At 64.6% G+C, this 57,671-nt stretch carries 47 protein-coding genes and 1 pseudogene (1 of these 48 running past the window's edge); 28 read left to right on the forward strand and 20 right to left on the reverse strand.

Annotated features, from left to right (window positions below; translation table 11 throughout):
- Nucleotides 1-567: 567 nt before the first annotated feature.
- A complete protein-coding gene (locus BST13_RS19370; protein ID WP_083165648.1) occupies nt 568-1,236 on the reverse strand; it encodes a CHRD domain-containing protein in 669 nt (222 codons plus the stop codon).
- A 719-nt stretch (nt 1,237-1,955) separates the two neighbouring features.
- Between BST13_RS19370 and BST13_RS19375 the strand changes: the two genes are divergently transcribed.
- The 7 genes from BST13_RS19375 to BST13_RS19405 all read left to right on the forward strand — a co-directional run bounded on the left by BST13_RS19375 (nt 1,956) and on the right by BST13_RS19405 (nt 10,416).
- Entirely contained in the window at nt 1,956-3,398 is a 1,443-nt protein-coding gene (locus BST13_RS19375) for an APC family permease (protein ID WP_083165649.1), read from the forward strand.
- A 104-nt stretch (nt 3,399-3,502) separates the two neighbouring features.
- Nucleotides 3,503-4,918, forward strand: a complete 1,416-nt coding sequence (locus BST13_RS19380) for an aldehyde dehydrogenase family protein (RefSeq protein WP_083165650.1) — start codon at nt 3,503-3,505, stop codon at nt 4,916-4,918.
- Nucleotides 4,919-5,112: 194 nt separating this feature from the next.
- Nucleotides 5,113-6,222, forward strand: coding sequence for an NDMA-dependent alcohol dehydrogenase (locus tag BST13_RS19385; protein WP_083165732.1), 1,110 nt, complete (start codon nt 5,113-5,115; stop codon nt 6,220-6,222).
- Between the two features lie 35 nt (nt 6,223-6,257).
- Nucleotides 6,258-7,034, forward strand: a complete 777-nt coding sequence (locus BST13_RS19390; protein WP_083165651.1) for an SDR family NAD(P)-dependent oxidoreductase — start codon at nt 6,258-6,260, stop codon at nt 7,032-7,034.
- A 38-nt stretch (nt 7,035-7,072) separates the two neighbouring features.
- Nucleotides 7,073-7,759: a flavin reductase family protein gene (locus tag BST13_RS19395; protein WP_083165652.1), complete on the forward strand. Its 687-nt coding sequence runs from the start codon at nt 7,073-7,075 to the stop codon at nt 7,757-7,759.
- A 68-nt stretch (nt 7,760-7,827) separates the two neighbouring features.
- The gene (locus BST13_RS19400; RefSeq protein ID WP_083165733.1) at nt 7,828-9,219 is read left to right on the forward strand and encodes an FAD-dependent oxidoreductase; all 1,392 of its coding nucleotides are present in this window, start codon (nt 7,828-7,830) and stop codon (nt 9,217-9,219) included.
- A 189-nt stretch (nt 9,220-9,408) separates the two neighbouring features.
- The gene (locus BST13_RS19405) at nt 9,409-10,416 is read left to right on the forward strand and encodes an EamA family transporter (protein ID WP_083165653.1); all 1,008 of its coding nucleotides are present in this window, start codon (nt 9,409-9,411) and stop codon (nt 10,414-10,416) included.
- Between the two features lie 47 nt (nt 10,417-10,463).
- Here the strand turns inward: BST13_RS19405 and BST13_RS19410 are convergent, their stop codons facing one another.
- Nucleotides 10,464-11,387, reverse strand: coding sequence for a LysR substrate-binding domain-containing protein (locus tag BST13_RS19410; RefSeq protein WP_083165734.1), 924 nt, complete (start codon nt 11,385-11,387; stop codon nt 10,464-10,466).
- 212 nt (nt 11,388-11,599) lie between these two features.
- Between BST13_RS19410 and BST13_RS19415 the strand changes: the two genes are divergently transcribed.
- The 12 genes from BST13_RS19415 to BST13_RS19470 all read left to right on the forward strand — a co-directional run bounded on the left by BST13_RS19415 (nt 11,600) and on the right by BST13_RS19470 (nt 23,067).
- Complete coding sequence (locus tag BST13_RS19415) at nt 11,600-13,066, forward strand: 2-hydroxymuconic semialdehyde dehydrogenase (RefSeq protein ID WP_083165654.1); 1,467 nt, start codon at nt 11,600-11,602, stop codon at nt 13,064-13,066.
- Entirely contained in the window at nt 13,063-13,872 is an 810-nt protein-coding gene (locus tag BST13_RS19420; RefSeq protein ID WP_245839740.1) for a 2-keto-4-pentenoate hydratase, read from the forward strand. Before BST13_RS19415 ends, BST13_RS19420 begins: the two co-directional genes overlap by 4 nt.
- A 1-nt stretch (nt 13,873) precedes the next feature.
- Nucleotides 13,874-14,830 (forward strand): acetaldehyde dehydrogenase (acetylating), encoded by a 957-nt coding sequence (locus BST13_RS19425; protein ID WP_083165655.1) that lies wholly within the window; start codon nt 13,874-13,876, stop codon nt 14,828-14,830.
- A complete protein-coding gene (gene dmpG, locus BST13_RS19430; protein ID WP_083165736.1) occupies nt 14,827-15,882 on the forward strand; it encodes a 4-hydroxy-2-oxovalerate aldolase in 1,056 nt (351 codons plus the stop codon). Before BST13_RS19425 ends, dmpG begins: the two co-directional genes overlap by 4 nt.
- On the forward strand, nt 15,879-16,649 hold the full coding sequence (locus BST13_RS19435) for a 2-keto-4-pentenoate hydratase (RefSeq protein WP_083165656.1): 771 nt from the start codon (nt 15,879-15,881) through the stop codon (nt 16,647-16,649). Before dmpG ends, BST13_RS19435 begins: the two co-directional genes overlap by 4 nt.
- A gap of 26 nt (nt 16,650-16,675) precedes the next feature.
- A complete protein-coding gene (locus tag BST13_RS19440) occupies nt 16,676-17,092 on the forward strand; it encodes a RidA family protein (protein ID WP_083165657.1) in 417 nt (138 codons plus the stop codon).
- Nucleotides 17,089-17,610, forward strand: coding sequence for a 3-hydroxyanthranilate 3,4-dioxygenase (locus tag BST13_RS19445; RefSeq protein ID WP_083165658.1), 522 nt, complete (start codon nt 17,089-17,091; stop codon nt 17,608-17,610). The genes BST13_RS19440 and BST13_RS19445 overlap by 4 nt, the downstream gene beginning before the upstream one ends.
- Entirely contained in the window at nt 17,607-18,629 is a 1,023-nt protein-coding gene (locus BST13_RS19450) for an amidohydrolase family protein (protein ID WP_083165737.1), read from the forward strand. The genes BST13_RS19445 and BST13_RS19450 overlap by 4 nt, the downstream gene beginning before the upstream one ends.
- A gap of 631 nt (nt 18,630-19,260) precedes the next feature.
- Nucleotides 19,261-20,907: an APC family permease gene (locus BST13_RS19455; RefSeq protein ID WP_083165659.1), complete on the forward strand. Its 1,647-nt coding sequence runs from the start codon at nt 19,261-19,263 to the stop codon at nt 20,905-20,907.
- Between the two features lie 318 nt (nt 20,908-21,225).
- Entirely contained in the window at nt 21,226-21,570 is a 345-nt protein-coding gene (locus tag BST13_RS19460; RefSeq protein ID WP_083165660.1) for a CD225/dispanin family protein, read from the forward strand.
- A gap of 81 nt (nt 21,571-21,651) precedes the next feature.
- Nucleotides 21,652-22,017 (forward strand): DUF2752 domain-containing protein, encoded by a 366-nt coding sequence (locus BST13_RS19465; protein WP_083165738.1) that lies wholly within the window; start codon nt 21,652-21,654, stop codon nt 22,015-22,017.
- A 114-nt stretch (nt 22,018-22,131) separates the two neighbouring features.
- On the forward strand, nt 22,132-23,067 hold the full coding sequence (locus BST13_RS19470) for a DUF4436 domain-containing protein (RefSeq protein ID WP_083165661.1): 936 nt from the start codon (nt 22,132-22,134) through the stop codon (nt 23,065-23,067).
- Between the two features lie 11 nt (nt 23,068-23,078).
- Here BST13_RS19470 and BST13_RS19475 read toward each other — a convergent pair whose 3' ends face one another.
- The 4 genes from BST13_RS19475 to BST13_RS19490 form a co-directional block, all read right to left on the reverse strand.
- Nucleotides 23,079-23,513: a DUF6319 family protein gene (locus tag BST13_RS19475; RefSeq protein ID WP_083165662.1), complete on the reverse strand. Its 435-nt coding sequence runs from the start codon at nt 23,511-23,513 to the stop codon at nt 23,079-23,081.
- Nucleotides 23,514-23,614: 101 nt separating this feature from the next.
- Nucleotides 23,615-24,607, reverse strand: coding sequence for an NAD(P)H-quinone oxidoreductase (locus BST13_RS19480; RefSeq protein ID WP_083165663.1), 993 nt, complete (start codon nt 24,605-24,607; stop codon nt 23,615-23,617).
- A 13-nt stretch (nt 24,608-24,620) separates the two neighbouring features.
- Nucleotides 24,621-25,670, reverse strand: coding sequence for an AraC family transcriptional regulator (locus BST13_RS19485; RefSeq protein ID WP_083165664.1), 1,050 nt, complete (start codon nt 25,668-25,670; stop codon nt 24,621-24,623).
- On the reverse strand, nt 25,667-26,698 hold the full coding sequence (locus BST13_RS19490; protein WP_245839742.1) for an AraC family transcriptional regulator: 1,032 nt from the start codon (nt 26,696-26,698) through the stop codon (nt 25,667-25,669). Before BST13_RS19490 ends, BST13_RS19485 begins: the two co-directional genes overlap by 4 nt.
- A gap of 157 nt (nt 26,699-26,855) precedes the next feature.
- On the opposite strand from BST13_RS19490, the gene BST13_RS19495 reads away from it, so the two are divergent.
- Nucleotides 26,856-27,545 carry a type 1 glutamine amidotransferase domain-containing protein gene (locus BST13_RS19495; protein WP_083165666.1) on the forward strand — a complete coding sequence of 230 codons (690 nt, stop codon included), beginning with the start codon at nt 26,856-26,858 and terminating at the stop codon, nt 27,543-27,545.
- A 16-nt stretch (nt 27,546-27,561) separates the two neighbouring features.
- Here the strand turns inward: BST13_RS19495 and BST13_RS19500 are convergent, their stop codons facing one another.
- Genes BST13_RS19500 through BST13_RS19510 form a run of 3 tightly spaced genes read right to left on the reverse strand, consistent with a single transcriptional unit; the run spans nt 27,562 to nt 30,103 of the window.
- Complete coding sequence (locus tag BST13_RS19500; RefSeq protein ID WP_083165667.1) at nt 27,562-27,960, reverse strand: PPOX class F420-dependent oxidoreductase; 399 nt, start codon at nt 27,958-27,960, stop codon at nt 27,562-27,564.
- 39 nt (nt 27,961-27,999) lie between these two features.
- Complete coding sequence (locus BST13_RS19505; protein WP_083165668.1) at nt 28,000-29,094, reverse strand: saccharopine dehydrogenase family protein; 1,095 nt, start codon at nt 29,092-29,094, stop codon at nt 28,000-28,002.
- 43 nt (nt 29,095-29,137) lie between these two features.
- Nucleotides 29,138-30,103 (reverse strand): alpha/beta hydrolase, encoded by a 966-nt coding sequence (locus BST13_RS19510; RefSeq protein WP_083165669.1) that lies wholly within the window; start codon nt 30,101-30,103, stop codon nt 29,138-29,140.
- Between the two features lie 159 nt (nt 30,104-30,262).
- On the opposite strand from BST13_RS19510, the gene BST13_RS19515 reads away from it, so the two are divergent.
- Nucleotides 30,263-31,177 (forward strand): acetoacetate decarboxylase, encoded by a 915-nt coding sequence (locus tag BST13_RS19515; RefSeq protein ID WP_083165670.1) that lies wholly within the window; start codon nt 30,263-30,265, stop codon nt 31,175-31,177.
- 91 nt (nt 31,178-31,268) lie between these two features.
- The gene (locus BST13_RS19520) at nt 31,269-31,553 is read left to right on the forward strand and encodes a hypothetical protein (protein WP_083165671.1); all 285 of its coding nucleotides are present in this window, start codon (nt 31,269-31,271) and stop codon (nt 31,551-31,553) included.
- Nucleotides 31,554-31,561: 8 nt separating this feature from the next.
- On the opposite strand, the gene BST13_RS19525 is transcribed toward BST13_RS19520, so the two are convergent.
- Entirely contained in the window at nt 31,562-32,131 is a 570-nt protein-coding gene (locus tag BST13_RS19525; protein ID WP_083165672.1) for a hypothetical protein, read from the reverse strand.
- Nucleotides 32,132-32,170: 39 nt separating this feature from the next.
- Complete coding sequence (locus tag BST13_RS19530; protein ID WP_083165673.1) at nt 32,171-33,163, reverse strand: nitrilase-related carbon-nitrogen hydrolase; 993 nt, start codon at nt 33,161-33,163, stop codon at nt 32,171-32,173.
- 246 nt (nt 33,164-33,409) lie between these two features.
- Here BST13_RS19530 and BST13_RS19535 point away from each other — a divergent pair, with 246 nt between their 5' ends.
- Nucleotides 33,410-33,796 carry a hypothetical protein gene (locus tag BST13_RS19535; RefSeq protein ID WP_083165674.1) on the forward strand — a complete coding sequence of 129 codons (387 nt, stop codon included), beginning with the start codon at nt 33,410-33,412 and terminating at the stop codon, nt 33,794-33,796.
- A gap of 114 nt (nt 33,797-33,910) precedes the next feature.
- Complete coding sequence (locus BST13_RS19540) at nt 33,911-34,351, forward strand: hypothetical protein (RefSeq protein WP_245839743.1); 441 nt, start codon at nt 33,911-33,913, stop codon at nt 34,349-34,351.
- A gap of 83 nt (nt 34,352-34,434) precedes the next feature.
- On the opposite strand, the gene BST13_RS19545 is transcribed toward BST13_RS19540, so the two are convergent.
- The 3 genes and pseudogenes from BST13_RS19545 to BST13_RS19555 all read right to left on the reverse strand — a co-directional run.
- Entirely contained in the window at nt 34,435-37,335 is a 2,901-nt protein-coding gene (locus BST13_RS19545) for an MMPL/RND family transporter (protein ID WP_083165675.1), read from the reverse strand.
- Nucleotides 37,332-37,778, reverse strand: a complete 447-nt coding sequence (locus BST13_RS19550; RefSeq protein WP_211296126.1) for an MmpS family transport accessory protein — start codon at nt 37,776-37,778, stop codon at nt 37,332-37,334. Before BST13_RS19550 ends, BST13_RS19545 begins: the two co-directional genes overlap by 4 nt.
- A gap of 165 nt (nt 37,779-37,943) precedes the next feature.
- Nucleotides 37,944-45,652, reverse strand: a pseudogene (locus tag BST13_RS19555) (amino acid adenylation domain-containing protein); the annotation flags it as partial.
- Nucleotides 45,653-45,974: 322 nt separating this feature from the next.
- Between BST13_RS19555 and BST13_RS38740 the strand changes: the two are divergent.
- Nucleotides 45,975-46,226, forward strand: a complete 252-nt coding sequence (locus tag BST13_RS38740) for a hypothetical protein (protein ID WP_142282814.1) — start codon at nt 45,975-45,977, stop codon at nt 46,224-46,226.
- Here BST13_RS38740 and BST13_RS19560 read toward each other — a convergent pair.
- Nucleotides 46,201-46,512, reverse strand: coding sequence for a hypothetical protein (locus BST13_RS19560; protein ID WP_083165677.1), 312 nt, complete (start codon nt 46,510-46,512; stop codon nt 46,201-46,203). The two genes, BST13_RS38740 and BST13_RS19560, sit on opposite strands and share 26 nt — an antisense overlap.
- Before the next feature lie 158 nt (nt 46,513-46,670).
- Between BST13_RS19560 and BST13_RS19565 the strand changes: the two genes are divergently transcribed.
- Nucleotides 46,671-47,585 carry a lytic transglycosylase domain-containing protein gene (locus tag BST13_RS19565; protein WP_083165678.1) on the forward strand — a complete coding sequence of 305 codons (915 nt, stop codon included), beginning with the start codon at nt 46,671-46,673 and terminating at the stop codon, nt 47,583-47,585.
- On the opposite strand, the gene BST13_RS19570 is transcribed toward BST13_RS19565, so the two are convergent.
- From BST13_RS19570 to BST13_RS19590, 5 genes are all read right to left on the reverse strand, one after another.
- Nucleotides 47,579-48,910, reverse strand: a complete 1,332-nt coding sequence (locus BST13_RS19570; protein ID WP_083165679.1) for an FAD-binding oxidoreductase — start codon at nt 48,908-48,910, stop codon at nt 47,579-47,581. The two genes, BST13_RS19565 and BST13_RS19570, sit on opposite strands and share 7 nt — an antisense overlap.
- Nucleotides 48,911-48,925: 15 nt before the next feature.
- Nucleotides 48,926-50,425 (reverse strand): APC family permease, encoded by a 1,500-nt coding sequence (locus tag BST13_RS19575; RefSeq protein WP_083165680.1) that lies wholly within the window; start codon nt 50,423-50,425, stop codon nt 48,926-48,928.
- The gene (locus tag BST13_RS19580; RefSeq protein WP_083165681.1) at nt 50,400-51,962 is read right to left on the reverse strand and encodes an APC family permease; all 1,563 of its coding nucleotides are present in this window, start codon (nt 51,960-51,962) and stop codon (nt 50,400-50,402) included. The genes BST13_RS19575 and BST13_RS19580 overlap by 26 nt, the downstream gene beginning before the upstream one ends.
- 112 nt (nt 51,963-52,074) lie before the next feature.
- Nucleotides 52,075-53,592 carry an MFS transporter gene (locus BST13_RS19585; protein WP_083165682.1) on the reverse strand — a complete coding sequence of 506 codons (1,518 nt, stop codon included), beginning with the start codon at nt 53,590-53,592 and terminating at the stop codon, nt 52,075-52,077.
- A gap of 184 nt (nt 53,593-53,776) precedes the next feature.
- A complete protein-coding gene (locus BST13_RS19590) occupies nt 53,777-55,405 on the reverse strand; it encodes a LuxR C-terminal-related transcriptional regulator (protein ID WP_083165683.1) in 1,629 nt (542 codons plus the stop codon).
- Nucleotides 55,406-55,619: 214 nt separating this feature from the next.
- On the opposite strand from BST13_RS19590, the gene BST13_RS19595 reads away from it, so the two are divergent.
- Together BST13_RS19595 and BST13_RS19600 are read left to right on the forward strand one after the other, a co-directional pair.
- The gene (locus BST13_RS19595; RefSeq protein WP_281254757.1) at nt 55,620-57,092 is read left to right on the forward strand and encodes an APC family permease; all 1,473 of its coding nucleotides are present in this window, start codon (nt 55,620-55,622) and stop codon (nt 57,090-57,092) included.
- A 131-nt stretch (nt 57,093-57,223) separates the two neighbouring features.
- Nucleotides 57,224-57,671: the 5' portion of a hypothetical protein gene (locus BST13_RS19600; protein WP_083165684.1), read on the forward strand. The gene runs 860 nt beyond the window's last position; 448 of the gene's 1,308 nt are visible here — the first part of the coding sequence; its start codon is at nt 57,224-57,226; the stop codon falls past the right edge of the window.

Consider the following 57,671-nt stretch of genomic DNA (forward strand, 5'->3'; position numbering starts at 1 on the left):
GGGTCCGGTGGTGGTGGCGGCGGGTCGGCCGACGCGAGGGGCGTCACCGCTACCGGGGCCAACATGCACACAGCAGCCAGGGTGGCGAAACGATTCAACATGCGGGTTTATGCGCCTCTCGTGGTTGAAATCCGGGGAACGACAAGATGTCGCGTCGAGCTATGGACGGGCAGAGCATCATGGACGGACCGGACTTCTGATCCGCTGGCCATGCCACGCCTCAACAGCACCTGCCGGTGTGTTTGCTCATCAATGACGTTCCTTCCGCAGTGCGACGACCGCTAGAAGTTAGCGGAAACGGACGTCCGTGATACCGCCAAAAATCGACATGATTCCAAACATGCCGATCCGCGGACTCCGCTTTGAAACGGCGGTGCGGGCTAAGGCTCTGCAGGATGAGCGACAAGATCAGAAGAGCCCCGGCGGAAGCTTACTCAGGCGCTGTGGCACACCGACCGCCGCCTTCGATCCGGTCAAAGTTCTTGTACCACAAATGATCTCGGATGAGTCGATGAGCTCACTATCGCTCGGCTCGGCGATGTCGCGCCCGAGACGGCGAGGTCCGGACTACGAGGTTATGTTTCCGCACAGGATCGGTGCAAAGAACATCGTCGGCTTGCCGTCCTTCTCGATCTCGTCATGAGATCCCAAGTGCACGTTGACATACCAGCCCGAAGCCGGCGGTGCCTCGGTGACGTTGTCGATGATCGTGGTTGACTCGGCGACCCCATCTTTGGATGCGACCAGGTCGTTGAGGTGATACTTCACTGGTCCCTGCGAGCTGCACGATCCGAGGTGGATGTGCACCGCGTGGGCACTGCCAGGCACCAGTCCGGTGGTCCGGACCGGCACGGTGAGTGTCTTCGCTGCAGGGTCGTACTGCAGAATTGCCTGACTCTGCGGGTGATCGCCGAACTGGGGCAGCGGTGCCATCTGCAGCGTGGACGACATTGCCGGGTCGACGTCGGCGCATGAGATCGGCATGTAACTGGGGGAACCGGGGTCTCCCATGTCCTCGACCGATGCAAGGTGAATGTTGAGGAGAGTGCCTGCAGTCAGCCCCTTGTCAGCGGGCTGCGTGCTCTGGACCGCGGTGTTGATGACGCCCTTGTCGTCGGCGGTGACGTTGCCGAAGGGGATCAAGACCTCGCCCTGCTTTGCGCAACTGCCGTCGTGAATATGCATGGCGTGGCTACTGCCCGGCGTGAAGCCGGACATCTGCAATTTGGCGGTCACGAGCTTTGTTCCAGGATCCCAACTGAGGTTGACCGTTCCGGACGGTTCGTTACCGAGGGGGACGATGATCTGCCCTGAACCGGACGCCGCCGCGGTCGTAGCCTGTCCGGTGGGGCTCGCGGTCGGCGAAGTCGTGCTTGAAGACGTCGAGTTCGACCCGCATCCCGTGGCGACGGCGGCTAGGAAAGCAGTCGCGACGAAAATCTGTGCCTTCAATCCCGCGCATGTACCCATGCTCGTGTACCTCTCGATGGTGGCGGCACGATCACAATGGACTGTTCGAGCTGCTCAAGCGTACAAAGCGCGTGCCGATCCGAGGGACGGAATGCCGCATTCTTGTTTCTGACGACGCAGCGATAAGTCACCTCGACTGTCGAAAATCGACCCGCTTCGCGATCTACCGGCCGGGCGCCGACTCATTGCTGTCGGAGCTTCGACCATCGCAGGACCATCGACCGCGTCATCGCTTGCCGAACCTACGAGGTGGCGTAGGTGGAGAATCTGTAACCCGCTGAACTCATGCCCAATTCAGGATATCGATTCCGTGATTAGGCATTGGACAGACCGGAAATGGTTCGGCAGGGTTCAAACAGCTGCCCCGTTTCGATGACAGGGACGTCCCTAAGCGCCACAATAAAACTCAGGAGCCAGACGTGCCCGACGACGCGCATGTAACCACCTCGCACTCACGATCCCGGAACCTGCGTCTGTGGGAAGTCATGGGGTTGTCACTGGCCTCCGTCGGCCCCATGATGGCCCTGTCGGCGAATGCACAGGCAATGGTCGGCTACGTCGGCGCAGCTGTTCCGATGGCGTTCGCCTGCGCGGCAGGCGGCGTCCTCCTCATCGCTCTCGGCTTCGCAATCCTGTCACGACGCACGGCTCACATGGGGAGTGTCTACGGGCTGGTGGGCAAAGCGATCGGACCGCGCAGCGGCATGTTCAGCGGCATCGCGATTCTCGGCGCTTACATCTCGCTCGCGACGTGCTGCGGGGGGATTTTCGCGGCCACGTTCAACTCTCTGCTCCAGCAAATTCAAGGATCCGACCGGCCGTTCCAGTTGCCGTGGATCATACCGGCGTTGGTGTGCGACGCCGTCGCCGCGACCCTCGTGTTCGCCGGCACCTCGACCGTTGCCCGGGTGCTGCTGATCAGCGAGCTGGTCGGGGTCGCACTGGCGCTCGTGCTGACGGTCTCGATATTCGCATCGGGTGGCTCCACGTCGACGGGGCTTGATGTGTCATCGACGCTGGATCTGGGCGGTGTGGCCTCCTCCGCACTGCTCGCGGCGGGGGTGATCGGGTTCCTCGCATGGGCGGGATTCGAAGCGGGAGCGGCATTGGGGGAGGAGACCGCCAACCCGAAGCGGAACATCCCCCTCGCTTTGGTCGGCGTCGTCGCTCTAGTGGGCTTGCTCTACTTCGTCGTGATGATCGCGCAGGTGTGCGGGTTCGGCACCGACGCATCCGGTCTCAAAGCCATTGAAAGTTCAGGCAGCACGTTGGGCGATCTCGGCACCCACTACCTCGGCAGAGGATTCAGCATCGCGATCGTCGTGACTGTCTGTGTCTCCGCATTCGCCGGAAACCTCGCTCTTGCCTCGGCCGCCGGAAGGATCATTTTCGCCCTGGCACGCGACGGTGTCGGTCCGAGGGTTCTGGCCAAGACCAACGTCAGGATGGGCACCCCGGTAACTGCCATCATGACTGTCGTTGTTCTGTGTGCGGTGTTCAACACCGCCGGGTTCGCGACGGGATTCACCAACGTGGGAACGGGCAACGACGCGATCGATGCCTACATCTTCTTCGCCTCGATCGGGTCGGTCGCGTTGCTCGTCAGTTACCTGACCGTGCAGGTAGCCGCCATCCGGCAGTCCTTCGTTGAGTTCCGTACCGCTCCCGCGGTGGGCATGTTCGGGCTGCTCACGCTCGGCGGTGTCGGTGTGGTGCTCGTACTGCTGGCGAATCTGCGTGCGCAGGAGAGCATCTGGACCGGACCGGCGACCTGGGGTCTGTTGTGGTGCGGTGTCGGCCTGGCTCTCGCGGTGCTCAGCGACCGTACGAAAGCGCAGCGGATTCAGAGGTCCCTGCAGTCGGATCCGGAGTCCGTTGTCGGCGAGGTGCTGCCGGCGGAAGCAGGTGTTCTTGCGAAGGACAAGTGACCCGCGGACCTGACGCCCGGGGCAACAACCCGACACCGTGGGGATCGGCAACGTCGCCGGTCTGCCGGGGTGGCACGACAACCGAAACCGAAGGACTAAAGCAGATGCAGTTACAGCACTTTGTGAACGGCAAGATGCTCGGTGGCGAGAACCTGTTCGAGATAGTCAACCCTTCGACGGCGGAGACCATCACCCACGCTCCGCTGGCTTCACCTGACGTGGTGGATGCCGCGGTACGGGCGGCACGGGGTGCGTCTGCGACCTGGGGCGACCAGACGCCGGGGTATCGCGCGGCGGCGTTGCTGGAGCTCGCCCAGGCGGTGGAGAACGACCTGGGTCACCTGCTCGACCTCGAAGTCGCGAACGCGGGGTTGCCGATCACCCCGTACGCCGACGATCTGGCCTGGGGAGTGGACGTGATTCGGTACACCGCCGGCGCAGCGCGCGTCGTCGAAGCTCCGGCTGCCGGCGAGTACATCAGCGGGTGCACCTCGATGGTTCGGAGAGAACCGCTGGGTGTGGTGTGCTGCATCGCGCCGTGGAATGACCCTCTTCTGCTGGCACTGACCAAGCTGGCCCCAGCGCTTGCCACCGGCAACACTGTCGTGCTGAAACCAGCACCCAACACCCCGATGACTGCGGTGCGCCTGGCCGAGTTGGCGGCTGACATCTTGCCGCCAGGTGTGCTCAACGTGGTGCTGGGCGGGCAACCAACTGGAGAGGCGCTGCTTGAGCATCCGGGAATCGACGCGGTCGCCTTCACCGGCTCGGTGGACACCGGCAAGAGGATCGCCGAAATGGCGGCGCGGACGTTGAAGAAGACCGTCCTGGAGCTTGGTGGCAAGTCGCCCGTGGTGGTGTTCGCCGACTCGAACATGGAGAGGATCGCCGAGACGATCTCCGGCCTGGGGTTCTACAGCGCGGGTCAGAACTGCATCGCCGCGACGCGGGTCCTGGTTGAGGAGAGTGCGCGCGACGAACTCGTGCAGCACTTGACCAAGCGTGCTCAGGCGTTGATCGTCGGGGACGCGCGGTCGCCGGAGACGACACTCGGACCGCTCATTTCGGCGCGGCAACGAGAGAATGTCGAAGGCTTCTTGAACCGGCGGGAGCCGCACGTGGAGATCGTGACCGGCGGAGGCCGGCCGGCAGGGCTCACCGGCTTCTTCCTGGAACCCACGATCGTCACGGGCCTGCGCGAGGGCGACGAGATGGCTCGGGAGGAGATCTTCGGTCCGGTCCAGACGGTGGAGACGTTCCGCGACGAGGACGAGGTCGTCCGGCGCGCGAACGCGAATCGGTTCGGACTCGGTGCATCGGTGTGGACCCACGATGGCGCTCGCGGACTGAGAGTGGCCCGGGGTATCAAGGCAGGCAGCGTCTGGGTGAACACCCACGCGGCGGTCGCCACGGAGCTGCCCTTCGGTGGCTTCAAAGCCTCAGGGTACGGCCGAGAGTTCGGCGCCAGTCTTGATGAGTTTACGGGCACAAAGCACGTCGGGATCAGTCTCGAAGAGTGACGTTGAGAATTCATGCATCTCGGGATGCGGGGATTTGTGGGCAGGCTTCGAACGGCTGGCGAAACAGTTGGGATAGTACGGATTCAGCAAAGGAACACCGGATGTCCTTGGGTGGAAATGGAACTCGGAACAGCTAGTCGAACTCCGTTCCCGGACAGGATCCTACGGCGTATATGGAAAGGGCATTCACCAACGTGAAGACGAAATCCGCAGTGCTGTGGGAGAGTCCCGGCAATTTTGAGATAACCGAGCTGGAACTCGACCCTCCGAAAGCCGGCGAGGTCCTGGTCGAATACCACCATGCTGGCTTGTGCCACTCCGACGAGCATCTGCGGCACGGCGACCTGCCGACCCCGCTCCCGATCGTCGGGGGTCATGAAGGCAGCGGCGTAGTCGTCGAGGTCGGCTCCGGCGTCACGCGGGTCAAACCCGGCGACCACTTCGTCACATCCTGGATGCCGGGGTGCGGGCACTGTCGGTTCTGCCATATGGGAAAGAACAACCTGTGCGACAACGGGGCTTTCATCCTTGCAGGCACGATGCTTGACGGGACGCAGCGGCTGCATGGGCGCGGAGTGAGTATGGGCTCGATCGATGTGGTCGGTGCGTTCTCGCAGTACAACGTCGTCCCGCAGGCCTGCGTCATCCCCATCGCAGATGACGTGCCGATGGACGTAGCCGCGCTGACGGCCTGTGGAGTCCCGACCGGTTGGGGGTCGGCGGTCAACGCGGCGGATACTCGGCCGGGCGACTTCGTGGTCGTCTTCGGCATCGGCGGCATCGGCATCAACGCCGTCCAGGGCGCTGCGTTCGCGGGCGCGGGTGTTGTCGTGGCGGTGGATCCGGTCGCGTTCAAGCGGGACATGGCGCTGAAGTTGGGCGCCACGCATGTTTTTGAGAACGCGGCCGAAGCACACGAGTTCGTGATGTCCTCGACCCGGGGACAGGGTGCGGATATAGCGATCGTCACGATCGGCATTGCCACCACGCAGATCGCCTCGGAAGCCTTCGGCGTCGTGCGCAAGGGCGGCACGGTCGTGATTACCGCGGTATGCAATCCGTCGGTCGAGCTGCAGGTTCCCATGCTCGAATTGACGCTCTACGAGAAGCGAATCGTCGGAAGCCTTTTCGGATCCAGCAACCCCTATTTGGCCATTCCCAAGTTCATCGAGCTGTACCAGCAGGGCCACCTGAAGCTCGACGAGCTGATCACCAACCGGTATCCGCTGGACAACATCAACGACGGCTACGACGACATGTTGGGCGGTAGGAATATTCGTGGCCTTCTCGACATCGAGCACTGAAACCCCTGCCATCACCACTATTAGGAGACCTGAATATGACCGACCTGACTGGGCAGATAGCACTTGTTACCGGGGGATCGTCGGGTATCGGACTGGCGACGGTGCGCAAGCTGGTCTCCCTCGGAGCCCACGTTGTGTCGGGCGATCTCACACCGTTCCCCGAGGCCCTGGACGCCGTTACCGGCGTCGTCGCCGACCTCTCGACCGCTGACGGATGCTCGACACTAGTAGACCGGGTGCGGGACGAGCGTGGCCGGCTCGACGTGATTGTGAACAACGTCGGTATTGCACCGACGCGTGACGGTTTCGAAGCGATTACCGACGACGACTGGTTGCTGCTCTGGAACGTCAATGTGATGAGCGCGGTTCGCGTGACGCGGGCAGGCATTCCGCTGCTGCGGAAGTCCGGCAGCGGCTCGATCGTCATGACCTGTTCCTCGACAGCGCGTGTAGTGGACCCATACTTCGTCGACTATGCGGCGACCAAGGCGGCCCTGCTGGCGATCACGCGCGGTTTGGCCGAAGAGCTCGGCGCAGACGGGATCCGGGTGAATTCGGTATCCCCGGGGTCGATCCGAACACCGCTGTGGGACAAGCCCGGCGGGTTCTCCGAGCAGCTCGCGCACCGCCTCGGTGGGGATGTCGAGAGCGCGATCGATCGGTACGTCCGGGAGGAGCGTCGGATCACACTGGGCCGGCCGGGTACTGCCGAGGACGTGGCCAACACGATCGCTTTCCTGGTCTCCGATGAGGCCTCCTACATCACGGGAGCCGATCTGCCCGTGAACGGCGGCAGCGTCAAACACATCTGACCCGAGAGAGTTTCGCGAAGAACAAAAAGGGAGCCGAGATGACAAGCACAACACCACGGACGTTCGTGGACATCGACGCCGCGTACTGGGACAGTATGTATGCACTCAGCTCGACGCCCGCCGTCGTGACCACAGTCGACCTGGACGGGAACGTCAACGCCGCGGCGCTGGGCGCGGTCGTGCGCATCTCCCACGACCCGGTCGCGATCACCTTCACCATCGGGCTCGGCAGGGACACTACCTACAACGTCTCTGCCACTGGCGAATTCGTCGTCAACATCCCGTCGTTCAACCCGGAGGAGCTGCGCTCGATGTGCCTGACCGGCGCAGACCTCGCGCCAGGGAAGAACGAGTTGGACTACGCCGGCCTCACCGCCATGGACAGCCGGATCGTCAAGCCTCCGCGCATCGCCGAGTACAACCGCCACTTCGAATGCCGGGTCCTGTGGAACATGCAGTGGCGCGACCGGCTCACCGTTGTCGGTGAGGTGGTGGCCGCATCCTGCTGGTCGGATGTGATCGATGCTGATGGCAAACTCGTCTGGGAGGCGGCCCGCCCGCTGACGTACTGCGGCGGCCCTTACGGTCTGGCGTTCACCCCGTCTTTCGAGCGCACGACGGTCAAACTCGGATCTGAGGTCGACGATCTGATGTCCAGCCTTCGGCCCACCCCGCCAGGGTATGCGGGCGTCATGGCAGACCATGCCCCGAGCGAAAGACGGTAGGTCCCCGTTTCGCATCAGGATGCAAGCAGGACAAGATGTTTCACATCGAGACAGACAAGGAACTACCCATGAATGACGATGCCACCCGCAACCGCAACACCTTTGACGTCGTGGTGATCGGCGGCGGGATAGCGGGTCTGGCTGCTGCGCTGTCCGCTGCCGAGAGCGGCGCCGAAACGGTGCTCTTGGAGAAGCAGCCACTGCTGGGCGGCAGCACAGCGATGAGTGGCGGTCTCTTCGCATTCGCCGATACCGACGAGCAGCGAGAGATGGGGATCAGCGATTCGCCACAGCGCCTGCAGCAGGACTTGATCGACGCCGGCGGAGCTCGGAACGACGTGCGGCTGGTTCAAGCGTATGCCTCTGGCCAGGCCGATGTGCGGCAGTGGATGAAGGCGAAAGGCATCACGTTCGACGCGGTCAAGGCCGGCGCGGGCCAGAGCGTTGCCCGTAGCCACCACACGCGTATTCGGGAGCTGCTCGACACCTTCCGTACCGCATTCCTCGACACCGGCCGAGGACCGATCCTGTCGCAGCACCGCGCGGTTCGCCTCGAGCGTGCCGGATCTCGCGTCGCCGTGGTGGTGGCGGAGACTCCGGAAGGGAGAGCACAGTTCGATGTCCGCGGTGGCGTGGTGATCGCGACGGGCGGGTTCAGCCGTTCGCAGGAGTTGCTCGAGACGTTCGTCCCGGCTCAAGCCGGCGCGCTGCCGTACGGCGGTCTCGGGAACACTGGGGACGGACTGAAGATGGCGTGGCGGCTGGGCGCCGGATTCCGGGGCATGGGGTATGTCACCGGCACCTACGGCTCGCATCCCGAGACCGGCCCGGAAGAGAGCGAGCTCCTGTGTTCGTTCTACATGGGCGGCATCATCGTCAGCGTCGGCGGTCAGCGATTCGTCGACGAGTCCCTGTCGTACAAGGTGATTGGTGACGTGTGCCTCCGCCAGGCCGAAGGCTTGGGCTTCCAGGTGTTCGATGCCCAGGTGCGCGCCAAGTCGGTCCCCGGGGTCGCGCTGAGCGATATCGACTTCCTGGAGGACAAGGGACGACTGTTCATCGCTGATACCGTCGAGGAGCTGGCCGCTGCGGCAGGGATCGACGGACCCGAGCTGGTCAAGACGATCGAGCGCTACAACGAGAACGTGCGTCGCGGCCAGGTAGACGAATTCGGCCGAGACTCGTTGTGCAACCACGTCGGCGAGCGCCTGCAGATCACCGAACCGCCGTTCTACGCCTACCCGGCCAAGACAATGATGACCTCCACCATGTGTGGGTTGACGACAACCCCCAAAGCCGAGGTGCTCGACATCGATGGAGAGGTTATCGAGGGTCTGTACGCCGCAGGCGAAGTCGCGGGCGCGTTCCACGGCAAGACACCGATGACAGGCGCTTCGCTCGGCATGGGTGTCCTGTTCGGACGGACGGCAGGTCGGGAGGCTGCACGGCGCAGCCGGTAGCAGTGGGTCTGGATACCTGAGTGAGAGTATGTGATTTCCAACAATATTGGGGAATCGACATGACGATTCGCAGTCATACCAGGTGTGGAGAATCTGAGCCACCGAGCCGGCGGATGACCGGGTGCGACGCTATCGGCTTCTGCCCGCCCCGCGGACCATCTCGGCGGGCTCACGCATGAGGCCGCCGAGATGACACATCCGCGTGGGGCAAAGCCCGTCGCGATCGCATTGGTAATATCGGCAACCTTGCTGTTCGCGCTGAACAGTGGCCTGAGCAGGGTCCTGCTGCGGTCGGAAATTCAACCAACTACCCTCATTTCGTTCCGATTGACGATCACTGTGGCGCTGTTGGCCGGGTGGGCGGCATTGACATCCCCAAGCTCGTTGCGCCCTCCACGAGGTCGCCTCGTCGCGATAGTCGCGGTCCACGGGGTTATTGGTGTAGCGGCTCTGCAAACTCTGTTTCTCATCGCCGTGGATCGGCTCACGCTTGGTTTGGCGCTGGCGGTGCAGTACATGGCACCACTCGGAGTGGCACTGTGGGTCCGGTATGTACAGCGCATCAGACTGCCGAGAGGAGTATGGCTCGGCCTGGGGCTTTCACTCCTGGGTTTGGCTGCGATCACGCAGATCTGGAACGGCCTCACTGCGGACCCGTTGGGACTGGTCGCCGCGATAGCCTCGGCTAGTTGTTTCGCAACGTATTTCATCGTCGGTGAGATCGCTGCACGCACCACAGCCACACTGCGCCTTCTCATCTGGTCATTTTTGGCCGGAGCCGTCGGGCTCGCCGTCGTCGCTCCGCCGTGGCAGCTTGTGAACCGACTCGGGGCGGATGTGTCATACCAGGGAAGACTCGACGATATTCATACCCCTTTGTGGGTTGCGCTGGCATGCTTCGTGATCGTGGGCACCGTGGTGCCGTACGTCATGGTGCTGGTTTCGATGCGTCGACTCTCAGCCACGGTTGTCAGCAACCTGCACATGCTGGAGCCCGCGGCGGGATTCGCGATCGGCTGGCTCTGGTTCTCCGAGTCCATGGCAGCGGTAGCGGTGCTCGGCTGCACCGCGGTTATCGCCGGTGTGTTATTGGCACAGAGAGGAACCCGGGCTGTTTCGGATGCCGGTACGGATCCGGTGAAAACAGATTCCGTGGGCTGCGAGGACACGCAGAAGTGTGGGCTCGGCAGTAGTTGAGGTCCCGCGGCCGGAAAAGTCGAGGTGCCCGCACAAGCCGGCGCCGATCAATGTTCGAGAAATTTCGCAGTCAGTTTGAGGCTGTCGATCAACGCCACGGCGGAAGGGCTCAACGCCCGAGTGCTGGCCGTTGTGATACCGATGCTGTGCCCAATGTTGTCCAGGGGTACGGCCAGCGGTTGGAGATTCCTGGCATCGGCTGCGATGAGGCTGGGCAGCGCCGCGACGAAGTTGCCCACCATCAGGAGTTTGCGGATCGTGAGAAATGACGTGGCTTCGATGCGGTTCTGCGGCAGTTCGAGGTCGTGACGCGCGAAGAACTCTTCCAGTTCACGGCGCAGGATCGTTTCGCTTCCGGGAAGGATCCACGGGTAACTGATCAGCTCGCGCAGGTTGACGGTGGTCACTTTTGCCAGAGGATGTTGCGAATTGCTGAAGATGCGGACGGTCTCGCTGTACAGCGGTGTGCGCGAGAGGAATTCCGTTGTCGGCGACGTGAGCCGACCCACGATCACATCTACCCGCCCACCCTCGAGTTCGGCGAGCAGCGCGGCCGGCGTGCCCTCGCGCACAATGACCGTGAGCGACGGTCGCTCGTTCTTGAGCCGCGCGATCGCCACTGGTAGCAGGACACTGGATCCTGCGAGGTGTGTTCCCACGACCACGGTGCCACGTTCAGCGTCGGCGAGCTCGACTATGTGGCGGCCGGCCTGATTCAACTGCGCCAGGACGGCGCGGGCGTGTTCGGTGATGGCCTGGCCGAAGATCGTGGGTGTGATCCCGCGGGGGCCGCGGTCGTAGAGCGACACGCCGAGGATCTCCTCGACATCCTGCAGCCCTCTGGTGGCCACCGGCTGCGTGATGTGTAGCTCGGCGGCAGCACCGATCACCGAGCCCTGCCGTGTCAGCGCATCGAGAAGCACCAGATGACGGATCTTCAACCTACCGTCCAGAAGTTTCGGCAGGTTCACCATCCAGGTTTCCTTGTTGCCACGCGCTTGTTCGCACCTATGCTCATCGACGCATGATAGAAGCCCTGATCTCTTGAGTACATGCATATCTCGGATCGGGCCGCGCGACGCCGGTCCGCCGGCCGCAATAGCGGCGGCAATGCCTGAAACAACATATGCCAACCGCGATTTAGCATTTGTCAGGCCCGGTCGCGCGGCTTGATCATGACCACATGGCAGAAACGGCCCGGGTATGGGTTCGCAATTTCGTCGATGGCGTGTTCATCGAACCCGACGAAAACGCGTGGTATGACAACATCGATCCTGCGACCGGAGCGTCGGTCGGCCGCGTTCACACCGCCGACGCGACGCTGGTGGACCGCGCGGTCACAGCAGGCCGGCGGGCCGTCACCGCGTGGGCAAATACCCCTGTTGCAGAGCGGACCGCGCTGCTGCGCCGTGCGGCGGATCGCATCGAGGAACGCTTCGACGAGTTCGTCGCCGCAGAGATCGGTGACACCGGCAAACCGATTACGCAGGCCCGGACGCTGGATGTCCGCCGCGCCCCGCAGAACTTCCGCAGCTTCGCCGACACTGTGGCCGCAGCAGGCCAGGAGTCGTTCATCACTGAGATCGGCGATGGCAGGCGCGCACTGAACTACGCCGTCCGCAAGCCACTCGGGGTGGTCGCAATCATCGTGCCGTGGAACCTTCCGTTGCTCCTTCTCACGTGGAAGGTGGCACCGGCGTTGGCGTGCGGGAACGCCGTGGTCGTGAAGCCGAGCGAGGAGACGCCTTCCACCGCAACGCTTCTTGCTGAGGTCCTGGCGGAGGTCGGTTTGCCGCCAGGCGTTTTCAACGTGGTGCACGGCCGCGGCGAGGTGGGCGAGTTGCTCACCCGTCACCCGGGTGTCGCGGGCGTGACGTTCACCGGATCTTCGGCTACCGGGTCGCGGGTGATGGGGGCCGTGGCGCCGCGCGTGCGTGCGGTCTCCTTCGAACTCGGTGGGAAGAACGCGGCAGTGGTGTTCGACGACGCCGACCTCGAAGAGACCCTGAACGGGCTGACGCGTTCGATCTTCACCAACACCGGCCAGGTGTGCCTGTGCACTGAGCGGGTCTACGTGCAACGTGGCATATTCGACGCCGTCGCCGCCGGGCTGACCAAACGCGCGTTGGGCTTGACGCTGGGCCGCCCCATTGACGAGGCGACCACCACCGGCCCGCTGATCTCCGCGGCCCACCGTGAAAAGGTTCTGCGTTACTTCGATCTGGCGCAGGACGCAGGTGCGGAAGTGTTGGTTGGTGGGGGCGTGCCGGAGGTCGGCGCGGAGTTGGACGGCGGGTCATGGATCGAGCCGACTTTGTGGACCGGTCTGACCAACGACGCCGCGGCCGTGCGTGAGGAGATCTTCGGCCCGGTGGCAGCGTTGATCCCGTTCGACGACGAGAACGAGGCGATCGCCTTGGCCAACGACACCGATTACGGGCTGGCTGCCTCGGTCTGGACCAACGATCTGCGTCGCGGGCATCGCGTTGCGCAGGCGATGGATGTGGGTATGTCGTGGGTGAACACCTGGTTCCTGAGGGATCTGCGCTCGCCGTTCGGCGGCATGGGTTTGTCAGGTCTCGGGCGCGAAGGCGGGGCATCGTCGCTGCACTTCTACACCGAGCCGACCAATGTGTGCGTGCAGCTGTGACCGCCACGGAAGTCGCGGCTTCGCAGGCGGCCATCGTCGCGGTCACCAAGCGTTTGCGCGCCGCCGCGAGCATGAGGACACCCTGTGCACCGGTGCGGGATCTTCTGGGCACCACTGATGTTGAATCGGCCTACGGTGTGCAACGGCTGATCGCCTCGGAACGGATCGCCGAGGGGGCCCGGATCATAGGCGCCAAGATCGGGCTGACCGCGCCGGCCGTCCAGCGTCAATTCGGCGTTTTCGAGCCTGACTTCGGTGTGCTGTTCGACGACATGGTGTTCTGCCACCGCCAGCCGGTCCCGTGGAGCCGCTTCCTGCAGCCACGTGTCGAGGGAGAGATCGCGTTCGTACTCGGCCGCGATATCGACCACCCGGGTGCTTCCGTCGTAGATGTGCTGCGCGCCACCGATTTCGTGTTGCCCGCCATCGAGATCGTCGACACGCGGATCGCCGGTTGGGACCTGACCATCGTCGATACGGTCGCCGATAACGCCTCGGCCGGCGCGGTGGTGCTCGGCACCACCGCTCACAGGCTGGTCGGGCTCGACCTTTCGCGGATCGGCATGGTGCTCGAACGCGACGGGGAGCCGGTCACGCACGGCGCCGGGCATGCCTGCCTCGGGTCACCGGTCGCTGCGGTCGCCTGGCTGGCGCGCGAGATGTGTAGGCGCGGCAACCCGCTACGCGCCGGGGACACCGTGATGTCCGGTGCGCTGGGACCGATGGTGGGGCTGGACGGAGCGGGCCGCTTCCGGCTGCGCCTGGACGGGCTTGGTGATGTCGAAGCCACGATCGAGAGGGATTGACATGGGCGACAAGGAATCCGCCACGGTGCCGGTGGCGGTCCTCGGGTCAGGGAACATTGGCACCGACCTGATGATCAAGATCTTGCGGCTGTCATCGACCTTGCAGATGGCGGCCATGGTCGGGATCGACGCCGACTCTGACGGGCTGGCCAGGGCGAAGCGGCTGAACGTCCCGACCACGGCAGAGGGGATTGACGGCCTGCTGCAGATGCCTGAATTCGAGGGAGTCCGCTGTATTTTCGACGCCACCTCCGCGAAGGCGCACCAGCGTCACGCTGCGATCGCCGCCGAACACGGCAAGGTGATGATCGACCTCACGCCCGCGGCCATCGGCCCTTACGTTGTGCCGCCGGTCAATCTGGATGCGTTGAGCGACAACGACAATGTGAATATGGTTACCTGCGGCGGCCAGGCGACGATACCGATCGTCGCGGCGGTCTCAAGGGTGGCCTCCGTCGCCTACGCCGAGATTGTCGCGTCGATCTCCAGCCGCTCGGCGGGGCCCGGCACCCGCGCCAACATCGACGAGTTCACCGAGACCACCACGGCGGCCATCTGTCACGTCGGAGGCGCCAAGCGCGGCAAGGCGATCATCGTCCTGAACCCGGCAGACCCGCCGATCGTCATGCGTGACACGGTGTTCTGCCTCATCGAGGGTCAGCTGACCGTCGCTGAGACCAACGCGATCACCGCGTCGGTGACGCAGATGGCCGCAGCGGTGGCCGAGTACGTTCCCGGCTACCAGCTCAAGCACGACGTCCAGTTCGAGCGGTTCGTCGACGTCATGATCCCGGCGTTGGGACGGCGCATGACGGGAACCAAAGTCGTCGTACTACTACAGGTTCGCGGGGCAGCGCACTACCTGCCGGACTACGCGGGCAACCTCGACATCATGACCTCCTCTGCCCTGCGCACGGGGGAGCGGATCGCAGAACTGAGAGGATGGGACCGCCGATGACAGTCGACGGCGCGAAGCGCGTCTACGTGCAGGACGTGACGCTGCGTGACGGAATGCACGCGATGAACCACTCGTACACCGTCGGGCAGGTGCGCAAGATCGTGTCGGCCCTTGACGCCGCAGGTATCACCGCGATCGAGATCGCGCATGGTGACGGGCTCGGAGGATCCAGCGCCACTTATGGATTCGGCGCTCACACCGACGCCCAGTGGATCACCGCTGCGGCGGATTCGGTACGCAATGCGGTGCTGACCACCCTGGTGTTGCCGGGGATCGGCACGATCGCGGACCTGCGCCGCGCGCGCGATCTCGGGATCACCAGCGTTCGCGTGGCCACCCACTGCACGGAGGCCGACATCTCGGCCCAGCACATCGCTTGGGCACGCGAGCAGGGCATGGACGTCTCAGGATTTCTGATGATGAGCCATATGAGCGGTCCTACGGCGCTGGCCCGGCAGGCCGCGCTGATGGAGAGCTACGGCGCGCACTGCGTCTACGTGACCGACTCAGGCGGTCGGCTGCGGATGCGCGACGTCGCCGAGCGCATCGACGCCTATCGCTGCGTGCTGGACCCCGCTACACAGATCGGGATCCATGCACACGAGAACCTGTCTCTCTCGGTGGCCAACAGCGTGACCGCCGTTGAGCACGGGGCGTATCGGGTCGATGTCGCGCTTGCCGGGCAGGGTGCCGGTGCCGGCAACTGCCCCGCTGAAGCGTTCGTCGCGGTGGCAGAGCTCAGCGGGTGGAAGCATGGCTGCGACCTGTTCGCGTTGCAAGACGCTGCCGACGATGTGATCCGTCCACTGCGTACCGGGCCGGTGGAGGTCGACCGGGAGACGCTGACACTCGGCTACGCGGGGGTGTATTCCAGCTTTTTGTTGCACGCACAGCGGGCGGCGCGGCGGTTCGGGCTCGACACCCGCAGCATCCTGATCGAGGTCGGTCGCCGCGGATTGGTCGGCGGCCAGGAAGACATGATCATCGATATCGCCTTGGATCTGCAGGAACAGACGCAGGAGTCGACTCGTGAGGCGGTATCCGTCCGATGATCGATCTACCGGCATTCGAATCGCTCGCTCGGCGTCTCGACCATGCGCAGGTCAGCGGGTCCGACACGCCGAGCCTGGCCGACGACGTCGAACTGGACGTGGCCGACGCTTACGCGATCCAGGCCCTCCTCATCGACCTGCGCAAGCGCCGCGGAGAGAAGGTTATCGGCGTCAAACTCGGGTTCACCAGCAAGGCGAAGATGGCCCAGATGGGGGTCTCCGAGGTGATCGTCGGCCGCCTCACCGACGCTATGCGGGTCGCAGAGGGTGGCGACGTGGACCTGCGCCGCTTCATCCACCCGAAGATCGAACCCGAGGTGGCCTACCGCCTCGGTCCCGACTTCGACGGGACTGACGAGACCGCGGATATCGCTGACTGCGTCCACGCTGTGGCGCCGGCGGTGGAGATAATCGACTCGCGCTTCCGCGACTTCAGGTTCACCTATACCGACGTCGTGGCCGACAACACCTCTGCGGCTGCCTTCGCCGTCGGGGCCTGGAAACCGCTGCAGCCCGTGGACAACCGAGCGGTTCGCCTCACTGTTGGAGGCGCTGAGGCGGTCGGCTCTACGTCGGCGATCCTGGGCGATCCGGTTCGCGCGCTGCATGCGCTGGGGCGCGTGTGCCGGCAGCGAGGGATCGCTCTGCACGCCGGGGACGTCATCCTCGCCGGGGCCGCGACCGCCGCTCTGCCCTTCACCGGCGACGTCGCCCACTGCGAGGTCGCGGGCCTCGGAACGGTCACTGTGAAGGGAGTCAGGCCGTGACAGAAGTCGGCAGGGTCATCGACGGGATGGCCACGCCGCGGGGGAGATTCCCGCATGTGAAGATCGCCGGTGACCTGATCTTCGTCTCCGGCACCAGCTCTCGGCGTCCTGACAACACCTTCGCCGGCGTCCAAGTGGATGAATTCGGCACCACCAACCTCGACATCCGCGCTCAGACCCGCGCGGTGATCGAGAACATCCGCTCGATCCTCGGTGAGGTCGGCGCGGACCTCACCGACGCTGTGCAGGTCACCACATTTCTGGTGAACATGAACGACTTCGGCGGCTACAACGAGGTCTACGCCGAGTTCTTCGACGAGGCCGGCCCGGCACGCACCACGGTGGCCGTACACCAGCTCCCGCACCCGCACCTACTCATCGAGATACAGCTCGTCGCCGCCCGGCGCACGACAACCCACCTGCGAACGGAGAACCGACAATGACCGCAATCCCGCCTGTCGTCGACTTCCAGGGGTGGATCAACGAGCACGCCCACCTGCTCAAGCCCCCGGTGAACAACCGCTCGATGGCCCTCGGCGACGACTTCATCGTGCAGATCGTCGGCGGCCCGAACGAGCGGACCGACTTCCACCTAGACCCCTACGAGGAGTGGTTCTACCAACTCAAAGGTGACATTTACGTCACCCTGATGACAGACGACGGGCCCCACGACGTCCACATCCGCGAGGGCCAGGCCTGGCTGCTGCCCCGCAACATCCCGCATTCGCCGCAGCGGCCGACCGAGGGGTCCATCGGGCTGGTCATCGAACGTGTGCGCGAGGAGGGCACTCTCGAGAAGTTCATGTGGTTCTGTGCTGCCTGCAACGCGCCGGTCCACGAGATCGAACTGCAGGTGCGGGACATTGTGGCCGACCTGCCCCCGGTATTCGAGCAGTTCTACAACGACGAAGCAGCGCGCAAGTGCCCCAGCTGCGGCGCGCTGCACAAGGGCAGGGCATGACCGGCGCACCTGCGATCATCGATGTCCACACGCATTATGTTCCGAACGGCTGGCCCGACATCACCGCCCAGGCTGGACCGGACGCGCCGTGGCTACGCATCGAGAGCGAGTCCGAAGCGATGATGATGGTGGGGCAGAAGGAGTTCCGCCGCATCCAGTCGAACTGCTGGGATGCCGAGGTGCGCCTGCGTGACATGGACGCCGACGGCGTACAAATGCAGGTCGTTTCACCCACTCCGGCACTGTTCCACTACGGCAGATCCGGCGCGGACGCCGCGAAGATCGCTCAGATTTTCAACGACCTGGCCCTTGACATCGTGGCGCCGGCACCCGAGCGCTTCATACCGTTCTGCCAAGTGCCCCTACAGGACCCGGACCTTGCCTGCAAGGAGCTGGACCGGTGCTTGGACAACGGGCACCGCGGGGTCGAGATCGGAAACCACGTCGGCGACGCCGATCTCGACAGCGGAGGCGTGGTGACCTTCCTGCAGCACTGCGCTCATCGCGACGTGCCGGTGTTCGTACACCCATGGGACATGCCAAGCTCGCCCCGGCTGGACCGGTGGATGGCCCAGTGGCTCACCGCAATGCCTGCCGAGACGCACCTGTCGATCTTGTCGTTGATCCTCGGCGGTGTATTCGACCGCGTCGACGAACGGCTCCGTATCGCGTTCGCGCACGGCGGCGGGTCCTTCCCGTTCTGGTTGGGCCGTATGGACAACGCCTGGCACAATCGCAGTGACGTGATCGGCACGTCGTTGCACCCGCCTTCGCACTACACGGACCGGTTCTACGTCGACACGGTGGTTTTCGACGATCGGGCACTGCGGCTACTGGTCGATACACTCGGCCCGGCGAACATTCTGGTGGGCAGCGACTACCCCTACCCGCTCGGGGAACGGCCGGCGGGCAATGTCGTCACCAGCAGCCCGCATCTGGATGAACCGACCCGGTCGCTGATTACCAGCGGCAACGCCCGCCGGTTTCTCGGACCGTCCGCTCTCCCCGCGACGGGGTGATCGCTCGACGGGCCACACGGGCGTGCCTGAGGTGAATCTTTGGTCTGCGCGCGGTGGCCGGAATTCCAGGGCTTCAGCCACGCAAGCGAATTGGGAAGATATGCATGCTTAGTTCAATCTGGGGTAGAGCCTCGATGACGGTCCACGGTGATATTGCGTGGACTTTGGCAGACACGACATCACACTGGTTCACGGAGTCCGATCGAACCACGGTGTACTCGGCTTTGGGTGCCGGGGATTCGTATTCCGCTATTCTCCGCACCCTAGACATCGCAGTGCAGATGCGACAAGCGTTGCCCGCCAGCCTTGTCGCGGATTTGGCGAGCTGGGTCGACGGGTACGCCGGGCACCAGTGCGAGCAGCGGCTCCGACAGCTTCTCGAGACTTACTCACCCCGGGCCCCTCATCGCCGAGACGGTCGCAGGTGCGGGCCGATTCCGAGGCATGCATCTCGGCTGTGGAAACCATTGGCCGCCATGCCTTCTGACGCATAGCGCGCGCAGAATTTCGCATTTGTACACAATTCTGCGGTGGCGAACACTAACGACATGGAGATTGCTTGCAGAAGACACATCCCGCCGAACCGAAGGCGCCGCTTGCTACGTTTCTCGCGCACCAAGGTTGGTGACCTGTGACCGAAGCTGACACTGGACCCGCAGACAGGGGCTTGCGGCGAGACATCGGAAAACTCGGACTTCTTTTCGTTAGCTGCGGTGCGATCATCGGATCGTCGTGGCTGTTCGTACCGATCACCGCACTGCAGATCGCCGGGCCTTCTGCGATCGTGTCGTGGGTCATCGCAATCGCGCTCATCACAGTCATCATGCTGACCTACTCCGAGCTGAGCGCGATGTTCCCCGTCGCAGGCGGCGTAACCCGGTTCCCGCAGTACTCACACGGCTCGTTCACGAGTTACACCGTCGGTTGGATTACGTGGCTGGGGGTCGCGGCGGTTCCGCCCATCGAAGTTCTGGCGACGCTGCAGTACTCGTCGAGCTACATCGGCGGACTCTTCCGTCAGGAGGCAGGTACGCCGGTTCTGACCACTGTTGGCATCGCCGTCGCGGTAGCGCTCATGGGTTTGTACACAGTGGTCAACATTCTCGGTGTCAGATGGTTCGCCCGGATCAACAACGTCATGGTGTGGTGGAAGCTCACGACAGTTGCTGTGATGGCGATTGCTCTGCTGGCGACGGCGTTCGACAGCGATGTGCTGACCGCCGCAGACACCGGAGGATTCACACCATTCGGTTACGGAGCGATCTTCGCTGCGGTGTCCTCCGGTGGACTCGTATTCACTTTGATGGGAGCGCGCCAGGCTGTCGAGCTCGCTGCCGAGACGACCAGGCCCAAGGTGAATATCCCCTTCGCCTTGATCGGTTCGATTCTCATCTGTGGCGCCATTCTGATGGCACTGCAGATCGCCGTCGCCGGCTCGATCCCCCGCGACGTGTTGACAAGCGGAGGCTGGCACAACCTGTTCGTGAACCAGGACATCGGCCCGCTGGCCGGGCTGGCAGGCGCGCTCGGCCTCGTCTGGCTGGTTGTCGTCATCAGAGTGGATGCCGTCGTTTCCCCACTCGATACCGGCCTCATCTACGCGGCCTCGGCGGCGCGCCTGTCGTATGCCCAGGGGCGCAACGGGAATGCGCCGCAGTGGCTGACGCTGCTCAACAAGCGTGGAGTTCCCTGGACATCCATGCTCCTGATGTTCGTGGTCGGTTGCCTGTTCTTCCTGCCGCTGCCGTCATGGCAGCAACTCGCCGCGTTCATCACCACGGCAACGGTTCTCGCGTTTGGGGCCGGTCCGGTGGTTATGGGCGCCCTTCGTCGCCAGTTGCCTGAGCAGGAAAGGCCGTTCAAGGTGGCAGGCGGGGACGTCGTGCCCTTCTTGGCGTTGCTGGCCGCATCCTTCATCGTCTACTGGGCGGGATGGTCGACGAACATGCGGGTGTTCCTGGCAGTCGCGGTCGGCTATGTGGTGCTCGCCTTGCACTACCGTTTCGCCCGCGACCGGGCGCTGATCCCGCCGCTGCAGCTACGTGAGGGCGCGTGGATCGTCATCTGGTTCTGCGGCTTGGCCGCCATCAGCTCACTGGGGACCTACGGCGACGGTATGGGTGTGCTGAACGGGCCGGCCAGCGCCGTTGCGATCGTCGTGTTGACGACGGTCGCCTACTGGGCGGGACAGGAGTTTCGACTCAGCACCTCGGAGGTGGAGGACAACATCGAGCGCCAGCGGATCGTCGACGCAAGCACGCCATTGGTGGAGCTGTGACCGCTGCGAGTTCAGTAGCGACGCCGCGACATCCCGGCGAGTGTGAGGAGGAGCGCGACGTAAACAGGTCGCGTCCGATAGCGCGCAATGACGAATGCGAATGAGGGAAGCGTCCTGTCGCACTGTGGCATCGAGCTTGATGCGCCAAACACTGCGGGGGTGCTCATGCGGCCACGAGGCGCAGGCAACCAACGGTCAGCGTAAGAGCTTTTCGCTCCGTCGCGGCTCGCAGTGTGTCGGGCGACCTCATCGCATACAGGAAACTCTCAGGTAATGTGGTCTCGCTTCAGTTCAGCAAACGTCCTCGGGAAGGCCTACATGACCGCTCAACCACCTCCAGGTAACTACCCGCCGGGTGGGTATCCGCCGCCTCCGGGGAACTACCCGCCGCAGGGACCACAGGGTTCGCCGCCGGACAACAACCTGGTGTGGGCCATTCTGTGCACGGTCCTGTGCTGTCTGCCGCTGGGAATCGTGGCCATCGTCAAGTCCACTCAGGTCTCAGGTCTGTATGCGCAAGGCCGGTACGCCGAGGCGCAGAAGTCAGCAGACGATGCAAAGAAGTTCGCCATGTGGGGAGCGATCGCGAGTGTCGCGATAGGGATTATCTGGGCGATCATCGCGATCGCCGGAGGCATGGCCGGAATGTCCTCAGACTACTGAGAACGCGTGTAGCCGTCCGTGACTGCGCTACGTGAAAGGTCCGCGTACCTCCGCCTTGGCGCGCCACTTGTGGTGGCCGCCATGGCGGGGTGCGCGTGTGCCGCTATCTGGATCGGCGACCCCACCGAGCCAGGTTCGATGCTGCCGCCCTGCCCGACCAAGGCGTTGTTGGGTATCGACTGCCCCGGCTGCGGCAGCCTGAGAATGCTCTACTCGCTCATGCACGGCGATCTGCTTGCGGCGCTGAGGTTCAACGCGGTCGGGGTGGTAGCAGTGGGGCTCCTCGTATGGGCTTTCGGTGCGTGGACCTATGGGCGCTTCTCCGGCCGAGGTATGCGAAGTTGGCAGAACTACCGATGGTCGGCGATGATCGCGCTGGTAGTGGTGACGGTCTGGTTCATCATCAGAAATCTGCCAATCGCGCCGTTCGCATCGCTGTATGTGTGATGTCCTCTGCGATCACCCTTGAGTTCCACATCAGTGCCACACCGCCGTTCGCAGAACGTGATCTGCCGCACGGGGCTGACGTGAACCGTCCCGAGCGCTACCTGTCCGTGCCGAATCGCCATCCGGGCAGGACGCGGCGCCGATAGCATTCGCGTCGTGGCGGCCGACGCACCACCTCAGTCGAGCTCGACGAGTAGACGCCGAACGGTGACCGCTGTCGGTGTAATCCTTGCCATCGCAATCGTTTACGCGGGGCTGCTGTTGACCTACCGCTTGCTGACCCCGAGGCCGCATCCCCTCGGTGCACTCGACCTGGGGACAACGGGAGATACCGTTGTGGTCATCACGCTCGACGCGCTGCGCACGGTGGACAATCGTCTCGACGTGGAAGTCGATGTGGTGCCGCAAGATTCACTGATGGATGACCGTCTTGGCGTGGTCAGCACCGATGTCGCCGTCCGGCTGTACCCACCGAACGATCTGGTGGGGGACTTGCAGTGGGTGCACGGTTCGTCGCCGGCCCAGGTGAAGACCACCCTCATCGCCAACGGTGATCCCGATCGCTGGCCGTTCGATTCTTATACCACCGATGTCATATCGGCCGATGTCTTGGTCGGCTCCGGCAATGCGCGGACCTTCTTGCCCGCACGCGTCGAAGTGGCAGGCTCGCTGGAAGGATGGGAGATCAGCAGCACACGTAGCGGGCCCTCGAGCCAATCGTCAGGTGTCGGAGACGACGTCACCATCACCCTGAGGCGGGCAAGGGAGCCGTTCATCTTCGACCTGGGAATCTGTCTGGTGCTACTGAGCCTGCCCATCATGGCGCTGTACGTCGCCGGTCAGGCGCTACTGGGCAAGAAGAAGTTCGTGCCGCCGTTCCTGGGGTGGTACGCGGCGATGCTGTTCTCCGTTGTGCCGATCCGCAACATCCTCCCCGGCTCACCGCCGACCGGGGCATGGGTCGACCAAGCCCTGGTGCTGTGGGTGTTGATCGCCCTGATCGTCGCGATGGTGTTGTATATCGCTGCGTGGCACCGTCATTCGGATTGACGTGTCCGCGCTCAATCCAATTCGGCGAGAGCCCTGCGGGCAGCCTCCAGTTCGGACTCCAGGGCTGCGACCTTGGCGGCCTGCTGGGCACGCGCCTCTTCGATCACCTCGTCGATCGGGGTGGAGAGGTCTTCGTGAAGTTCCTTGGCGGCGCGGGAGACTGCAGCCGCGGCGACGGCGAGGTCGCGGGCCAGGTACGTGCTGCCCTGCTTGAGTTCCGCTCGCCATTCGCCGTCGGCTGTGCCCGTGACCGTCAGGGTCAGCTCAAGGGTCTTGGGCTTCCTGCCGGCCGCCCTCTTGGCAGGCGCCTTTCGGGGCTTCTGCTCGGGAGGAGCAGCAGCGTCGCCGGCCGTCGGAGCACTCTCGGGCGAGACGATCCCGAGTGAAGCATCGGCGGTGTCGGAGTCGGTCGGGGACGTGCCTGCTACCAGGGTGTCTACAGTCATTGTTGCGGCGATCTCCTCGGGAACATCGCCCGCACTGAGCGGGCCGGGCTGAGCGCTTATTGGAACACATGTTCGAGCTACGCGCCAAGCCATCCGTCCCGTCAGGGTTCGCGCACCAGCAGCAGCACCTTTCCGACCGTCTCGTTGGAGTCGAGGAGCTTGTGGGCTTCCGCTGCGTCGGTGATCGGGATTTCGGCCGCGACGACGGGGGCGACGGCGCCTTCGGCGATCAATGGCCACAGGTGCTGACGCAGTTCAGTGATGATCTCGGCCTTGGAGCCAGGCCCCTGCTCGGGCCGGCGGCGCAGATTTGTCACGTGTACCGAACCCCGTTTGAACAGCAACGCACCGAGATTGAGTTCCGCAGTGGCCCCGCCCTGCAATCCGATGATCGTCAGGTGACCGTTCTCGGCCAGCGCTTCGACGTTCTTGGCAAGATAGCTGCCGCCCATGATGTCGAGAATGACGTTGGCGCCGGAGTATTCGGAGTTGACCACCGCCGGGAAATCCTGGTCCCGATAGTTGATCAATGTCTGCGCCCCGAGGTCGCGACAACGGTCCAGCTTGAACTGCGAACCGGCAGTCACCGCCACGTTGGCACCCAGCGCTCGGCCGACTTGTATTGCGTGGGTACCGATTCCACTGCCACCGCCGTGGACCAGCAGTGTCTGTCCGCTCTGTAGTCCACCGGTCATCACCACGTTGGACCATACCGTGGCGGCGGTCTCGGGCAGGGCCGCGGCGGCGACGACGCTGACGCCCTCCGGGACGGGGAGCACTTGGTTGGCCGCCACGTTGACCCGCTCGGCGTACCCTCCGCCGGCCAGCAGGGCGCACACTGCGTCACCGGGCGCCCAATCCTGCACTCCGGCACCCACTTCGGAGATATAGCCCGATACCTCGAGGCCGGGAACATCGCTGACACCGGGAGGTGGCGGGTAGAAGCCCATCCGTTGCATCACGTCGGCGCGGTTCACTCCGGCCGCCACCACGTCGATGGCAACCTGCCCGGGGCCCGGCGCGGGCAGGTCGTCGACCTGTGTCCACTCCATCACCTCGGGATCGCCAAAACCGTTGAACGTGATCGCGTACATGTGGTGTTCTCCTCTATCTGTTTCTCGTGCGTGGATATGTTGTCGTGTTCTGCCGGGCCAGGTAGGCCCGCGGGCTGTCGCCCTTCCATCGGTGGAACGCATGCGAGAAGTTGCTGACGTCGTTGTAGCCCAACCGGTTCGAGACCTGCTCAACGGTCATGCCGCTCTGCAGCAGCTCCGTCCCGAGGTGATGGCGCACCTCGTCGAGCAGTTTCCGAAACGAGGTGCCTTCCGCCTCCAGTTGCCGTCGCAGCGTTCGGGTACTGCACGACAGTCGCTCCGCCACCTGCGCCAGAGTCGGGGGTCGGGCGGGGTCCGTCAGCAACAGATCGCGCACCAGACCTGCACGACCCGTTCTGGCTTCGCGTTGCTCGAGCAGCAGCCGGCATTGCTGTTCGGCGAGCCTGGCCGTGTGGCTACTGGCTTGGGGCAGTGGCACACTCAGCAGCTCGGCGGGCAGCGTTACAGATGTTATCGCGTCACCGAATTCGGGTACCGTACCGAACATCTCCTCGTACAACCCGACGGCCGGTCCTGGGTCGGGGAGCGCGAACGAGATGCGGCTCGGCGGCGGCGGCGCGCCGAGGATCTCCCGGTACAGATTGGGGATGGCCGCTGCGTCACGTTCCAGTACGAACCTGCGTACCGGCGCCGGCACAGAACGCGCGTCGATCACGATCGAGAGTTCGTCACCGTGGCGCCGTGTTTCGAAGGTACAGAAGGCGTAGCTCAGTCGCACGAATCTCACTGCGACGTCGATCGCTTCACCCAGCGTCGGGCTGGTGAGGATGGCGAATCCCCACACTCCGAAGGCGGTAACCGGGTATCTGGCTGCGGCCTGCAGCCCGAGCCCCGGCCGGTCCCCGAGAGCCGCAACGATATTCGCGATGGCCCTGAGTTCCTGTTGCCCGCTCACCTCGGCGGCGGGGCTCCGGACGGCGACCGGGGAGATCCTGGTGCCGACCAGGCACTGCCGCGCGGTCAAGCCGGACTCGGCGGCCCAGTCGAGCATCAGCACGAGACTTGCCGCCGGCCGCTTGGTGTGCAGATCGGGCGTCGTCATCGAGGATGTGCCCGCCGGCGATATTCCTGGGGGCCGACACCCTTCCACCGCCGGAAGGCCTGGGTGAAGCTGGATACCTGCGAGTAGCCAAGGCGTCCAGCGATTTCTGCGACAGGCCGCCCGTCGGTGAGCAGTAGCTCCTCGGCCAGCGCCTCGCGCACCTCTTCCTGCAACACCCGCAGCGACACTCCTTGTTGCGCGAGGTGTCGTCGCAGTGTGCGGGGGCTGACTGTCAGTTGCCGCGCGGCCTCGTCGAGGGACAAGACAGGCGACGGATTCGCCAGCATCAGATCGCGCACCAGGCCGGCGACTCCCGCCCGTGCCGACCGCTGTCTGAGCAGTTCGACCGCTTGCTTCTCCGCCATCGACCGGGCGTACTGATTGGCCTGGGGCAGTGGCGCATTCAACGATTCCAGGCTGACGAGCAGGCAGTTCTGCGGTGCATCGAACTCAGGTTCTACGCCGAATACGTCGACGTACCTCTGCACGTCTTCTTCTGGTGGGCGCGCCATCGTGTAGGCGACGCGCAGCCGGGCATCGGGGTTCATGAGCAGGTCGCGCTGCAGCGTCTGAATGCCGGTGCTGTCGCGCTCTACGGCGAATCGCCGGATGCTGACGGGCAACGTCGTGGAGTCCAGAATCAACCGGCCGGTACCGTCGTTCGTGTCGGTGGAAACGCTGAGTCGGCACAGGCAGAAGCTGAGCGCGGCGAGCGACATACCCACCGACAGCGCATCTCCCAGTGTTCGGGAGCTCATGAGCGCGAGCCCCCAGATCCCCGGCGACGCGGCATGGCAGCGCAGTCCGGCTTCGACGCCCAGTCCCGGAACACCAGACAGCGCGTCGAGGATGTTGGTTAGGATCTGCAGTTCATCGCGCAGGCGGACCTCGGCGTCGAGGTCCTCGAGGGCTTCTCGGGTCAGCGGTGTGCCATGCAGTATGTCGTCGTGCGTCATCCCGTGCTCTGCTGCCAGGTCAACCAGCAGCGCAGCGCTCGCCGGCGAACGCAGAACCTCATGCGTACTCACATCCACCTCACGTGACCGTGTCTGGCTGTTTGCTCTCATCATGCGTTATCCAGGTTAGGAACGAGCGCACATCGCTTGACAGGTGACGGATGGCCAACAAGTTGTGAGAAGTGGCCAATCACTGGCAACGCAGGCCTCCCACCGGAATCCTTGGAACATGACCAAGCGCATCCTGAACGTCGTCAGCAACGTGTCCCACTACGAGGATCCGTCCGAGCCGACCGGGTTGTGGCTCTCGGAACTGACACACGCGTACCACGTGTTCGCCGAAGCGGGCTACCAACAGACGATCGTCAGCCCGAAGGGCGGCCTCTCACCGTTGGAACCACGCTCGCTGAAGTTCCCGAACTACGACAAGAGCGCAAAGGCGTGGAAAGCCGATCCCGCGAAGATGGCACTGCTGGCCAACACCGCTTCGCCTGATGAGATCGACTCGGCGGACTTTGACGCGATCTACTTCACCGGTGGCCACGCCGTGATGTTCGACTTTCCCGATAGTGAAGGGCTGCAACGCATCACCCGTGAGATCTTCGAGCGCGGTGGAATCGTGTCTTCGGTCTGTCACGGTTACGCCGGATTGCTCAACACCACGCTGTCCGATGGGTCCCTTCTGGTCGCCGGGCGCAAGCTGACGGGGTTCTCCTGGGCGGAGGAGGTCCTCGCACGGGTCGACAAGCTGGTGCCCTACAACGTCGAAGAGGAGATGAAGAAGCGCGGCGCACTGTACGAGAAGGGCTTGATCCCCTTCACTTCCTACGTCGTCGCCGATGGTCGGTTGGTGACCGGCCAGAACCCAGGATCCGCGAAGGCCACCGCCAAAAAGGTCGTGTCGGTGTTCGAGGGCTGACGGTGAGCTTGCGCGGCTACGGCGCGGGGGAGATCTCGATGGCGAAGGATGCCTGCTGACGACGGGAGATCCACATCCCGAATTCACTCAGCCGCCCCAGCACCCGGTACTTGCGATTGACGATCTTGCGGACCTTCGGGGTGTCGGCGTGGTCGAGCACGCGAGCGATACCCTCGACCACCGGTGAGCCGGCAGTGATCCTCCCGCGAATGTCGCAGGGCTGCAACGTCACTGCCGGATTGCGGCGGATGCGTTTGACTTTGTATGCCCCGACCTCCGAAAAGAAGTAGAGCTTGCCGTCGTCCGGCGCGATCCAGACGGGGGTCGACACTGCGCTGCCGTCCTTGCGGTAGCTGGTGAACGATACGTAGTTCGCCCGACCGACCACCTCCCAATCCGATGAGGTACCGGTCATCGTTGTCTGCCTTCCGTTTTGGAGTAGCTTATCCGGCATTCACACCTGTACGAGACCGCTGCCGGCGCAGCCGGTGACGAGTTCGTCGAGGCCGAACGCTTCGACGGGTCCGACCACTCCCGCTGTTCTACCGACGCCCGAAGCAAGCCGGTTCGCGGCCCAGGCCATAAGCTCGCCGGTCAACGTATACGGGCTGGGGCCTTCGAGATGGATCTCGGCCACGGTGTCGCCGGACTCGTCGCGGGCCACGGCCACGACGTGACTCAGTGTGCGGGCCCGCTCAGCGGCATCGGGACCGCCACTGCCGCCGACGGTACGAGCGGCGAGCCGGTCGATCAGTCTGCGCACGGGTGGCAGCTTCGCGGCGGTGTTCGCGATCGCGGACATGACTTGAATGGGACGGCTGAGCTGCGGGAACCAGCCGTTGTAGACCGCGACCGACTGAAGCTCGGGCAGTTGAGACGGCAGGAAGAGCACTTCGGTGCCCGATACCAGAAAGGCGTCCTTGCGCCTGTCACGCACCGTGAAGGGTCGGACGTGACGGGCGGTGATCTCGTCGACGAGCTCTCCGTTGCGCCACACCAGCGCAGGCAGCATCAATCCTTCGGCCATGGTCTTCCGGGTGCCCTGACTCAGCCCATTGCGCAGTGAGCCGATGGCAAAGTAACCGATCTCGATCGCGTGTACCGCGGAGCCGGCGGCCCGAGCGGCGAGCGCTCCCGCGAGGATCCCGGGGACATAGTCGTAGCCGAATGCCGGCGCGATGACGGCTCCCGCTTCGCGCGCCCGGGTGTCGTGGCGGTCCCGTAGCCCACGGACGAAGCCGACCTCACCGGTCGAGTCCACGTAGTGGGCGCCCGCGTCGACTGCAGCCTGCGCAACGGGGTGGCCAAACTGTTCGAACGGACCGACGGTCGTAACCAGGACGTCGCCGGCGTCGATCAGAGCGCCGACACTGGCGGGGTCGCTGACGTCGGCGACGCGGTATTCCAGTCCACCCGATTGCTCCGCCAGCGCGGCAAGACGCCCGGCTCCGCGCCCCGCCAGCACCGGTCGAATCCCGCGCCGCAGCAGGGCATCGACCACCAGCCCGCCGGTGTAGCCGGTAGCCCCGAAGACGACGATCCGGGTCATTGGACGCCAGGTATACGCAGGAGCGGACGCCTCGCGAAGGCCGTCACGACGGCGTTCCCTGCAGCGCGGCACGCAGCGTCGCCTGTGCCAAGGTTATTGCGGCGCTGGATGCTCGGCTGCTGCGCAAGGCATTGAGCATCATGAAGTCGTGGATGGTGCCGCCGAAGCGCACCTGTGTGACCGGCACACCCGCTTGGCGGAGCTTCGCGGCATAGGCTTCGCCACCGTCACGCAGGACATCGGCTTCCGCGGTGATGACCAACGCCGGTGGCAGGCCCGAGAGTTGCTCGACGGTGGCCCGCAGCGGTGACGCATAGATCTCGTCGCGCTGAGCAGCGTTGGCCGTGTACTGATCCCAGAACCACTTCATGCCTTCACGCGTCAGGAAGTAGTGTTCGGCGAACTGGTGATAGGACGCGGTGTCGAAGTCGGCTGCGGTGACCGGGTAGAGCAACACCTGGTGGCAGATGCTGACGTCGCCGCGGTCCTTGGCCATGAGGGTCAGCACCGCGGCCATGTCGCCGCCCACCGAATCGCCTGCCACGGCGAACCGTGAAGCGTCCAAGCCCTTTTCGGCACCGTGGGCGAAAACCCACTGCGCTGCGGCGTAATTCTGCTCGATGGCCGTCGGATACTTCGCCTCGGGGGACAGATCGTAGTCGGGGAATACCACGGCGGCGCCTGCGCCGACGGCCAACTCGCGGACCAGTCGGTCATGCGTGTGCGCATTGCCGAACACCCAGCCTGCGCCGTGGATGTAGAAGATGACCGGCAGCGTCGAGCTCGCTCCGGCGGGTTTGACGATCCGCACCTTCACCGAGCCGGTGGGACCGCCGTCGATGGTGATCCACTCCTCGTCGATCTCGGGCATCTCCACTGCGCCGGACTGCACCTCGTCGACCGCCTTGCGCCCGTCCTCGGGTGGAAGTTGGTACAGAAATGGCGGGGTGTCGGTGGCTTTGCAGAACTCGGCTGCCTCGGGCTCCAGTACTGGCTCGATCTCGGTCATGGTTTGCCTCCTCGCCCACGATGCTTGCCCAGTCGGCCACGACACACACGCATCTGGCCACTTCTCACAACTTATTGGCCATCCGTCACCTGTGTATCGCGGTGTCCCGCTGTCAGCCTTGGAGTTACCAATCCCGAAGAAAGATGAGGTCCCACAACGATGAGCACCCAACTCACCGAGGTCGAATTCGCAGGCCAGACCGTCGAAGTACCGAAAGGCGGGTACTACGACCGGTACCGTTCGAACCCGAATCTCGACGAGGTGGCACAGGACCCCGCTGTTGGCAACATCGACTGGTTCCGCAGGATCCCGAAGGTCAAAGTCGACTCCCGCGTCGGGCCGATCTGGGCGCCGAACTTCTACTACCGCGCAAGCATCGTGCAGGCCAACTTGCTGGCTCCACTCGACCGCCTGGCGGCGATGCTCCCGGCTCCGCTCGAACCACTGCGTGCGGCACCGGGATTCGGTGTGGCGGCGCTGACCTTCTTCTCGTACGCGGTGTGCGACAACGATCCCTACGACGAGGTTTCGGTCGCTGCCGTGGTTCGCAAGCCCGGCGAGCGGGGTCTGGTGACCGCACTGTTGCCCGAGCTCGAACTGATCAACGCCATGCGGCGCAGGAAGTTCTACGCCCATGTGCTGGCCCTGCCCGTCACCACCGAGATCGCCCGGGTCCGCGGCGTCGGCGGGTATCAGCTCCCGAAGTGGCGCACGGACATCAGCGTGAGCATGCGTGACGCTGTGCATGCCGAAATCGCCGGTCCCACAGGACAACCGGATGTGACCCTGCGTGCGCCGCTGCCGAAGTTCACCGAAGTGCCATCACAGTCCCGGATGGGAACCAACACCATGGTCCATCTGGTCGATGGGCGATGGCATCAGACCTCGGTGCAATCCAACACTTTGGCGTTCGCCCAACGCACCTTGCCGCGCGACGTCACGCTCACTCGCCATGGCGGCCCGCTCAGCGACCTGCTCGATGGACTCGGCGCGTCCAGAATCCTCAGCCTGGAGGTCACCCGAGACGTGCAACTGGTGCTGAACCTGCCGCGGCTCCTGGACACCGGCCGGTGATGTGAACTCGTAGCGACCGGGGTGTGACGGTTCGGGTAGCTGTCGGGCGATGCGCCGGGCAGCTCTGGGCGGTGCACGCTATGAATCAAGGATGAGCAACCACGTGAACCTGACCCCGCAGGAGAGTTCCTTGATCGCCGAGTCGCATCCCGAAGCGCTGGCCCGGATGGATGAGAAGGCACTGAAGGATCTGCAGAGCCGGCTGCGGCAAGCCCGCGAGAAGAACTTCAGCCTGCTGCGGCGCCAGGGTGCGGCGCGCGTGGAGGCCGAAGGTGCCCGCGGCGCCGCGCAGCCCGCCAACGAGAAGCGCGGCGAGAAAGTAGAGGTTTTCGACGAGGCGCTGGCGAGGGTGAACGAGCGCCTGGAAACCGAGTAGTTCCGCGGTCAACCGCTCGGCGGCTCGTTCGGGGCGCCGTATCGCATGGTCCAGATCGGTGCTTGGCCCGGCAGGTATTCATTGCCGTCCCAAGGCGTGCCGCAGATGTGCAGGTAGGCGTACGGTGTTCCGTCGAACATCACCCATGCCCCGGCGTCACGCACGGTGTTCGGGAGACCGTCGCGCGCGGCGTTGTACGGCCATAGGATCATCCAGTGCGGCCCGATGGGTATGGGCGGGCTCGTCTTGTCAGTGGGATCTGTGTTGCTGTGTTGCGTTGCGCCGCAAAGCATGTAGATGATCCCGGGCGCGGAGTTGGTAGGCGCAGGCTTGCCTGCCATGATGTCCTTCATCCACTGCAGCCCCATCGGATCGGCACACATGGGAACGTTGCCGATCTCGTTCTCGTTGCCGGGGAAGCAGACCCAGTCGTTGGTGCCCTGCCGCAGCACGACGGTGTTGCCTTGATGGTCCATCTCTACGATGGTGGCGTCCTTGGTGATCCGAAGCGGCCCCGAGGCCATCGCGCGCGCGATCTTGGCGGCCCGCACCTGCTCGTCACGGTCGGTCTGTATCATCGTGGACTTCTTTCGAAAGTGCCGTGCGCGCTCTGCTGTTCACACAGCTGCCGATGCGGTGCTGTCGTCGGTTTCGTCGGCTTCGGTCACTGGCTGCGAGGCAGGGGCACGCGTACGGATGTGCGCATGTGCCGTGTAATCGATGCGCAGACTGAGCAATTCGGGTCGGCTGTAATGGCCTGCCGCGTCCATGAACGCCTTACGCTTGTCGATCAAGTCGAAGTCCAGGTCCGCGATCACCTCGCCCTCGCCTGAGCGCAGCGGCTCACCCATCAGTTCCCCTTGTGGCGAGATGATCGCCGTGAAACACCCACCGGATATCGGGCCAAGCGCGCAACCAGTGTCAGCCACGATCATCTGTTGCTGTTCGGCGTCGAGCCAGGCCGTTGCGTTCACCACGAAGCAGGCTGATTCCAGAGCGTGATTGCGCACCTGAATCTCTGCCTGCGTGGCGAACAGGTCACCGAAGATCGAGCCGGGAAACATCGCCGAGTGGATCTGCTCACCATCGGCGATCAGGGCGTACCTGGCGAGCGGGTTGTAGTGTTCCCAACACGCGAGCTGGCCGATGCGACCGACGGCGCTGTCGACAGCCTTCAATCCGCTGCCGTCACCTTGCCCCCACACCATCCGCTCGTGAAAGGTGGGCGTGATCTTGCGCCGGCGCTGGATCAACGTGCCGTCGGCGTCGAAGAGCAGTTGCGTGTTGTACACGGTGCCGCCGTCGCGTTCGTTGACTCCGACGGAGACCACCATCGCTGCGCGTCGGGCCGCCTCAGCGATCGCGTGCGTCGCAGGCGACGGGACGGTGACAGCTTGCTGCAGTAACCGCACGTGTGATGGGTTCATCTCGTACGGGCGCTGCACGAAGGAAAAATACGGATAGTACGGAATAACGGTTTCCGGAAAAGTTGCGAACTGCACTCCGTGCCCGGCCAGTTCATCGATCTTCGCCGTCACGGCGGCCACGGTTTCTTCACGGCTGTACAGCACTGGCCGCAATTGAACCGCGGCCGCACGGACTATGGTCACGGCGCCAATCCTCTCGTCAAAGAGTGGGCACAGAACGATCTCCGCAACGTGTCGACATCAGTGTGCGCCGCGGGCGGCTCAGAGGACGGCAAATGCGCGAACTTCCAAAGCTGGTAAATAGCTGTGACTTTCGCTGATCTGTGAAGGGCCCGCGGCGTCGCGGCGGATACTGGCGCGGTCGCGAATGAGCCGTCGCGGATGTACGCGCTCGGCCCATTCGTCAATGGATTTCGCCGGAGGCGCCGTATGACGTACATGGGCAAGCCTTACTACCCGGTCTGGCTAGATAATCTCGCCGACGATGTGACGCTGGAAGCTGCGGCAATGGACGGTACAGCAGAGGGCGTCGACGCGGTTCGGACCATCCTTACCACTGCCCGCGAACAGTACGAGCAGCAGGAATTCAACTTTGCCGGCCCGTGCGGCGAGATGTCTTTCCTGGAGGACTACTCAAGCATCGTGCGGGATGTGCCGACCCGTGTCGTCGTTGTCGTGACATACAACGAATCGGGGCAGACGCAGCGTGTCGTCGTGAATCACCGGCCCCGCAGCGCGCTGCTGCAGTTCTCCCGCATCATGCTCGAGAAGTTCGCCGGCACCGAGCACGAAAGGCATTGGCAAGGAACGCCGTGAAGGACCGGGCATCCGGATTTGTTCGGCTGGACCGCACGTGCGGTAGCGTTTGTTAGTAGTCCTCGGTAATGGTGTGCGGCATTCAGGCGCCACGCGGAGTAAGGAGCTTCCACGGTGGATCTCGGTATCTGGGGCGATCTCACAATCCTCGCCGCGGTGATGGCAATTGTCTTCGCCACCTGCGTATTTCTGTACATCACTCGGTTGGAAAAACGGACACCGGCGCCGATGGGCGAGCAGGTGGGCGCCCACAAGGCGGTGCTGGCCAAGGTGCGCAAACGCGAACCGTTGACCGAGGAGGAGCTCGAGTATGCGACCGAACTGGTCAACGACGCGCGCAATCCGCTCGCGTACGCGATCCCCGCCGTCCTCTTCACCATGGGGTTCTTCTATGTCGTCGGCTGCCTGTATGAGCTACATGTCCACGGCGGCAATCCGTCGTTCCGCACGTTCATCGGGGGAATCCCGATGCTGACGTCCATGAACATCGTCGCCCAATTGCGCCGGGTCGCTCGGTTGAAAAAGAAGCTGCCGACTGCTCCGTCGCGAGTGTGAATCGTCTGCGAAAAATCGGCCACTTTTTCGCAGACGATTCACACTCGCGAAGGCAGTAGCCGTTTGCTGGTCAACCCCGCGGCCTAACTCCGTCGCGACGATCCCGCAACCGGGTCGCCGTCCTCCCACAGCAGCAGTTGACGGACCGACGCGCGGGACCCGTAGGGCTGCAGCATCTGGCTCGCGGGCCGGGGACGCACCCTCAGCGGCCACCAGAACCAACGGCCGATCAATGCCGCGATGGACGGCGTCATGAACGAACGCACGATCAGCGTGTCGAACAGCAATCCGAAGGCGATCGTCGTACCGATCTGGCCCAGCACCCGTAGATCGGCGAACACGAACGATGCCATGGTGGCCGCGAAGACCAGGCCTGCCGCCGTCACCACCGCGCCCGAGCCGGCCATCGCCCGAATGATGCCGGTGTTCAAGCCCGCGCCGATCTCCTCCTTGAATCTGGAGATCAGCAGCAGGTTGTAGTCCGATCCCACTGCCAAGAGCAGGATGACGGCCAGCGCCAGCACGATCCAAAACAGTTGGATGCCAAGAAGATCCTGCCAGATCAGCACCGACAGGCCGAATGAGGCACCCAACGACAGTGCGACCGTGCCTACGATGACGAACGCGGCGACGATGCTTCGGGTGATGAACATCATGACCAGCAGAATGAGACTGAGCGCGGCGATCCCCGCGATCATGAGGTCGTACTTGGCGCCGTCCTGGATGTCCTTGTAGGTGGCCGCGGTGCCGGCGAGGTAGATCTTGGATCCGGCCAGGGGAGTGCCCTTGACAGCCTCCTGGGCCGCGTGCCTGATGCCGTCGATATGTGAAATGCCTTCGGGCGTAGCGGGGTCGCCGTCATGGGTGATGATCATGCGGGCAGCCTTGCCGTCCGGTGACAGGAACAGTTTGAGCCCGCGCTGGAATTCGGGGTTGGTGAACGCCTCCGGCGGCAGGTAGAACGAGTCGTCGGTCTTCGAAGCGTCGAACGCCTGGCCCAGCGCGGTCGAGTTCTGCAGAGCGGCCTGGGTCTGGTCGTTGATACCCGACGTGGTCGCGTAGTTGGTCAGTGTCAGGTCGCGGTTGGTCTGCTGGCTGGCGATCTGCGGCGGTATCAGCGCCAGCAGCTTGGGCTGCAACTCATCCAATTTCGCGATGCTGCCCGAGACGCCGGCCAACTGATCGGTCAGCGCATCGATACCGTCGAGCGCGTCGAACACCGACCGCAGTGCCGCGCACATCGGGATGTCGAAACAGTGCGGCTCCCAATAGAAGTAATTGCGCAGCGGGCGGAACTGGTCGTCGAAATTGGCGATCTTGTCCCGGAGATCCTGCGCCGTGGCGACCGTCTGCTGGAAGGCCTTGGCCTGCTCGTCGGTGACGGCGCTGGATTGCTGTTGCAGCGCATATTGCTGCCGCAGGATGTCGATCGAATTGTTGATCACGTCAACCTGTTTGAGCAGATCGGCGCCGCGGGCCTGCTGGAAGGGCAGGTTGTTGATCTGCGCCGAGCTGCCCGCGCTGATCTGGAACGGTATCGACGTGTGGTCCAGGGGTGTGCCGAGGGGCCGCGTGATGGACTGCACCTGAGCGATACCGTCCGTGTGGAACACCGCCTTGGCGACGCGCTCCAGAAGGATCATGTCGGTGGAGTTCCGCAGGTCGTGGTCGGCCTCGATCATCAGCAGCTCCGGATTCAGCCGCGCTTGTGAGAAGTGCCGTTCGGCGGCTGCATAACCGACGTTGGCCGGAGCATCGGCAGGCATGTAGGGCCGGGCGTCGTAACTCGTCTTGTAGCCCGGCAGGGCGAGCAGCCCGATGAGGGCCACCCCGACCGTCACCACCAGGACGGGCCCCGGCCAGCGCACGATCGCTGTGCCGATGCGCCGCCAGCCCCGGGTCTGCAGCTGACGCGCGGGTTCGAACAGACCGAAATGACGGCCGATCACCAGCACCGCGGGCGCCAGCGTCAGCGCCGCGAGCACGGCCACGAGAACGCCGATGCCCGCGGGTATACCCAGGCTCTGGAAATACGGGAGCCGCGTGAAGGTCAGGCAGAACACGGCCCCGGCGATCGTCAGGCCCGAGCCGAGGATGATGTGCGAGGTCCCGTGGTACATGGTGTTGAACGCCGACACCCGGTCCTGCCCCGAGTACCGCGCTTCGTGGAAACGTCCGAGGATGAAGATCGCGTAGTCGGTGCCTGCGGCGATCACCAGCAGCGTCAGCAGATTCGTCGAATACGTCGACAGCTCGATGATGCCCGCGTTCGCCAACACGGCGACAACGCCGCGCGACGCGGTCAACTCGATCATCACCGTGAAGATGACGAGAATCGCGGTGGTGACACGACGGTAGAGCGACAACAACATCACCAAGATCACCCCGATGGTGATCAGCGTGGTCTTCAGGGTGCCGTGCCGGCCCACCTCGAACTGGTCGGTTACCAGCGGCGCCGGTCCGGTGACATTCGCCTTGACCCCCGGCGGCGGCGGAGTGTCCTCGACGATGCGGCGGACCGAGTCGACCGACTCATTGGCCAATGACTCACCCTGGTTGCCTGCGAGGTACACCTGCACCAACGCGGCTTTGCCGTCGGTGCTCTGCGAGCCTGCCGCGGTCAGCGGATCGCCCCAGAAATCCTGGATGTGCTGGACGTGCTTGGTGTCCTGACGCAGCTTCTGGATCAATCCGTCGTAGTAGTGATGCGCGTCGGCACCGAGCGGCTGATCGCCCTCCAGCACGATCATCGCCGAGCTGTCCGAGTCGAACTCGCCGAACACCTTGCCGATACGTTTGGCGGCCTGCAGCGACGGCGCATCCTTCGGGCTCAGCGACACGTTGTGGGATTCGGCAACGGTCTCCAGCTGCGGCACGAACACGTTGGTCACCACCGCCAGGCCGAGCCAGAACAGCGCGATCAGCGCGGAGAACCGTCGGATCAGGTTCGGAACCCGGTGGCGAGCGTCGTTGTCGGTGCTCATCCGGACTTGTCCAGGCAGTAGGTGTAGGCGTTTCGGGTGTTCACTGTTCTCTCGTCTTTGACCGCGTCATCGATCTTGATTCGGCAGCCGATCGAATCGCTGTCTCCTTGGGCCTGGACGTTGACGAACACCGCGGGCTGGGTGGTGGTCGTGTCGTAGGCCCACGGCAACGCGACGCCGTCGGCCCGCTGCGGTTGGGCGTTGACGTCCAGGTAGGTGATGGTCGCGACCGTGCCCGGCGGACCGAACACCTCCATGACCACATGCTTGGGGTTGAACGGCACGATGTCGTTGACCGCGCCGCTGGGTGTCGCCGTGACATCGTGCGACGCGAAAATGCCGTGCAAGCGGTACACCGCGAAGGCCGCGACAGCGATCACCACCACCGCAACCAGCAGCATCCAGCGTCGGCTCAGCCGACGTCCGATCGAAACCCGCTGCATCCGTGACCCTTTCAATGAGCGGCGACCAGGCGCGGCCGGTAGCGAAGCTCCGCTAGGACGGCTAATCAACTAGGTTGACGGTACGACAGTGAGCCGAACACCACAACACATACTTGAGGTGTTTTGCTGTGTGGAAGCTGGGAATGTGGGCCTCGGCTTCGAGGATCAGTCGATGGGCTGCAGCAGTCCCAGCCGCTGCAAGTCGGTGACGTACTTGACGATGATGGGTGCCGAGATATGGGGGATGTCGGTGCCAGGGCCGATCTGGGCCCTTGTCACCGCGCTGCGGAAACGATCCGTCGGCCCGTACGCGCCCTGAGTGGGTTCCGGCGCACGAAGGTCCTTCGCCAAGGGTGACCGCAGGATCTGTAGCACCGAGTGCTGGCGCTGGTGCTCGGGCAGCGCGCGGAGCGCGGCTTCGAAGCGCTGCAACCATTCCGCGAAGTCGCCGATGCGGGTGATCGGGTAACCGGCGTCCTGCAGCCAGTCGACGTACTCGTCGAGTCCGATACCGTCGTCGTGCGGGTTCATCACGTGATACGTCGTGAAGTCCGGCGAGACAGATCGGGCCACCTGCCACCCCAGCGTGGTGATCGCCTCGGCGACAAATCCGACGGGCAGCGCATCGTAATGGGCGCGCCGGCGGTTGCCGTCAGCGTCGCGTTGGTAGAACGACTCGGGTGCGAGCCCGGTGGCCACGATGCTCAGCACCATCCTGGTCACGTTGTCCGTCACGTTGAGCTGCCCCGCGTAGGTGGTATCGGCCAGGATCATGTCGCACCGGAACACCGCGACCGGCAGCCCACACAGGTCATGCGCTTCGCGCAGCAACACCTCGGCCGCCCACTTGCTGGTGCCGTACCCATTGGCGTACCCACCATCGAGAACGCGGGTCGGGCTGATCACGCGGATGTCGGCGTCCTCGGTGAACGCCGACGGTTCGATCTGATGGCGCACGTCGGCGGTCGACACGAACGCGAAGGGCTTCAGTCGCGAAGTGAGCGCGAAACGAATGAGCTCGGCCGTGCCCACGACATTCGGGCCGAACAATTCGCTATAGGGCAGGACGCCGTTGACAAAGCCCGCGGAATCCACGATCACGTCGACTGATTCCGCGAGCCGACGCCAAGTATGTTCCGCCAGCCCCAGATTGGCTGCACTCTTGTCACCCGCGACGACCTGCAGCCGACCGGCCGACAGTTCGTTGAAGTGCCGACGCATGGTCGGGTCGGTGTCGAACGTCGTCTCCAAGCGTCGACGTGCCTCGTCGTCGGATGCGGCGCGGACCAAGCAGATCAACGTGTCATCGATCCGGCGCAGCCGCTTGAGCCATTCGAGCACCAGATAGCGCCCCAGGAAGCCGGTGGCCCCGGTCAACAGGACCGTCCGCGGCTTCCCGTGGGGCCGCGGCAAGGTGGGCGCAGTCCTCAGTGTGGTGACGTCGATGAACTTGTCCAAGGTGAGATCACCGGCGCGTACCTCGCCGGCATCGCGGCCGTGCACCGACGCGAAGCCGGCGCCTTCGGTTCCGGGCACCGCGTGGGACCCGTGGTCCACCTCCAGGCTCAGCCCGCGGACCGTCGGCGTATCGAACAAGGTGTGAACTGCCAGGTCGGCGTCGAGCGCGGTGTTGACCGCCGCGATGACCCGCATGGCCGAAATCGAGTCGCCACCGAGGTCGAAGAACGAATCGTCGACCCCGACTTGCTGCACCCCGAGCACTTGCGCGTAGATGTCGGCGATGACCTTCTCGGACTTGGTGACGGGTGCGCGGTAGCGGTCGACACTCTGGTATTCGGGAACGGGCAGGGCACGTTTGTCGAGTTTGCCGTTGATCGTCAAAGGCAGCGCGTCGAGCACCACCAGCGCGGACGGAATCATGTACGGCGGCAGCCGATCACCCAGGCGCGCGCGCAGCTCGGCGGGATCGACTGCGCCGGTGGTCGATTCGGTGAGGTAGCCGACCAGACGCTTGTCACCTGGCCTGTCCTCCCGTGCGATCACCACTGCCTGTTCGACGCCGGCCAGTGCGGCGAGCGCGGTCTGGATCTCGCCGAGTTCGATCCGGTAACCGCGGATCTTGACCTGCTCGTCCGAACGACCCAGATACTGCAACTGCCCGTCCGCACCCACCGCACGAGATCACCCGTGCGGTACATGCGGGCTCCCGGTGCGCCGAACGGGCACGCCACGAACCGTGACCCCGTGAGGCTCGGCCGGCGGGTGTATCCGACACCGACACCGCGGCCGGCCACATACAGTTCGCCGACGATGCCGACCGGTACCGGCCGCAACCACCCGTCGAGCACGAACAACGCCGTACCGGGCACCGGTAAGCCGATCGGGACGATGTTCTGCGCGGCCTCCGGGATTTTCGTCAACGGGGCACTGATGGTGGCGTACACCGTCGTCTCGGTCGGACCGTAGCCGTTGACCATCACCCGGCCCGGCGCCCATCGATCGACCACCTCGGCCGGGCAGGCCTCACCGGCCACCATGAGCGTCACCGATTCCAGGCCCTGCGGGTCGAGCGCCGCCACGGCCGCAGGGGTTTGACTGAGCACGTCGACCTTTTCGGCGACCAGCAGCTCGTGCAGGTCGTGCGGCGAGCTTGCGACGGCCTCCGACACGACCACCAGCCGCCCACCGTGCAGCAAGGCGCCCCACATCTCCCACACCGAGTAGTCGAAGCCGTAGGAGTGACACTGTGTCCACACCTGGCCCGGCGCCGGTTCGAATCCGGCGTCGAGGGAGTCGAAGAGTCGGGTGACGTTATGATGCGTGATAGCAACGCCTTTCGGTACACCGGTGGTGCCCGAGGTGTAGATCGTGTAGGCGATGTCGTCGGGAGAAGGTGGCGGCGGCACGGTGTCCGGCCGGATGGCCGCGGCCGCGTCTGCGGGAGCGTCGATGTCGACGACCAACACATCGACCCCGTCGAACCGGGAACGTAGGTCCGCGGTGGTGATCACGGCCATCGGCGCGGTGTCGGCGAGCATGAACTCCAGGCGCGCCGTCGGGACTGCCGGATCGATCGGCAGATACGCCGCCCCGGTCTTGAGCACCGCCAGGATTGCCACGATCGCCCGAGCGGAGCGAGAAACCATGAGCGCCACGGATTGACCCGGGGCAGCGCCATGCTCGATCAGTAGGTTCGCCAACCGGTTCGCTTCGGCGTCCAGCTCGCGGTAGCTCATCGACGCGTTCTCGAATGTGAGGGCCGCCGCGCCGGGCGTCCGCGCGACCTGTTCGGCGAACCGCTGCGGAATGGAGGCCGGCGCAGGCCCCGGCTCGGTCAAGAGCGCGCGGTGGGCCCATCCGTCGAGGCGCTGGTGTTCTGCCGGATCGAGCACGTCGATCGATGACAGCGGCCGGTCGGGCTCGGCGGTCATGGTGGTCAGCACCCGCCGGAACCGTTCGACGAGCGCATCGATCGCGGCCGCGTCAAACGCTTCGGAGTCGAACTCCGCCCGCAGGCTCAGTTCGTGGCCCGGCAACGCGATAACCGACAGCGGATAGTGGTTGTACTCACGATTGTGGAATTCGGTGATCGCCAACTCGTGGGCGCCGGTGAAGGCGTCGGGGTCGAGCGGATAGTTCTCGTACAAGAAGAGCGTGTCGAACAGATGATCGTGACCTGTGACGTGATGGATGTCGTTGAGCGAAAGGTGTTCGTGTTCGACGGTGTCGTTGTGGGCATTTTGCAACTGGTGCAACAGGTCTGCGACGGTGCAACCATCAGTGGCGCGAGCGCGTACCGGCACCGTGTTGATCAGCAGACCGACGATGTGCTCCGAGCCGGCCAACTCCGCAGGGCGTCCCGAGACGGCGGTACCGAAGGCTACGTCGCGCTGGCCCGTCAGAACCATCAGCACCTGTGCCCAGGCTGCCTGCAACACCGTGTTGACGGTGGTATGGCAGGAACGGGCCAGTTCGCCAACGGCTTTCGTGGTCTCAGCGGACAGCCGATACGTCTCGACCCGGCGTGGTCCGGACCGCGTCTGCGCAGCGATGAGCGTGGGTGTGGTGAAACCGTCGAACGTCCTGCGCCACGCCGCCCTGGCATCGTCTCGGTCCTGGTCAGCCAGCCAGTCGATGAAATTGCGGTACGCCCAGACGTCAGGGAGTCGCTGCTCGAGGTAACCGGCGAAGATCTCCCGCAACAGGATCGGCAGTGACCAGCCGTCGATGACGATGTGGTGAAAGGTCATCACGAACCGGTGCTGATTGCCTGCGATCCGAATCAAGGCCGCCCGGAAAGTGGGCCGCGCGACCAGATCGCACACCGCGGCCCGCTCGGCGGCGCACAACTGCTCGACTTCCTGATCGGGATTCACATCGTCACCGCGCAGGTCCATATACCGCCATGCGAGTACCGGGTCCGTGGGGATGATCTGGACCGGCTCGCCGAACTGAGTGCAGAACCGGGCCGCGAGGTTGGGGTGTCGGGCGATCACCGTGTGCAGGGCGTCGCGCAGTCGGTCCTGGTCGAGGAGTCCGGCGACGGTGACGTCCAGCTGAACCGCGTAGACGTCGCAGTCGGTGCCTGGCGCCTGCGCGATGGCGGAGTGGAAGAGCAGACCTTCCTGCACGGGCGTCAGGGGCAGGATGTCGGCGATCCGGTACTGCTGGGCCAGTTCGTCGATCTGGCTCTGGCTCAACCGTGTTGGCGCGATGTCCGACGGGGTCAGTCCGCCACCTCCGGAGCGCACGTGCGCGCAGATCCCGCCTAGTGCCTCGAACCACAATTGGCTCAGGCGATGCACCTGGGCCTCGTTCAACGACGACGGCGCCCACGTCCAATTCGCCTGCAGCCGAGGACCACTGCGGCTACCCGTGTCCAGGGTTCCGGCGTTGAGCTCGAGGGTGTGAATCAATGGCATGGGTACTTCCGCGGCCGCGCCGACCAGCGACAGCGCATCATGGTCGATGCGCCACAATTCGTCGGACAGCTCGTTTGCGCCGGCACCGAGGCGGCCGAGATAGTTGAATCCGATGGTGGGTTCCGGCCCCGACAGCTCCACCTCGGGGTTCAGATACCGCAGCAATCCGTATGTCAGACCATCTGGTTGGCTACGCAACTGCTCTTTGGCTGCCTTGATCGCTGCGCCCAGCGCGGCATCCCCGAATTTCACTTGTTCCCAAGGTAATTCAGAAAGTGTCAGCGACACGGGGTATTTGGCGGTGAACCAGCCGACAGTACGTGACAGGTCGATGTCATCACCGAGTCCTTCGTCGCGGCCATGGCCCTCGACGTCGATTCCGACGGGGCTTCCTCCGGTGCCGAGAAATTCCGCCACCGCGAGGCCGAACCCGATCAGCAGGACGTCACCCACTCCCGCATGGAAGGCGGCAGGCACGTCACCGAGCAACTGCCGCGTGGTTTCGGCGTCGAGCGACACCGACAACCGCCCCGCACGAGCGTAGGTGTCCTGCTCCGGTTGTACGGCGGGCAACGCGGGCGGTGTCATGAGGATGTGCTGCCAGGCGTCGGCCTGCGCGAACACCTCTGAGCTGCGCGCATATTGGTCCAATACCACCGACCAGCGCGCGAATGAGGTGCCGCCGGTTGGCAATTGCACCGACTGACCGTTCCGGTGGTGTACCCACGCGAGATTCAGATCCTCCAACAGAATTCGCCATGACACCCCGTCGATTGCCAGGTGGTGGACCACCAATGCCAGCTGTCGGGTATCGGCCACCCACAGTGCCGAGAGCATCCTGCCGGCAGCCGGATCGAGCCGGGACAGGGCTTCACGGAGCGCCTCGCCGGACAACGTGTCGATGGTGTGAAGGCACGACCGCGCGTCAACCGTGCCTTTCTCCGGCACGGTCATCGACCAGTCGCTCATGTCTACCCGCAACCGCAGCGTGGCATGGCGATCCAGCAGGGCCTGTAGCAGCAGCGCCGTGTCGGACTCGGTCACCACGGCCGGGGCGCGCAGAACGACCGTCTGGTTGATCTGCTCGACCGGGCCGTCGACGGTGTGCAGCCAGCGCATGATCGGTGTGGGCAACACTCGCCCGATGCCATCGTCGGACGAGTTCTCCCGATCACCGCCGACTGCCGCGGCCACCGACGCCAAGCGCGCGACGGTCTGTTCGACGAACACGTCCCGCGGACGCAACAGCACGCCCTGCGCCCGCGCACGTGCCACCACCTGCATCGACAGGATACTGTCGCCGCCCATGGCGAAGAACGAGTCGTCGACTCCGACGCGGTCGACACCTAAAACCTGCGCGTAGATGTCGGCGAGGATCGACTCGGTCTCGGTGACGGGAGCGCGGTATCGATCGACGCTGCGGTACTCCGGCGCAGGCAGGGCGCGCCTGTCGAGCTTGCCGTTGACCGTCAGTGGCAATGATTCCAACGCCACGACCGCAGCCGGCACCATGTATGCCGGAAGCCGTTTCGCCACGGCGGTGCGCACCGCCGCCGGATCGGCGGTGCCCGTGATGTAACCGACCAGACGCAAGGTCCCGGGGCGGTCTTCGCGGGCGATCGCCACGGCCTGCTCGACCCCGTCCGATTCGGCCAGCGCGGCTTGGATCTCGCCCAGCTCGATTCGGTAGCCACGAATCTTGACCTGCTCGTCGGAGCGACCCAGGTACTGCAGCTGCCCATCGGTGTCCCACCGCACGAGGTCGCCGGTGCGGTACATCCGTTGACCCGGTGACCCGAACGGGCAAGCCACGAACCGGGATGCGGTCAACGCGGAGCGCCGTGCGTAGCCGAGCGCGACGCCGGCGCCCGCCACGTACAACTCGCCGACCACGCCCTCGGAGGTCGGTCGCAAGAACTCGTCCAACACGAATGCTGCGCCGCGCGGCACCGGCCGACCGATCGGCGCCGAATCCGAGTCGGGGGACAGCGGTGCGCTCATCGTTGCGTAGATGGTCGTCTCGGTCGGCCCGTAGGCGTTGACCATCACGCGCCCGCGTGCCCACCGCTTGACGAGATCTACCGGGCAGGCCTCGCCGGCCACCACCAGCGCTGTACCGTCCAGGCCTTCAGGTGACAACATCCCTGCCGCAGAGGGCGTTTGGCACAACACGGTGACTTTTTCGTCGACCAACAGAGCGTTGAGATCGTGCGGTGAGCCGGCCACGGACTCCGGCACGACGACCAACCGGCCGCCGTGCAGCAGCGCACCCCAGATCTCCCACACCGACACATCGAAGACCAGCGAATGCCATTGCGACCACACCTGTCCCGCGTCCGCGGGCAGTGCCGGATGTAGTTGCTCGAGCAATTGCGTGACGTTCTCGTGGGTGACCGCGACAGCCTTCGGGACACCCGTCGTTCCCGACGTATAGGTCAGGTATGCGATGTCACCGGGTACGGGTGTCGGCGGCCCGCCGTTGAAAGGCTGATTCACGGCCGGATCGGCGACGTCGATGATCGCGACGTCGATCCCGTGCAGTCGGCAACGCAGGTCGGCTGTCGTCAGCACGGCGACCGGCGCGGCGTCGGAGATCATGAACTCGAGTCGTGCATCGGGATGCGCCGGATCCATCGGCAGATACGCTGCGCCGCACTTGAGGACCGCCAGGATCGCCACGATCGCCTCGCCGCAACGGGGAAGCAGCAACGCCACCCGCGCACCCGGACCGCCGCCATGGGCGACCACCACGTGCGCCAACCGGTCGGCGGCCTCGTCCAGCTCGCGATAGGTCCACGATTGTTCGCCGCACACGATCGCCACTGCGTCGGGGTCGCGTGTCACCTGCGCCGCGAACAATGCCGGAATCGACGGTGCCGCAACCGCGGGTCGGTTCAGCACTGCGCGGTTGCCCCATTCGTCCAACACGTCGCGCTCGTCGTCGTCGAGGAGATCGATCGACAGCAACCGCAGTGAAGGGCCGCCAGTCACAATTCCCCATGAAGATCAGGCGACCCGAAAGAATGAGTGGAAATGACCACCAATACCCGTAGCAACTCGACCAGCTTTCTCTTCCGGTCGCGGAGAAAGGTCGTCGTCGATGTCGACAGGCAGACCCAGTTCGTGGCCGGCACCCTCCTGTGCCGACAAGGATAATGGCAGGACCAGGCCGATTTTACGGGTTGGGCAAATTTGGGGGCAGCAGCGGCGTCCACGGTGTTCCGGGCTGCGTCACCCGCAGCGTTCCGCTCGTAATGACGGGTGTTATGGCAAATGTCGTTGATTATCTGAGTGTTTGAAGGCCCACTATCTCATGTCGATAGCTGTCGACGTGATCAGCAAACAATCAACCGATTACCTGTCGAAATTGATCACCCGCGGAATCCAGAGTCATCGCATTCCGGGAAGCGATGCAGCGGGAGTGCAGGCAAAAATTGCGTCGTTCACCAAAATCTCGGGTTGGCGCCGCCGAATGGCCAGTTATGCACGATTTTTCAAAGATTTGCGTGACGCAACTGGCCGCTCGGCGCTGGTGCTGCCTACAGATCGGGGATGGTCTGGCTGAGGTAGTTCTCCCAGGTCGCGAGTTGGCTCGCATCCATGAGCAGCGATTGGTACTCGGGGTCGGCGTTGAGGCTCTCCTGGACCTTGCCGTAGGTGGCCCAGTCGGCGACGGTCGAGAGCATGCCGATGGTGTTGGTGCCTTGGCCGCCGACCATGGTGACCAGTCCGGTGACGTTTTCCGCACCGTGTTTACGGGCGAGCGTGGTGGCGCGCTTCAGCTGGCTCTGTATGACGTCCCAGGTCACACCGGGATTCGGATGGACGATTGTGGTCGCGACGATTGCCATGGTGGAAACCTCCGCTCGTGGGGATAGGACCCAACCAGTCTCGGGCGGGGCGCAGTGGGCGCATAGGGTAGGCGCACACCCTAATTTCTGACGGCAGGGAGGGCACGGCGAACCGTCGGTCGGCACATGGGCCTGCGCATCGATCGCCTTCGGTGCGCATGCGTGCCGTGCTGTTCGCCGTCGTGACCGGGGTGGTACTCGCGGGATGCACCGAGCCGACGGGCACGGCGCCGCCTGCGACTTCCGTGCCGGCGGCATCTGCCGCGCCACCGAGAGCGGCACCCGCACCCGTACCGGCGCAGCCGCGGCTGGCCCCGGACCCGGTGAAGCTGGCCGATGATCTGGTCAGCGACGAACAGACGTTGCGGGACCACGCAGCGTCGGAGCCCGTGCTGGCGCAGGCGGCTCGGCGCCAGCAGGCCGCCTACCGGGCGATCGGCCGCCATCCCGAATGGGATCAGGTCACCCGCCCACGCATCCCTCCCGCGTTCCTGCCGGTCTACGACCGCAACGTCGAGGCTCGCAGGCACCTGGACAGGTTGGTCTCGAGTGAAGTGAAGGCCACTGTTCCCGCGTGGCGCATCGACGCGCCCGCGCCGGCCGACGAACTGCTGCGCTACTACCGCGAGGCGGACGCCGCCACGGGTGTCGGGTGGAACTATCTGGCGGCCATCAACTTCGTCGAGACCACGTTCGGCCGCATCGTCGGACCGAGCTCCGCAGGCGCGCAAGGCCCCATGCAGTTTCTGCCGTCGACGTTCGCGGCATACGGCGTCGGCGGTGACATCCACGCGCCCCGCGACAGCATCATGGCCGCCGGACGCAAACTGGCCGCCAACGGGTTTGCGCACAACCGGGACGGCGCGATCTACGCGTACAACCATTCGGACGACTACGTCCGGGCGGTGACCAACTACGCCGATGTCCTCGCCACCGATCCCGCGGCATTCACCGGCTACTACCGGTGGGAGATCTACTACCGCACGACAGCCGGTGACGTTCTACTGCCGGTCGGCTACCACGCGGCGGCGCCGATCGCCGTCGCCGATTACCTTGCGGCACACCCTCAGTGAAGCGGCACGCTCTGCGCGAAGGTGAACACGTTGTGAGGGTCGTAGGTGGCCTTGACCTGCCGTAGCCGTTCGACGTTCGGGCCGTAGTATTCGCGTTCCCAGTCGGCGGCCTGGGCGTTGGGCACGTTGACATAGCCGGCCGTGCCGTACGGGCGCAGTGCTCGCCAGAAGTCGTTCGCCCATCCCAGCGCCTTCGCGTCGAGCGCCCGATCGTCCCATGCCGCGCCGGGCTCGCAGTAGAACAGCGCGTCGCGGTGCGCAAATGCCGAGCCGCCCGGCGGCTCGTGGCGGACCGCGCCGCCGAAGCTCGACACGAAGAAGTTGCTCTCCGGGGTCGGGCAGTTGGCGAGGTAGTGCAGGACGGTGTCGATCGCCTCGTCGGGGAACGGCTCAGTGATGAACTGGGACTGGAACTTCCAATACGGCAGATCCGGCCCACGGTCGGCGTCGGCGTAGAAGTCCGGCCAAGCTCCTTCCCGGAAGTCCACCTCGGGGTCACCGACCGCAAGCACCGACGCCAGGCCGGCCTCGGCCTCGGCGCGGGTGGCGCCGTGCATCACCGCCGTCATCTCGAAGTGGGTGGCGTCGGCTTCGACGGCGCTGGAAAGCCGTTCGTCGGCGAAGGGTGCGTCGCGTTGCCAGACGCGCAGCACTTCACCCAGGTCGCCGTGCCCGGCCCACCTGGCGATCACGAACTGGACGTCGTGCAGCTTGGCCAGTTTGAGCGTGTAAGCGGTGGTGATGCCGAAGTTGCCGCCCCCGCCACCGCGACATGCCCACAGCAGATCAGCATGCGTATCCTGGTCTATCTCAATGATTTTGGCCGACTCGGCCTCGTCGGCGACCACGATCTCGGCGGCGAGCAGGGCGTCGCACGCCATGCCGAGTTGGCGGGTCAGCAAGCCGAATCCGCCTCCGAGAATCACACCGCCGAGCCCGACGGTACCTTCGGCACCGGTCGACATGACATAGCCGCGTGCGCCAAGGGTCGCGACGGCCTCACGCTGGATCAGACCGGTTCCGACCCTGACCGTGCCTGCGGCCTCGTCGAATTCGGCACTTTTCATCCGACTGACGTCGATGACGAGACCGCCGTCGAGCGCCGACCAACCTTCGATGCAGTGGCCGCCGCTGCGGGCGCGGAACGCAACACCAAGCCGGCGTGCCCATTTGACGGCATTGAGGACGTCGTGGGCGTCGTGGCAGTAGACGATTGCGGCGGGATAGTGCGAATAGAGCTTGTTCCAGCCGAGGCGGGCTTTCTCGTAGCCGTCGTCTCCTGGTCGGACGACCTCACCGGTCAGCTCAACGGCAGTGGCAGTCACTGGATCACCTTTCTGTCAGTGCTTGAACACATCGACTTTGCCCGGCTCGGTGTCGAGCACGATGCGGTTGAATTTCCACAACTTCAGGAAGTAGAGCCCGCCCAGCAGAGTCAGGCCGAGCACGATGACGATCGGGACGTGCGCCGACGTCGGCGTGACCATGATGAACACCGCAATGGCCGACCAGATCAGCGCACTGATCGCGACGGGCATCTCGTAGCGCCCGAGGTCGAATGCACCTTCTACTCGGTCGAGACGCTTGCGTACGGACAGGTAGAGAATGATGGTCGCGCCATAGAGGCTCGGGCCGATGATCGTGCCGGTGGTGATCAACTCCAGCAGCGAGTCACCGGGCAGCGCGAGCATCAGGATGATGCCCAGGACGACGATCAGGACCGTGGCCGGGATCGGGGTGTGCGTGCGGGCGTCGACGCGCCGCATGACCTTGTGCCCGGGGAACCGGGAGTCGCGCGCCATCGCGTAGACGATGCGGGATGCCGTGGCCATGGTGACCATACCGGCGCCGAAGAACGCGAACACGATGGCGACCAACAGCAGCTTCTCCATGACGGTGCCGAGTTGGTCGTGCATGATCACCACCACCGGCGAGTCGCTGGCGCTGATCCGTGGCATGTCATCGATGGCCACGGTGAGTGCGATGAGGAACAGCAGTCCCAGAACCGCCGCCGCGATGACCGATCCCACAACGGCCTTGGGCACGCTGCGGTACGGGTCCTTGGCTTCCTCGGCCAGGTTGGCCGCCGCGTCGAATCCGACGAGGGTGGTCAGGCCGAGCACCGTCGCGAGCATCAGTCCGCCGCCGATGGCGAAGTAGTTGGGGGCGCCCTCGGTGATGCCTCGGGAGGTCAGGTTGCTGATGGAGCCCTTGCCCGAGACCGCGACAGCGACGAACAGCGCGATGACGAGTACGACCACCAGCGCCAGCTCCAAACCTACTGCGCTGGTGTTGATCATCGCGACGAGATGCGTCGACCCGATCGCGATCGCGGCCTGGATGATCAGCATCACCACGGTGATGATGCGCGCCGTCCGCTCGTCCGACGCCATGCCGAGCATGGGCATCAGGGCATCCTTGGCGAGTGCATTGTCGATGGCCACCACACCCGCGGTGAGGGTGCAGAAGTTGAACCAACCGAACCACCAGCCGACCTTCGGATTCGCCAGCCGCGAACCCCATTGGTACGACGAACCGCTCAGCGGGATCCGGGCGGCGAACTGGGCGATCACCAAGGCCACGAGCGTCTGGCCGATCGCCACGATCACCCACAACCAGATCCCGACCGGCCCGGCATTCTGCAACACGTCGTCGTAGGTGCCGAAGACGCCGACCGCGACGGAGATGAACGCGAACGAGATCGCGAAAACCTGGAACGTGCCGAGACTTCGTTTCAGTTGCGGCTCGTAACCGCAGTCCTCGCAGAACTCGTCGGCGGCTTCCGCGCCGTGGGGCAACTCGCGATGGGCCTTGTCAGGAAGATCGGTGGAATGGGTCATTTCGGTCAGCCTCCTTGTGGCCGGTACCGGTTGCGGGCGACGGCGTCGCCCGCAGGTCTGCGATCAATGGATCGAGACAGAACTCATCGGGATCACCCGGCTCGGTGTCCAGCACGTCGCGATCGAAGATGAACATCTTGATGAAGTACAGGCCGCCGACGAGGATCAGGCCGGCCACGATCAGATCAGGCACCAGGGCGGCGCCAGGGGACACCAGCGTCAGCAGGGCGACGAATACCCAGACGAGCGCGGCGACCGCCACCGGTAGCTCGAAGCGTCCGAGACTGAACGCACCCGCCTTGCGGCCGAGCCGTTTTCGCACCGAGAGATACAGCACGGTGATCGAGCCGTAGATGAGTGCGGGCAGGATGGTCGACCCGATGATCAGTTGCAGCAGCGCGGATCCCGGCAACGCGACCATCAGGACGACCCCGACGAGAAGCACCAGTACGGTTGCGGCAACGGGCGTTCGCGTGCGCCGATTGACACGCCGAATCACGGTATGCGCGGGGAACCGCGCGTCACGCGCCATGGCGAACGCCAGCCGCGAACATGAGGCCAGCATCACCATCCCGGCGCTGAACATCGCAAGGGCGATTCCCGACAAGAGGATTCGCTGCATCACCGGGCCCAGTTGATCGTCGATGATCGTGGCCACCGGTGATGCGCTGCTGCTCACCTGGGAAATATCGGTGATGGCGACGGTGAGCACGACGACGAATACCAGCCCCAGCACCGCCGAAGCCACCACGGACGCGACGATCGCGAACGGCACTGTGCGGAACGGGTCTTCGGCCTCCTCGGCCAGATTGGCTGCGGAGTCGAAACCCACCAGCGTGGTGATGCCCATGATCATTCCGGCCATCAGGCCGCCACCCATGGCGAAATAGCCTGGCGCGTCGGCGGTGATGCCGCGTGAGACGAGGTTGCCGACGGTGCCGTTGCCGGTGGCCGCTGCGGTCCCCAGGCCGATCACCAGCACGGCCAGCACCGCGATCTCGAGCCCGACCGCCGCTGAGCTGACCACGCCGAGCAAACGCGTCGACGCGATGACCAGCCCGCTTTGGATGACCAGCACACCCAACGTGATCAATCGTGCGGTGTTCTCGTCGGGTGTCATACCGAACAGCGGCATGAGCGCCTGGCTGGCCAACGCGTTGTCCATCGCGACCACGCCGATCGCCAGGAACCAGAACGTGAGCCACCCGAACAACCATCCGATCTTCGGGTTTGCCAACCGCGAGGCCCACTGGTACGCCGAACCGCTGAGTGCGATGCGTGCGGCGAACTGGGCGACGACCAGCGCCACCAACGTCTGCCCGCCCGCTGCGAGTATCCACAGCCAAATCCCCACGGGCCCGGCGGTCTGGAGGACCGCACCATAGGTTGCGAAGATGCCGACCGCGACAGAGATGAACGCGAACGAGATCGCAAACGTCTGGTATGGGCCGAGTGTTCGTTTCAGTTCAGGTGCATAGCCAGAGTGTCGGACCTCGTCATCAGCCGATCGGGCCTCGGCAACGCGCTCAGCCGTCATTGCGCCACCTGGCTTCCTCGAAGGGCTAGCTGCACAGTAGGCGCGGCGGTGCCGCGACGGCGCAAAATTGACGTCACAGACAGCCGGCATTTGCCTGTGCAACGGACCATGTCTAGGGTTCCGTCCGCATGCACTGGCTAACAGGCGAATCCGGCACCGTGCGCGGCTTCACCAGCAGCCAAACCGATGCCGCCGAAACCAGCAGGAGTGCCGCGCCAACACCCGCGGCGGTCGCCAGCCCGTCGGCGAACGCGGCTTGCGCGGCGGTCAACAAGGTGTGCGCCTGGCCTGGCGGCAAGGTTTCGGCCGCCAGCCGCGCAGTGGTCAGTGACTCCCTCGCGTGAACCGCCACGCCGTCGAGGGCGCCGGGAGGTATGGTCAGCCCGCGGTACACGTCGGCGACGATCGAGCCGAGGACCGCGATGCCGAGCGCCATACCCAATTCGCACGCGGTTTCCGAAATTCCGGCCGCGGCACCGGTGCGCTCCGCGGGTACGACGGCCAGCAGCACATCGTTGGACACGGTGTAGGCCAGCCCGAGACCGACGCCGACGACGAACAGCGTGAGACCGAGTTGCGGATAGGTGGTCGACGGTGTGATCGACGTCAGTGCCGCGAGCGCTGCGCCGATCAGCGCCAGTCCGGTTGTGAGGATCGCGCGCGGTGGCCAGAACCGCACGGCGACCCCGGCCAACACACCGAACACCGTCGCCGCCAGCGCAGCGGGTAGCTCGGCGAGTCCTGCGGCGAGCGGGCTGTACCCGTCGACGAGCTGGAAGAACTGTGACAGGAAGAACGTCACACCTGAAAGCCCGAGCACTGCAGTCAGGTTCGCCGCAACGACACCGGTGAACGTGCGATCGCAGAACAGCCGGATGTCGATCAGCGGGATGGGTAGCCGCAGTTGGCGCCGGGCGAAGCATGCCAGCGCGACGGCTCCGATCCCGGCGCTCAGCGCGACATCCATGCGCAGCCCGTTCGCGGCACCTTCCTTCAGGGCGTACACGAGTCCGAGCACGCCGACCAGTGACAGCCCGACGCTGCGTAAGTCCCACGGCCCGGGACCCGGATTGCGGTGTTCGGGCAGCAGCACAGAGCCGGCAGCCACGACGATGACGATCGCCGGGACGTTGATCAAAAAGACCGAGCCCCACCAGTAATGCTCCAGCAGCAGCCCGGCGATCACCGGTCCGAGCGCGGTGCCCGCGGAAAACACCGCCGCCCAGATGCCGATGGCCACGCCGCGCTCTCGGGGCTGAGGAAACAGTCTGCGGATCAACGCCAGTGTCGACGGCGCCAGCGTCGCGCCCGCGACGCCAAGCAGTGCCCGTGCCGCGATCAAAGCTTCGGCGCTCGCAGCGTACGCCGTGGCCACCGAGACGATTCCGAAAGCTGTTGCACCGCACAGAAGAAGCTTCTTGTGGCCGATCCGGTCGCCGAGGCTGCCCATCGTGACGAGCAGGCCTGCCAAGACGAACGAGAAGATGTCACCGATCCACAGCAGCTGCGTCGCTGTCGCGCCGAGGTCCTTGCTGATGAAAGGTGTCGCCACAGCGAGCACCGTGCCGTCGACACCGATCAGCAGAATTCCGAGGCTCGGCACGGCGAGCGCCAGCCAACGGCGCGTCATGATGCACCTACCTTTGCGATCGGTCCGGATCAACCGGATGGACCACAAAGTTATGGCCGACGCCACCACCGGCGAATCGGGCAAAATGTGCGTTTTTCCACGGCGCTATGGGTCAAATGATGTAGATCCCGGCCCGGGGCCCGGTGCTGAAACCGGCTGACGAGCACGCCGGCGGAACCGTCATTCAAGCCGTAGGCAGCACCTTGTTCTCATGTGCCCACGCAGCCGCGGCGGTCCGCGATGACACGCCGAGCTTGACGTAGATGTTCGCGAGGTGACGGCCGACGGTCTTCTCGCTGATGAACAACTGCTTGGCGACTTCACGATTGGACGCACCGGCAGCGATGCGGGCGAGCACCTCGACTTCGCGTTTGGTGAGCCCGCCAGGTGCCTCGGCACTGGTTGCCCGGTTCGGCTCGGCCCCGAGTTGCTGGTAGATCGACTCGGCGCTGGCCGTGTCCGATTCGGCACCAGTGGCGTCCCCGCACGCGCGGCGGGCCTGCGCCATCACGTCGTACACCTGCGCCATCTCGTACCGGCACTGGGTGTTGCGGTACCGCCGCAGCGCGTCTTGCAGGATGGGTAGCGCCTCGGTCTCGCGTCCCTGTTTGACCAGCACCTCGCCGCGGGCCTGCAGCGCCCACGCCCGGAAGCCGGGGGAGTCGAACTTCTCGGCCGCGGCCTCCAGTTCCGCGCAATACTGTTCGGCTTCGTCGATACGGTCGCGGGCCAGGGCGATTTCCACGGCGGCGGGCAGCAGCCGGACACAGTTGATGGGATCGTGCTCGGAGTCGATGCCGATTCGCAGATCGCTTGCGGCAGCCGCGGTCTCGCCGAGGTGGCAGCGCAGCAGCGCCTCGCCGGGTTGCGGCTCACGGCCCAACTCTCTGGCCCTGGCGAAGGCGGTGCGGGCGCCGTCGATGTTGCCCTGCCTGCGCCGTACCTCGCCGAGTTCGTAGTAGCCCTTGCCCGCCGTCGCGGGGAAGTCGCCCATCGCGGCAAGAGCGTTGATCAAGCGCTCCTCGACCTGCCGGTAATCCTTTGTGGCACTGTGCAGATCCATCTTGTGGAACTCGCACGTCGTGCCGTACCAGGATGCGGAGACCTGGGGCCCGGTGCGCCACTGTTCCATGGCCTCGAACCAGGTCTTCATGCGGCCCAGATCCGCGAGCCGATGGCATTCGTAGATCACCGCGCAATAGATGTCACCGGCCCAATCGACCGGAACTTGGTCGGCGAGCACCGGCATCATCGCCTCGTCCAGCTGCGCAAAGGCCTCGCTGGTGCGGGCGAACGGAATCTTCGAGACCCCGCTGGCCGTGGAGCACAGCGCGTTGAAACCTGGCAAATTGAGTCGCTCGGTCACTTCATGAAGCTCATCGGCGAGCTGAGCGGCGACCTCGTTGCGTCCTTCGTCGATGGCGACGAGGGAATCCACGTAGAGCACGTAGGCGAGGATCTGATCGTCAGGTTCCTTCTCCTGTAGCCGACGTGCGCGGTTGAGCCAGACGCGGGCGATGGTGAGGTCCCCGCCGTTGAACCACTGCAGGGCCACCTCGACGGCCTTCATCGCGGCGTTGTGCGATTCACCGGCCGAGATCAGCCGATTGAATGCCTGCTCGGAGAGCTGCATGGACTGCCTGCCGTGGCCCAGCCGCCACGCCGCCATGCCGTACGAGGACAGGTCGTCGGTGGTCAGGTCGGTTTCCGCGGTGCGGCCGAACAGGTCGTAGGCTGCGCGCCAATCGCCGCGCGAGTACGCCTCTCGCGCGGCGAGGAGTTCGGATCCGTCTGCTGCCATGTCGATCGGCATAACGGTATCCCCGCGGCGACCGCTGTGTTCCGCGAATGCGCGCGACTTCTGCATGCGTCTACATCATTTGCACCATCGGCTCGCCGGGCAAACACATCTTTCGCCCGAAGCTGGGGGTGTGGCCCCGCCCATAGCTTATTGATCACCCGGTGAGACCCCGGACCACTCCACGAAAGGCCACGGACGCCATGAACATCACCTCCGGAGCGACGAAGTGACGACCCTCCTGGACAGGCCGGCAGCCACCACGACCGCAACTGCCAACGACTTCTGTGAGGAGTCCGGTTACAAAGCCGAGCTGAAACGATCGCTCAGTTCTTTCCAGATGTTCGCGATCTCGTTCGCATCGGTGTCCGTGGTGATCGGCATCTTCGCCACCTACAGCCAGGTCCTGAAGAACTCGGGCCCGCTGGGCATCTGGCTCTTCCCGATCGTCGCGGTGGGGCAGATCCTGGTGGCCCTGGTGTTCGCACAGTTCGCGGCGCGGATCCCGCTCAGCGGGTCGTCTTACCAGTGGGCATCGCGCTTGGCCAACCCGAAGATCGGCTGGATCTTCGGCTGGATCGCGGCGTGGAACATCGGACTGAGCCCGGTCGCGATCGACAACGCGCTGGCGACCCAATGTCTGATGCCGCTGTTCAACATGGCGCCGAGCGAGACCACCGGGCGCGTGCTCACGGTGGTACTGCTGCTGATCCAAGCCGTCATCGTGATCTACTCGACCCGCATCGTGGGCTGGACCAACTCGCTGGCCGTCGGTGTCGAGCTGGCGATCGTCGTGGTGCTGGGCGTCGCCCTGTTCGCCGCGGTCATGCTCACGGGCCACGGCTCGACCGAGAACCTCTTCTCGCAGGGCATCGCCACAGGGTCGACCAACTACTTCGCCATCGGCGGCGGATTGATGGCAGCCATGATCATGGGCCTCTCGACGCTGGTCGGCTTCGAGGCCTCGGCGAACATGGCCGAGGAAGCCAAGGATGCGCACCGCACCGTTCCCCGGGCGATCGTCGGATCTGTTGTCGCCGCCGCCATCCTGGGAATGTTCCTCATCGTCGCGCTGACCGTGGCGATCCGGGACATGGGCGCCGCCTCCAACAGCGCATCGCCGGTCGCCGAGATCATGAACCAGCAGTTCGGTCCCGCTCTGGAACGGCCGCTGCTGCTGGTGATCGCGATCGCGTTCTTCGGCGCCGCCCTGGTCACCATCGCCGGAACCTCCCGCATCGTCTTCGCGATGGCCCGCGACGAGCGCTTCCCCGCACACCGGATGTTCAGCCGGGTCAATCCGCACACCCGCACCCCGATCCCGGCCACGCTGCTGGTGCTGGCCCTGGGTGTGGTGGTGATGCTGGTGATGCCGGGCGGAGCCCTGATCCAGCTCATCACGGCGGGCGCGATCTTCAACAACATCCCCTACGCCCTGACCATCGTTCTCTACCTGGTGGTGCGCAAGAAGCTGGGACGCAAGGAAGGCGCTTTCAGCCTGGGGCGCTTCGAGGTTCCGGTCGCGGTGGTCGCGCTGGCATGGGTCTTCATCGCGATCTTCGTGGTCAGCGTTTCCGAGGCGACGGTGACGACCTTCCTGATCATCGGTGGCCTGGTCCTCTCCGGCGCGGTGTATCTGGGCTACCTGCTGAAGTGCCGCCGCGAAGTTCTTGAGCGCGAGCCCGGCACCCAGCAGTTCTGAAGTTCCGCTCAACGAAAGTCATCCCCCTTGGCCCGCCGGGCCGAGGGGGATGACTTTGTGTCAGGCAACCAGCCACACAACGCGTTTGCAGGCGCTACCGTGCGATTCATCCGGCGACGAGGAGATGACGAGTGGACAGCGGTGAGGTGGAGCGTCGGCAGACGCGCACACTCGATGAGTCGCTGCTCGTCGATCTCGATGAGCCGGACCGCCCGATCGTCGACTTCCTGCGAGCCACACCCGGGCGGATCGCGGTGATGGCCGTGATCCTGGTGGCCGTCGTCCTCGCCGTGGGCGTGGCGTCGTCGGCGACAGTGTCCAGCCGACAACAACAATTGGGCACCTTGGGGTCACACACCGAACCGCTCTCCGATGCAGCGCAGCGGATCTACAGCGCGTTGTCGTCGGCCAACACCACTGCGGCGACCGCGTTTCTGGCCGGCGGTGTGGAACCGCGCGAGATCCGCGACCGCTACGACGCAGACATCGGAGCGGCCTCCGCCGGTCTGGTGACCGCGTCGAATGGCGTGGCGGCCAACGACACTCACTCGTTGACGCTGCTGACCGACCTGTCCAACC

Source organism: Mycobacterium aquaticum, from assembly GCF_002086485.1.
GTDB classification, from domain to species: Bacteria; Actinomycetota; Actinomycetes; order Mycobacteriales; family Mycobacteriaceae; genus Mycobacterium; species Mycobacterium aquaticum.

Excerpts from the sequence above, each read along its gene's own strand:
- BST13_RS19375 (WP_083165649.1), top strand. The coding sequence starts at position 1,956 with ATGGGGTTGTCACTGGCCTCCGTCGGCCCCATGATGGCCCTGTCGGCG.
- BST13_RS19380 (WP_083165650.1), top strand. The coding sequence starts at position 3,503 with ATGCAGTTACAGCACTTTGTGAACGGCAAGATGCTCGGTGGCGAGAAC.
- BST13_RS19390 (WP_083165651.1), top strand. The coding sequence starts at position 6,258 with ATGACCGACCTGACTGGGCAGATAGCACTTGTTACCGGGGGATCGTCG.
- BST13_RS19395 (WP_083165652.1), top strand. The coding sequence starts at position 7,073 with ATGACAAGCACAACACCACGGACGTTCGTGGACATCGACGCCGCGTAC.
- BST13_RS19400 (WP_083165733.1), top strand. The coding sequence starts at position 7,828 with ATGAATGACGATGCCACCCGCAACCGCAACACCTTTGACGTCGTGGTG.
- BST13_RS19405 (WP_083165653.1), top strand. The coding sequence starts at position 9,409 with ATGACACATCCGCGTGGGGCAAAGCCCGTCGCGATCGCATTGGTAATA.
- BST13_RS19415 (WP_083165654.1), top strand. The coding sequence starts at position 11,600 with ATGGCAGAAACGGCCCGGGTATGGGTTCGCAATTTCGTCGATGGCGTG.
- BST13_RS19425 (WP_083165655.1), top strand. The coding sequence starts at position 13,874 with ATGGGCGACAAGGAATCCGCCACGGTGCCGGTGGCGGTCCTCGGGTCA.
- dmpG (WP_083165736.1), top strand. The coding sequence starts at position 14,827 with ATGACAGTCGACGGCGCGAAGCGCGTCTACGTGCAGGACGTGACGCTG.
- BST13_RS19435 (WP_083165656.1), top strand. The coding sequence starts at position 15,879 with ATGATCGATCTACCGGCATTCGAATCGCTCGCTCGGCGTCTCGACCAT.
- BST13_RS19440 (WP_083165657.1), top strand. The coding sequence starts at position 16,676 with ATGGCCACGCCGCGGGGGAGATTCCCGCATGTGAAGATCGCCGGTGAC.
- BST13_RS19445 (WP_083165658.1), top strand. The coding sequence starts at position 17,089 with ATGACCGCAATCCCGCCTGTCGTCGACTTCCAGGGGTGGATCAACGAG.
- BST13_RS19450 (WP_083165737.1), top strand. The coding sequence starts at position 17,607 with ATGACCGGCGCACCTGCGATCATCGATGTCCACACGCATTATGTTCCG.
- BST13_RS19460 (WP_083165660.1), top strand. The coding sequence starts at position 21,226 with ATGACCGCTCAACCACCTCCAGGTAACTACCCGCCGGGTGGGTATCCG.
- BST13_RS19465 (WP_083165738.1), top strand. The coding sequence starts at position 21,652 with ATGGCGGGGTGCGCGTGTGCCGCTATCTGGATCGGCGACCCCACCGAG.
- BST13_RS19475 (WP_083165662.1), bottom strand. The coding sequence starts at position 23,513 with ATGACTGTAGACACCCTGGTAGCAGGCACGTCCCCGACCGACTCCGAC.
- BST13_RS19480 (WP_083165663.1), bottom strand. The coding sequence starts at position 24,607 with ATGTACGCGATCACGTTCAACGGTTTTGGCGATCCCGAGGTGATGGAG.
- BST13_RS19485 (WP_083165664.1), bottom strand. The coding sequence starts at position 25,670 with ATGACGACGCCCGATCTGCACACCAAGCGGCCGGCGGCAAGTCTCGTG.
- BST13_RS19495 (WP_083165666.1), top strand. The coding sequence starts at position 26,856 with ATGACCAAGCGCATCCTGAACGTCGTCAGCAACGTGTCCCACTACGAG.
- BST13_RS19500 (WP_083165667.1), bottom strand. The coding sequence starts at position 27,960 with ATGACCGGTACCTCATCGGATTGGGAGGTGGTCGGTCGGGCGAACTAC.
- BST13_RS19505 (WP_083165668.1), bottom strand. The coding sequence starts at position 29,094 with ATGACCCGGATCGTCGTCTTCGGGGCTACCGGCTACACCGGCGGGCTG.
- BST13_RS19510 (WP_083165669.1), bottom strand. The coding sequence starts at position 30,103 with ATGACCGAGATCGAGCCAGTACTGGAGCCCGAGGCAGCCGAGTTCTGC.
- BST13_RS19515 (WP_083165670.1), top strand. The coding sequence starts at position 30,263 with ATGAGCACCCAACTCACCGAGGTCGAATTCGCAGGCCAGACCGTCGAA.
- BST13_RS19520 (WP_083165671.1), top strand. The coding sequence starts at position 31,269 with ATGAGCAACCACGTGAACCTGACCCCGCAGGAGAGTTCCTTGATCGCC.
- BST13_RS19525 (WP_083165672.1), bottom strand. The coding sequence starts at position 32,131 with ATGATACAGACCGACCGTGACGAGCAGGTGCGGGCCGCCAAGATCGCG.
- BST13_RS19535 (WP_083165674.1), top strand. The coding sequence starts at position 33,410 with ATGACGTACATGGGCAAGCCTTACTACCCGGTCTGGCTAGATAATCTC.
- BST13_RS19545 (WP_083165675.1), bottom strand. The coding sequence starts at position 37,335 with ATGAGCACCGACAACGACGCTCGCCACCGGGTTCCGAACCTGATCCGA.
- BST13_RS19550 (WP_211296126.1), bottom strand. The coding sequence starts at position 37,778 with ATGCAGCGGGTTTCGATCGGACGTCGGCTGAGCCGACGCTGGATGCTG.
- BST13_RS38740 (WP_142282814.1), top strand. The coding sequence starts at position 45,975 with ATGTCGATAGCTGTCGACGTGATCAGCAAACAATCAACCGATTACCTG.
- BST13_RS19560 (WP_083165677.1), bottom strand. The coding sequence starts at position 46,512 with ATGGCAATCGTCGCGACCACAATCGTCCATCCGAATCCCGGTGTGACC.
- BST13_RS19565 (WP_083165678.1), top strand. The coding sequence starts at position 46,671 with ATGCGTGCCGTGCTGTTCGCCGTCGTGACCGGGGTGGTACTCGCGGGA.
- BST13_RS19575 (WP_083165680.1), bottom strand. The coding sequence starts at position 50,425 with ATGACCCATTCCACCGATCTTCCTGACAAGGCCCATCGCGAGTTGCCC.
- BST13_RS19580 (WP_083165681.1), bottom strand. The coding sequence starts at position 51,962 with ATGACGGCTGAGCGCGTTGCCGAGGCCCGATCGGCTGATGACGAGGTC.
- BST13_RS19585 (WP_083165682.1), bottom strand. The coding sequence starts at position 53,592 with ATGACGCGCCGTTGGCTGGCGCTCGCCGTGCCGAGCCTCGGAATTCTG.
- BST13_RS19590 (WP_083165683.1), bottom strand. The coding sequence starts at position 55,405 with ATGCCGATCGACATGGCAGCAGACGGATCCGAACTCCTCGCCGCGCGA.